Source organism: Lysobacter sp. DMC97, assembly GCF_056313745.1.
Genome location: NZ_JBQUZR010000008.1, coordinates 56,212 through 109,756, shown reverse-complemented (window position 1 = coordinate 109,756; position 53,545 = coordinate 56,212). Strand labels below are relative to the sequence as shown.

The window sequence follows — 53,545 nt, the reverse complement described above, 5'->3', positions numbered from 1 at the left end:
CCCAGGTCACCGTGTTCGAGGACCGCAACGGCCAGTGGCGCCCGCTGTCGGGCACCGACGCCTCGCTGTTGCTGATCAAGAAGATCCGCCGCAACGCCGTCTACGACTGGAGCGCCGGACAGGCGCGCTGGAGCGGCGACGTGAAGCCCGAACGCGCCGGCCCGGTCGCCCTGCAGGCCGGCGACGTCGACGCGCTGCTGCTGAACCTCGCCATCGCCCGCGACGCGCAGGCCGGCAAGCCGCTGCGCTACCGCATGGTCGACGAAGGCCGCGCGAAGGCGATGCAGTTCAGCGTCGCCGGCAAGGAAAATCTGACCATCGGCGGCAAGGCGCAGCCAGCGACGAAGCTGGTCAGCACCAACGGCAACAAGCAGATGTTCGTCTGGGTGGTCGACGGCCTGGAACTGCCCGCGCGCATCCTGCAGCGCAAGGACGGCAAGGACGACATCGACCTGCGGATCCTCGCGCTGCCGAAGTAAGCCCGGCGACGAGCGGCAGACATCAAATCCCCGGCGAGATCTCGCTGGGGATTTGCCAACCGGGCAGTGGCTCCCGTGCCTCCCGCCATGACGGTGGCATGCCCTGGATACCGACCCGACAGGCCACGACGCCCCCAACGATCGCGCACAAGGTGTCGCGATCGCCACCCGCCGACAGGGCCAGCCACAATGCCTGCTCGTAATCTTCCAGCGACTGCGCGCAACACCAGAGCGCATAAGGCACGGTGTCCTGCGCGGCCATCGTCGTGCCGTTCCCCAAGAGGTTTGAGGCATGCGTACGGGAAGAAACACCGTGGAGATCCAGTCCACGCGTGAGTTTCGACCGCACTTCGCCGCCAGGCAGGCGATCGATGATTCCGGAGAGGAAGACATCCGCCGAAATCGAGTCTCCCTGCTCGCGGAAACGGCAGGCCTGCGCGGCCGCAAGCGACACGGCGACGGCACCAGAGACAGCTTCCGGATGCGCATGTGTCACTTCAGCGCTGGCGCGGGCCTCCGACACGGCACGGGCAAGGTCGTCGTGAAAGAAGGCGCCTACGGGCGCCGCACGCATCGCCGCGCCGTTACCAAATGACCCGAGTCCGCCGAACGCGCTACGCGTGACCTCGCGCCAATCCTCGCCTTGGGCGATGCGCGCGAGGACGCGGTGCATCGACGGACCGTAGGCGCGATCGTAGCTGTAGCGAACAGCGAAGCTTTCGGCCAACGCATCCTGCTCGATGCGCCCGTGTCGCGCCAGAATCCGAACGACGGAAAGAGACATCTCCGTGTCGTCCGTGTAATACCAGGGTGCTTCGGGAACAACGGCTTCGGCAGCCCGATCCGTCCACGCAGGATCGAAGAAACACTGGCCGAACGCATCCCCGACCGAAAGCCCCTCCAGCGAAAGCATTGCCCACTGCAACGGGCTGTCTGGCAGTGTCGCGACCGGTGGCGCTACCGTCGACATTCTGTAGACGATCGCAAGGGTCAGCGCGTGCTCAGTCGACGCGCCGGATCTTCGCGCCCAGCCCCGACAGCTTTTCCTCGATGCGCTCGTAGCCGCGATCGAGGTGGTAGATGCGATCGATCGTGGTGTCGCCGTCGGCGACGAGGCCGGCGAGGATCAGCGACGCCGACGCGCGCAGGTCGGTCGCCATCACCGGCGCGCCGCCCAGTTGCTCGCGGCCGCGGACGATCGCGGTGTGGCCGTCGATGCGGATGTCGGCGCCCAGGCGCAGCAGTTCCTGCACGTGCATGAAGCGGTTCTCGAAGATCGTCTCGCTGATCACGCCGACGCCGTCGGCCACGCAGTTCAGCGCCATGAACTGCGCCTGCATGTCGGTGGGAAAGCCCGGGTGTGGTGCGGTGGTGATGTCGACCGCCTTCGGCCGCTTGCCGTGCATGTCGAGGGTGATGGTGTCGCCTTCCTCGACGACCTCGGCACCGGCCTCGACCAGCTTGTCGATCACCGCGTCCAGCGTGTCCGGGCGCGCGGCGCGGCAGACGATGCGGCCGCCGGTCATCGCCGCGGCGACGAGGAAGGTGCCGGTCTCGATGCGGTCGGCGACCACATCGTGGCGCCCGCCTTCCAGCCGCTCGACGCCGTGCACGGTGATGCGGTTGCTGCCGGCGCCCTCGATCTTCGCGCCCATCGCGATCAGGCACTCGGCCAGGTCGACGATCTCCGGCTCCATCGCCGCGTTCTCGAGCACGCTGGTGCCGTCGGCGAGCGCCGCGGCCATCAGCACGTTCTCGGTGGCGCCCACGCTGACCATGTCGAACACCACGCGGCCACCCTTCAGGCGTTCGGCCTTCGCCTTGATGAAGCCGTGGTCGACGCTCACATCGGCGCCCAGCGCCTGCATGCCCTTGATGTGCTGGTCGACCGGCCGCGAACCGATCGCGCAACCGCCCGGCAGCGACACTTCGGCCGCGCCGTGCTTCGCCAGCAGCGGGCCCAGCACCAGCACCGACGCGCGCATGGTCTTCACCAGTTCGTACGGCGCGACGTGGCTGTGCACGCTGCGTGCATCCACGCGCACGACGCCGGCGTCGCGGTCATGGTCGACCTGCGCGCCGAGTTCGCGCAGCAGCTTGATCGTGGTGACCACGTCGTGCAGGTACGGCACGTTGCCGATCTCGACCGGGCCGTCGGCAAGCAACGTCGCGCACAGGATCGGCAGGACGGCGTTCTTGGCGCCGGAGATGCGGACTTCGCCCTGGAGCGGGGCGCCGCCGGTGACGACGATTTTCTGCATGGAAGTGGGGTTCGTGCGGGAATGGGAGGGAACGGCGGGATGCGGTCTGCGGAAGGTGCGCGGCGACGTGCGCCGCGTTCACATCTTTCCGAAGAAGCGCGAGATGTCGAAGTACACGGTGTGCTTCGTGCCGTCCCTGGCAGTGAATTCGATGGCGTCGTAGACGTGGTCGCCGGAGGGCGTCAGCAGGCTCTGGTTGACGATCTGCGCACCGGGGAAGTGCGCGCGCAGCCAGGCGTATTCGGCGGCGACACCGTCGGCTTCATTGGTGGCGTCGATCATCACTGCCGTCGCCATCGACGCGCCATCGCCACCGACCATGACCGCAGATGCGGCGGCCGGCGCCGGGGACATCGTCCGGCAGCCGGCAAGCGCCAGCAGCAGGAACATCGCGATCACGAAGCGCATGCGGACTCCCGGAAACGATGGCAAGGGCGGGACGCGGGCGGCGCGCGGGTTCAGCCGGCTTCCGCGGGGGTCAGCGTCTTCAGCGACAGCGCGTGGATCTCGTTGCCCATCAGGGTGCCCAGCGTGGCGTAGACCATGCGGTGGCGGGCCAGCGGCAGCTTGCCCTGGAAGGCCTCGGACACCACCAGCGCCTCGAAATGCACCCCGTCGTCGCCGAAGACCCGCGCTTGCGCGCCGGGCAGTCCCTGTTCGATGAGCTGGCGGATGGCGTCTGGGGTCATGGCGGGGTGTCGGTCGGGGAGGCGTCGGAGGGGGCCCATCGGGCAAGTCGCGCATTCATCGGCCGTCCGGGCAAACCTGAATGGCGGTGCGTAGAATGGGCCGCCCAGCTTAACGGAAAGCCGCCGGCTCCCCAATGGCGACGCCCCGCCCGACCGCCTCCGCGCCCGTTCCCGTCCCTGCCTCCGACGCCACGCTGGCCGCCAGCGGCCGGCGCGTGTTCGAGGTGGAGCGCGACGGTCTGGCCGCAGTGGCGGCACGGATCGACGACCCGACCTCCGGTGGCGCCTTCGCCGCCGCCTGCCGGACGATCCTCGCCTGCACCGGCCGCGTGGTCTGCATGGGCATGGGCAAGTCGGGCCACGTCGCCCGCAAGATCGCCGCCACCCTCGCCTCCACCGGCACCCCGGCCTTCTACGTCCACCCGGGCGAAGCCGGCCACGGCGACCTCGGCATGATCACCGACCGTGACGTGGTGCTGGCGCTGTCCTACTCGGGCGAATCCGACGAGATCCTGATGCTGCTGCCGGTGCTCAAGCGCCAGGGCAACCGCCTGATCGCGATGACCGGCCGCCCGCAGTCGACGATGGCCCGCGAGGCCGACCTCCACCTCGACGTGAGCGTGCCGGCCGAGGCCTGCCCGCTGGCGCTGGCGCCGACCAGCAGCACCACCGCGTCGCTGGCGATGGGCGACGCCCTCGCCGTCGCGCTGCTGGAAGCGCGCGGCTTCACCTCCGAGGATTTCGCGCGCTCGCATCCCGCGGGTGCGCTCGGCCGCCGCCTTCTGCTGCACATCGCCGACGTGATGCATACCGGCGATGACGTCCCCCGCGTCGGCCCCGACGCCACCCTCGCCGACGCGCTGCTGGAGATGAGCCGCAAGCGCCTCGGCATGACCGCGGTGGTCGACGACGCCGGCGGCCTGCTCGGCCTCTACACCGACGGCGACCTGCGCCGTTCGCTGGCCGATCCCGCCACCGACGTGCACACGACGCCGATCGACCGGGTCATGACCCGCGCGCCGGTGGTCATCGACGCCGACGCACTGGCGGTGGAAGCCGCGCAGCTGATGGAAGCGCACAAGATCAACGCGCTGCTGGTCGTCGACGGCGACCGTCGCGTGGTCGGCGCGCTGAACATCCACGATCTGCTGCGCGCGCGGGTGGTGTGAGGATGACGCTCACGATCCCGGCGCACCTCGCCGACCTCGACGACACCCTCGTGGCCCGCGCCGCGCGGATCCGGCTGGCGTGCTTCGATGTCGACGGCACGCTCACCGACGGCCGCCTCTTCCTCGACGCCGACGGCCGCGAGCTGAAGGCCTTCCACGTGCATGACGGCCAGGGCCTGGTGCTGCTGCGCAAGGCCGGGATCGAGGTCGCCTTCATCACCGCGCGACGCAGCGAAGTCGCGGCGCGCCGGGCCGAGGAACTGGGCGTGCGCGCCCACATCGGCGTGAAGGACAAGCTCGGCTGCGTGCAGGCGCTGTGCGCCGAGCTAGGCATCGACACCGGGATGGTCTGTTTCATGGGCGACGACCTGCCCGACCTGCCGGTCATGCGCGCCTGCGGTCTCGCGGTCTCTCCCGCGGACGCCCACGCCACCACCCGCGCCGCCGCGCACTGGCGCACGAGCGCCCGCGCCGGCCGCGGCGCCGCGCGCGAGCTGTGCGACCTGCTGCTCGCGGCGCAGGGCCATTTCCCGGTCGACATGGCGCCCACCGGCATCACCGGGGACCGCGCATGAACTGGCGGCCGATCCTCGTCCTGCTGCTCATCGCCGGCGCGGCGCTGGCCGGTTGGGCGGTGTGGCGGCACCGTGCGCCGCAGGCCCTGGCCACGGGCCCGGCCGACCGCCCGGACTACGTGCTGGAGGACTTCGAACTGGTCGCGCTGAACGCCGACGGCCGCGAATCCTTCACCCTGCGTGCGCCGACGCTGGCGCGTCGCCCCGGCGACCAGACGATGAACCTGACCACGCCGGTGTTCTTCGTGCCCAACGGCGAAGGCCGCTACTGGGACATCCGCAGCAAGACCGGCTGGGTCAGCGCGGACCAGAAGGAAATCCGCCTGCTCGGCGAGGTCAAGGCCAACGGTCCGAGCGACGAACTGCGACCGGTGACCATGAACACCGAGCGCCTGAACGTCTATCCGCAGCAGAACCGCGCCAGCACCGACGCCGTCGTGACCATCGTCCAGCCCGGTTCTATACTCCGGGGTCGCGGTTTCGCGGTGTCCACGACCACCAAACGCTACGTGTTCCGATCCGAGGTCCAGTCCACCCATGCGCCGAGCCCACGCTGATTCCCTCCTCCGTACCCGTCGCATGCACCGCCGCACGCGCGTCGTCGCGGCGCTCGCGGTGGCCATGCTCGCGCTCGGCGCAGGCAGCGCGACCGCGCGCGATTCGGACCGCAACCAGAACATGAACATCGCCTCCGCGCACAGCGAAGGCAGCCTCGACGACAGCGGTGTCTACACCTTCACCGGCGCCGTGGTCATCACCCAGGGCACGATGGAGATCCACGCCGACCGCGCCGACATCCATCGCGCCGGCGGCGATGTCTCCCGCGCCGAGCTCACCGGCAAGCCGGCGACGCTGAAGCAGCAGATGAACGACGGCACCTGGATGAACGCCAAGGCCGACCGCATCGACTACGACACCCGCAACGACGTCATCGTGCTCACCGGCAACTACACCGTGACCACGCCGCGCGGCAGCACCACGGGCCAGCGCCTGACCTACGACCTCAAGAACAGCCGGCTCGAGAGCGGCGGCAACAGCGGTCGCGTGAACATGACCTTCGTGCCGAAATCGGCGCAGAACGGCGGCACCGCGCCGGCGCCGAAGCCCGCACCGAAACCCGACGCGCCCAAGGGCAAGCCCTGATGCTGGTCGCCGAGGGACTGCGCAAGCGCTACAAGTCGCGCGAGGTCGTGCGCGATTTCGGTCTGAAGCTCGAAGCCGGCGAAGTGGTCGGCCTGCTCGGTCCGAACGGCGCCGGCAAGACCACCTGCTTCTACATGATCGTGGGCCTGGTGAACGCCGATGCCGGCCGCATCGTGCTGGACGGCCACGACATCACCGGCGAACCGATGTACGCCCGCGCCAAGCGCGGCGTCGGCTACCTGCCGCAGGAACCGTCGGTGTTCCGCAAGCTCAGCGTCGCCGACAACCTGCGCCTGGTGCTGGAACTGCGCCCGGACCTTGACGCCGACGGCCGCGAACGCGAGCTGGCATCGCTGCTGGAAGAACTGCAGGTCACCCACGTCGCCGAACAGATCGGCGCCAGCCTCTCCGGCGGCGAGCGCCGCCGCGTCGAGATCGCCCGCGCGCTGGCGGCCAAGCCGCGGATGATGCTGCTCGACGAACCCTTCGCCGGCGTCGACCCGATTTCCGTCGGCGAGATCCAGCGCATCGTCCGCCATCTCAAGAACCGCGGCATCGGCGTGCTGATCACCGACCACAACGTGCGCGAGACGCTGGGCATCTGCGACCGTGCCTACATCCTCAGCGAAGGCACCGTCCTCGCGCAGGGTGCGCCCGACGCACTCCTGGCCAATCCCGACGTGCGCCGCGTCTATCTCGGCGAATCGTTCCGCCTCTGAGTGTTCCGCCTCTGATTCCTGGCCGCATCGTCGGCCGACCGCCCTCGATCGATCTTCACCGACCTCGGCGCACCGACCGATCGAGTGCGCCAATGCGGATGCATGACCTCGCTTCGCCGGGTTGTGTCGTGCATCCCGGTCCACCGGACGCGGACTTTGCAAGAATCGCGCCAAGGGTTGCCCGGAGTGGCACGGGGGGGGCTAACATACGGACATGAAGGCGCGTCTTCAGACATCGCTGGGGCAACAGCTGGTCCTGACGCCGCAATTGCGGCAGGCCCTGCATTTGCTGCAGTTGTCGTCGCTCGAGCTGGAACAGGAGATCGCCGTCGCGGTCGAGAGCAATCCACTGCTCGACTGGGCCGAGAACGCCGAGGGCGAAGCGCCCGAAGGCATGCCGGAGCCGCCCGCCACGGCCGAATCGCAGGCCGCCGAGGAGCCCGCGCGCGAACAGGCCGAAACCGAAGCCGACGATGGCTGGGAGCCGCCCGACAACTGGAGCGCGACCGGCAGCGGCAGCGGCGACGACGACGGCCTCGATCCGATGGACCGGCTCACCCACGCCGAGTCGCTGCACGATCATCTGTCGTGGCAACTGCATCTCACCCGGCTGTCGCCGCAGGACCAGCGCATCGGCGCGGCGATCATCGACGCCGTCGACGACGACGGCTACCTGCGCGAACCGCTGGACGCGATCGCCGAAGCCCTGCTGCCGGACGTGCATGTCGGCACCGCCGAAATCCTGACCGTGCTGCACCAGATCCAGCGCTTCGATCCGCCCGGCGTCGCCGCGCGCGATCTGCGCGAGTGCCTGTCGCTGCAATTGCATGCGCTGGCGGACGACACGCCGGGACGCGTCGCGGCGCTGCGCATCGTCGAGGAGGCGCTGGAACGGCTGCCGAAACTCGGCATCGACGGTCTGGCGAGCGAGCTGCATCTTTCCGCCGACGATGCCGCCACCGCGATGCAACTGGTGCGCTCGCTGGACCCGCGTCCGGGCTCGCAGCTCGGCGGCATGAGCGCCGATACCTACATCACGCCCGACTGCGTGATCTGGCGCCACAACGGCCTGTGGCGCACGGCGCTGGCGGGCACCCAGTCGCGACTGACGATCCACCGCGGCTACGAGGGCATGATCCAGCACGCCAGCGCCAGCGACGCCGCCTACCTGCGCGGTCGCCTGCAGGAAGCACGCTGGCTGCTCAAACACCTGGAAGCGCGCGGCGACACGCTGCTCAAGGTCGTGCGCTGCCTGATCCGCCAGCAGTCGGGCTTCCTGGAATTCGGCGAGCAGGCGCTGCGCCCGCTCACCCTGCGCGAAGTCGCGACCGAGATCGGGTTGCACGAATCCACGGTCTCGCGCGCGATCGCACGCAAGTACGCACTCACGCCGCGCGGCACGCTGCCGCTGCGCAGTTTCTTCGCCTCGGGCATCGGCACCGAAGGCGGCGGCGAAGCCTCCAGCACCGCGATCCAGTCGATGATCCGGCGCCTGATCGAGGCCGAGAACCCGCGCAAGCCGCTGTCCGACGCCAAGCTCGCCGACACCCTGAAGGCCTCCGGCGTTCCGGTGGCGCGGCGCACGGTCGCGAAGTACCGCGAAGCGATGAACATCCCGGCCTCGCACGAACGCGTGCGCATGGCCTGAACGCGCGCGGCACGCCCTTGCGTCCGCGCCGTGCTGGGGTACCCTGTCGAAGCGGAGCATCGGAACGGACGACCCGCCCTTGTGCACCCCCCGTTCCGGCCCGATGTCTCCCATGAGGCGAGCGGCCGAGGCCGCCGCCCGCATCGCACGCCGGCGGGCCGGGGCCGGGATCGCGATGCGCGTCACACGCCCGGCTCAACAGAGGACACCGTCGATGCGTATCGAAACCCACGGCCACCAGATCGAAGTCACTCCCGCACTGCGCGATTACGTCGAAACCCGCTTCTCGCGCCTCAGCCGGCATTTCGAACACCCGATGGACATCATCCGCACCCAGCTGAGCATCGAGAAACCGCGTCACTGCGCCGAGGCGACGATCAAGCTCGCCGGCCGCACCCTGCACGCCGACGCCGAAGGCCAGGACATGTACGCCGCCATCGACCTGCTCGCCGACAAGCTTGACCGCCTGCTGATCAAGCACAAGGAAAAGCTGGTCGACCACCACCGCGGGGAAAGCCTCGCGCGCACCGCGGACTGACGTCCGTCCCGCCCGGCGGCGCCGTGCGCGTCGCCGGGCCCGCCCCTACCGCCTCCCGCCATGACTGCCAGCATCAGCGCGCGCGATCTGTTCGACCAGCAGCAGGAGCGCCTCGCGTTGCGCTGGGTCGCCGGGCAACGCGGCGAACACCGGCTCCTCGAAGCCGTCGATACCGTCGCCCGGCGTCCGTCGCTGGCCGGTTACCTCAACATCATCTATCCGAACAAGGTGCAGATCCTCGGCACCGAGGAACTCGCCTGGCTGGACGCGCTCGACGCGCGCCAGCGCTGGGAGACGATCGAGAAGATCATGCAGTTCCGCCCGCTGGCGATGGTCGTCAGTAAGGACCAGCGCTGTCCCGAGGACCTGCGTCAGGCCGCGGAGGAATCCGACACGCCGCTGTGGCTGTCGCCGCGCCGCGGCCACGAACTGTTCAACCACCTGCAATACCACCTCGCGCGCAAGCTCGCGCCGCGGCTCACCGTGCACGGCGTGTTCATGGAGATCTATTCCATCGGCGTGCTGATCACCGGCGAATCCGGCGCCGGCAAGAGCGAACTCGCGCTGGAACTGGTGACGCGCGGCCATCGCCTCGTCGCCGACGACGCGCCGGAATTCACCCAGATCGCGCCAGACGTGCTCGACGGTGCCTGCCCGGAACTGCTGCAGGACCTGCTGGAAGTGCGCGGCCTCGGCATCCTCAACGTGCGCCAGATGTTCGGCGACACCGCTGTGAAGCGGAACAAGTACCTGCGCCTGATCGTGCATCTCGCGCGCCCGCACCACGAGCCGCAATCGACCGGCATGGAGCGCCTGCTCGGCGATCTCGGTTCGCGCCGGCTGCTCGATCTCGACGTGCCCATGATCACCCTGCCGGTGATGCCCGGCCGCAACCTCGCGGTGCTGACCGAGGCCGCGGCGCGCGCGCACATCCTGCGGATCAAGGGCGTGGATCCGGCCGCGGCGTTCATGGCCCGGCATTCGCATTTCCTGGAGCGCGCCGAGTGAGCCTCGCCACTTCCGATCGCGGGTCCAGCCTGATCGTCGTCAGCGGCATGTCCGGCAGCGGCAAGTCGATCGCGCTGCACACGCTGGAAGACCTGGATTTCGACTGCGTCGACAACCTGCCGGCCGAACTGCTGCCCGACTTCGTGCGCAGCGCCACCGGCAAGAGCGACCTGCCGCAGAAACTCGCGGTCGGCATCGACGTGCGCAATCGCCAGACCGACCTGTCGAAGCTGCCGTCGTGGCTGTCGCAGGCCGGCGCGCTGGGGCTGGACACGAAGCTCGTGTTCTTCGACGCCACCGACGGCGTGCTGCTCAAGCGTTTCGCCGAGACCCGGCGCCGACATCCGCTGAGTCATCGTGGACTCGCGCTGGCCGAGGCGATCGAGGAAGAACGCCGGCTGCTGCGCCCGCTGCGCGCGCTGGCCGACGTCGTCGTCGACACCAGCGAGACCAACGTCCACCAGCTGCGGCGCCGTGTGATCACCGAACTCGGCCTCGGCGACGACCGCACGATCTCGCTGCTGTTCGAGTCGTTCGCGTACCGCCGCGGCGTGCCTGCCGACGCCGACTTCGTGTTCGACGCGCGCATGCTGCCGAACCCGCACTGGGACGCGCGCCTGCGCCCGCTGTCCGGCCGCGATCGCGAAGTGCGCGAGCACCTCGACGCCGACGCCGACGCGCAGGACTACGTGCGCCAGGTCGGCGCGTTCCTCGACCACTGGCTGCCGCGCATGCAGGGCGACACCCGCAGCTACATCACGGTGGCGTTCGGCTGCACCGGCGGGCGGCATCGCTCGGTGTATCTCGCCGAAACCCTCGCCGCGCATGCGCGCACGCACGGCTGGCCGGAAGTGGCGACGTTCCATCGCGAACTGGAGTGACCGCGTCGTTCCCGGACATGCCCGGGAACGACGGCAGCGATACGGCGCGACGACTCAGGCCGAAGCCGGCAATGCGGCGGGCCGGTTCCAGACCTGCGTCAGCTTCTGCACGTAGGTGTAGCCGAAGCTGGCATAACCGGAGAGCGGAACCGGTGACGTGCCGAGGCCGATCGAGAAGCAGAACCCCGCCGGCAGCGAATGATTGCGCGGCGCGATGCTCCAGTAGAAGGCGATCGTGACGTACGGGCCGATCGGGCACTTCGGCCCCAGCCCCCTGCCGGCCGACAGGTTGACGCCGACGGAGGCACCGCCGAAGCCCTTCGTGCCGGTCCAGAACACGTAGAACGACAGCCCGACGGAAACACCGGCGATCATGCCGATGTCGATGCTGCCGGTGCCGAACCAGCCGACTTCCCCGCCGCCGGTGATGTAGACCCCGGCCGCGCCGGACACGCCGAAAGTGACGCCCAATTGCCCGCCCAGGCCGATCGCGAGCAGCAAGTCGTTGGGATCGACCAGCGCATCCTGCGCCTGCAGCGCTTCGGCGCTCATCCGCACCGCCGTGATGTAGCCCTGCGCGTTGACCAGCCACAGCAGCGTGCGCGCGATGGTCGAGGTCGTCGGATCGTTCTGCACGAAACCGGGACGCGGCGCCGGATAGCGGCGTTCGGGCGCATTGCGGATCTCGGCGGCCATCTCCGGCGTGATGCCGTCGGCCTCGATCGTGCCGGGCTGCAGCAGGGGCCACGGCCTGGCGTAGACGATCCCCACCCGGCCGCCGATGGTGTCGTAGATCGGGAACCCGCACTTGAGCGTGGCCTCGACGAACAACTCGCAGCGCGTGGTGTCGACGCCCGCCGCGAGCGTCGCCACGTAGCCGCCGATGTCCGGCCCCACGATGCGGATCGTCGGACTCTGCGGGTTGATCGTCGCCGAGCCGAGATTCACGTTCTCCGTGAGCACCTTGAGCCGCATGCCCACCGTGATGCCGCGGCCATCGAGTACCCAGTACACGAAGAGCCCACCTACTGGGCCCAGATCGATGATCGGGAGTTCGCCGTTGCTCATGATCTCCGCGACCACGCGCGACTGTTGCCGCGGAATCGCCTGCAGCGCCTGCCTGTCGGGCAGTTGGTCGACATCGACGCCGGCCGCGAGCCACTCGGCGGGGATCTCTTCGAGACTGAAACGATCTTCGTTCATCGTGGCATCCTTCCTGGTGTGTTTGACGGTCGAGCCGGACCGTTGGCCGCTTCCCGCGGCGGTCGCAGACGATGTGTCGAATCCCCTTGCCGGTGTGCCTGTCTGTTCCCCCTGTGCAGCGGCGGGACCGCCGGCTCGCGACCGGCCCCGCATCGCGTCGTTCCCGGGCGGGAAGCGGCGCGAAACGCCAACGCCGTGACTCTACACCCGCGCGCCGGACTTCACGGCCTGCGCAGCGACCAGAACGGCACGTGGCTGCGCAGCCGGAAACCCATGTCTTCGTACAGGCCTTTCGCCCGCGCATTGGCAGGACTGACGTGCAGGTACGGCGTGCGGCCGGCGGCGAGCACGTCGTTGCTCAACCATGCGGTGAGCCGACGCGCGTAGCCGCGACCGAGGAAATCCGGATGCGTGCAGATCGCACTGAGTTCCTGGTGGCGATCGGTGGCCAGTCGTTCGCCGGCCATCGCCGCGAGGCGGCCGTCGACGTAGATCCCGAAGTAGCGCCCCAGTGCCAGCGTGCGTTCGCGGAAGTAGTGCGGGTAGACCAGTGCCGTCAACGCGAGCACGTCGTCGCGCTGCGCGTCGCCCAGCGGCACGATCGCCGGGCCGTCGGGCACCGGCATCGGTTCGGTGCGGATCATCTGCACGAGGTCGCCGTGGAAATCGAGGGTCATCCCCGCCGGCACGCGCGGCGCGACGCCGATCAGGTAGACGCTTTCGCCGGGCGCCAGCAGCGCAGCGAGCGCCGCATCCGCATCGACATCGGCATGCGCCACGCCGAGGAACGGCGCGTGGTCGGCGGGATAGCGCGCCACCGCATCCGTGCCGATCGCGAGGTGCGCGTGGCGGCCGCGCAGCGCGGACCAGAACGGGTTGTCGAGCTCGGAGGTATCGGAGATGGGATCGGTGGCCATGCAGCGAGCATAGCCGCCGCGCCGACCGGCGTCAGCGCGCCGCGGCCTTCGCCGGATCGTAGGCGCCGGTGCTGAAACGCCAGCCGACGACTGGCACGGTCTTCGGCTTCTTGCAGTCCTCGAACATCCCGACCACCTTCACCGTGGCGCTGCCGGGCGCGACCTCCAGCACGGTCGCGGTGGTGCCCCCGGGCGCCGGCGCGAGCGCGGTCAGTTCCATGCCCGGCGCGAGCCGGTCGTTCGCGCCGCGGTCCAGTGTCAACCGGTAGACGTGATTGCAGCCGAGCGACGCCATGCGTTCGCGTTTGGACTCGACATGGTCGACCGAACGCACCTGCGCTTCCAGCGGCTGGCGGCGCAGCAGCGCGAGGAACCGCGGCGGCAGCGTGGGCAGGCCGCTGACCGGCTTCTTCTCGTCGCCGTCGGCGAGCAGGAACATGCCGTGCATGTTGCGCCGCGGCTCGAACCCGCGATGCACCGCGTTGACGAAGGCGATCAGCTTCGCGTCGGGAATCAGGTAACGCCGCGCGCCCCAGCGCACGGCGTGGACGGTGTCGGGGAAACCGCCGAAGCCCGGCGTGTTCGGCGTGTCGTAGACGAAGCGCAGCGTGCCGTCGCGCGCCTCCACCCGGCCGCGATTGGCGCCGTAGAGACCGAGGCAGCCGTTCCAGGTCGCCGCCATGCCGGCGCGCGGGGACAGCGACAGCGCGATGTTCGCGCCGAGGCCGTCGCCCTCGTAGTACTCGCCCGCCCACGGATGCGGGCCCAGCTGCGCCAACTCCTTGCGGATCTCCGCGCGGCGACGTTCGGCGGCGTCGCCGTCTGGCTGCGCGGGCGCGGACCTGGCCGCAGCGGCGGAAGGCGGCTTCGGCGGCGCGGCGGGCGCACTGCACGCCACCAACAACAACGCGCAGGCGAGCGCCGGCAGGCGGACATCGCGGAGGATCGAGGCGGCGGACGCGGCAGGACGCATGGCAGGCTCCGTGGACGATGGCGGGATCGTGTCGAACGCGCCGGCGCCGCGAACGGGGTCGACGGAATTCGGATGCCGGGGGCGTGCATGTCAGAATCGCGATTTCCGCCGGACCCGCCGCCGATGACGCCGCTTCCTCCCACTGCCGCCTCCACGCAGGGCGCGGGCGCCCCGGTCGACGCCCCGGTGCTGCGCGCCGACTTCAACCCGCTGCTGCGCGCCTATCTCGTGGTCTACGTGGCCGGCATGCTGCTGATGACGGTCGTTCTCAGCCCGCTGGCGGTGGTGTGGGTGCTGGGGCCGGGCCAGTGGTGGGCGGGGCACTATTTCCGCGAACTGAAGTGCCAGCTCGACGACCGCGTGCTGAATTTCCGCAAGGGCATCCTCTTCCAGGTCGAGAAGACGGTGCCGCTGGAGAACATCCAGGACGTGACCTTCCTCGAAGGCCCGCTGCTGCGCCGCTTCGACCTGACCGTGCTGCGCATCGAGACCGCGGGCCAGAGCCCCGGCCAGGCGCACAACATGCAGTTGGCCGGCATCATCGACGCGCATCGGTTCCGCGACGAGATCCTGCGTCGCCGCGACCGCCTGCGTCGCGAACTGGCCGGCGCGCGCGCCGACCACGATGCGCTGCAGCTCGACGCGCTGCATGCGATCCGCGATCGTCTCGACGAGATCGCGACGCTGCTGCGCCGCGGACAGGATCGCTAACCGCCGTCGCGCACCAAAGCGACCACAACCTCCGCGCGCTCCAGCCGCACCTCGGCCTGCGCGAATCCGGGCACTTCGACGCGCACCATCGGCACGTTCGCGCCGTCGAGCACGAGGCGCCCTTCGCCGTCGCTGGTGACGGTGAGCGGCGGCACACCCCGCAGCGGCGCGAGCACCGCCACCGACGCGCCGCGCAGCGGCCGTCCGTCCGCAGTCAGATGCAGCACGACGCGATGCCCGCCGCCGGTATCGATGCGCGTGCGATAGCGCGCCGTGTCCGGGCGCACCTCGACCGCGGGGCTCGTCGCCATCCGCCACGGCGTGACGAGCGCCGCGACGCGCACGGGGCCGTCGCGATCCAGCGACACCGCGATGCCGCCGGCGAACGGCCGGAACGCATCGGCAGACGCATCGCGCCACCCGCCGCCCTCCCGACGTTGCAGCACGAAGACCGGGAACGGCGATTCCGCGCGCGGTCGCCGCGGCACGTCGATGCCGGGCGTGTCGACCATCAGCCAACGCAGCGGCTGCAGTTCGATCGTCTTCTCGACGGTGGCCGAAGGCGCATCACCCAGACGCACCTCCAGCGGAAGACGCTCGGGCCAGGTCGGCAACGCATCGACGAGGAACGACGGCGACGCCGGCGATGGGAACAACAATTGCAGCGACAGCGGCAACGATGCGTCGATGCCGTCGACGATGACCACGCCGCGCGCATCGGGCCGGAAGCGGCGCTCGCCGCGCGATGCATTCCAGACCAGCGTCGGCGCGGTCACCGGCGTGCCGCTGCCGCGCTCGACCAGCCGCAGTCGCAGCGTGGTCGACAGCGCCGCGCCGAGTTCGGTCGCGCCGGGATCGAGATCGACATCGAGGTAACGCCCGGCCGACAGGGTGATGCGACGACGCTCGCTTTCGACGCCGTCGATCACCGCGACCACGTCGACGTCGCCAGGCGGCAATGGCGCGATCGACGTCACTGAGGTGGCGTCGATCGGCAACGGCGTGTCGTCGTAGGCGTCGAGCAATGCGGGCCGCTCGCGCCGCATCAGCGGCTGCCAGTCGGCCTCCTGCGCAGCGCCTTCGACGCGCCGGAACAGCAGCCCCGCGCGCACGCCGGGCACGCGCGGCGCGCGCACGCGCAGCCCTGCGGCCACGCGCGGGCGCAACTGCGCGGGCACGTCCACACGGGCAAAGCGCGCCTCCCAGAAGCGCAGGCCGTCGGTGGCGCGCGCCTGCAGCACGTAGCGATCCGCCGGCGGCAGCGCGAGCGGACCGGCGACGACGCTGCCATCGGCCTGCGTCGTCGCGGCGACATCGATCCAGCGCACGACCTGCGCGAGATCGGCGAGTTCACCGGGACCGGCGCCCTCGCGACCGCCGCGCAGCCACGCGCGGTACGCGGCGAGATCGTCGGGCGACACATGGGCGATGCCGATCCGCACCGAACGCGGATCGGCCGACACGCCGCCATCGGGCAGCAATGCGATGCGGACGCCGTCGACGGCCTGCCCGTTCGCCGCTGCCTGCGTCGCGGTCGCGTCCGCGAACGATGGCGACACGTCCTGCGATGCGTTTCGCCACCACCACGCGAGCGACAGCACGCCGCCGAGCGCGAGCCCGGCGGCGAGCCATGCCATGCGCGATGGCGCGAACCGTCGACGCGACGCCATGCGGCGTCAGTCGGTATCGGCGGACGAATACAGCGAGAGGTAGATCGGCGCGTGATCGGACACGCCGTTGCGGAACGTGCACATGTCGGCGATGTAGTCGCGACCCGACGCCGAATACTCGGTGACGTAGCTGTTCTGCATCCAGAAATGGTCGTACGCGCTGGCGAAGGCGCAACTGGTGTTGATCGAGGTCAGCTCGTTGACGCGGTAGCTGACCACCGGCGACGACCCGGTCAGGCCGGTCCACCACGGCGAGGTGGCTTCGCGATTGTTGTCGCCGACCATGATCACGTCCTGGTCGCTGCTGCTGCCATTCTGCACGCTGTTGAAGACGCTGGCGATCTGCTGGATCTCGGCCTGGCGCTCGGCGGTGGTGCCGAACACGGTGTGCCAGTTGAGGAAGGTGTAGTCGGCGCCGGTCTGGATGTGGCGCACCTTCACGATCTGCGGCTCGCGCTCGAACTTGTCGCCGGTGTCGGCCCACACCGTGGACGACAGCACCTGCACGCGATCGGTGCGGAACAGCACCGCGTAGCGTTCCTTGTAGCTGGTGCGGCCGATGGCGTCGGTGACGCGGTAGTCCCAGGTGTAGCCGCTGACGCGGTTGAGCGCGGCGACCAGGTTGGCCGGCGTGTCGGCGTACATGATCTCCTGGCCGAACACCAGGTCGGCGCCGTTGGCGGCGGTACCGGTGCTGCCGAAGTTGTTCCAGATCTGGCGGGCGTAGGCGTCCCAGTCCTGCTGGCCGCTCCAGCCGGCATGCAGCATGTTCCAGGAGACCACGCGGAGATACGACTGGGCCGAGGCCTGCGCGGCGAACGCGAACAGGCAGACGGCGAGCAAGGCGGCGATGCGACGTTTCATGGAACCTCCCCGGAAAAGGCTGCCACGGATGGCATGGATGGATGGAAGACGCGCCAGTCTCGCTGCACGAGATGTCCGTCTCGTGTCGTGTCGGGTCCCCTGCCCCGGGCGCGTCCCTGCCGCCGGTCACGGGCGGGCGGCGGCATCATGGCCGGCGGCGGCCCGCGACGCACGCTGCAGCGCGACAGTGGCCGCAGTGCGACGGGGCGGGCGAAGCCGGTCAGCGCCGGCGGCGCATCCGCGCACGGCCGGTGCCGCGCTCCAGAGACTCGGGCCAGTAGCCCCACCAGCGGCTGCCGGTTTCCACGTGTTCGTAGCGGCGCATCACGCCCTGCACACGGGCGATCAGGCCCATCAGCAGGCCGCAGATCAGACCGATGCCGTGGGCGACGTAATTGACGCCGCCACCGTCGGGCAGATGGCCGGCATCGCGCAACGTGAACCACAGGTCGGCGCCCATCCACAGCACCAGCACGACCAGTGCGCGCACGGCGATCGTCTTCAACGGGAACACCAGCAGCATGATGCGGATGTCCATCTCGCGATCGTGGAACAGCATCGCGTAGGCACCGGCGATCGCGGAAATGCAGCCCGACGCGCCGATCGACGGAATGTCGGTACCGACGTTGTTGTGGACGTACAGCAGGTCGCCGAGCAGACCGCCGGCGAAATACAGCGCGAGGAACGGCAGCGGCCCGAGCGCGTCCTCCACCGCATCGCCGAACAGCCACAGGAACAGCAGGTTGCCGAGCAGGTGCAGGATGTCGGCATGCAGGAAGTCGGAGACGAGGAACTGGTACCAGCGCGCGCCGTCGGCGGGCAGGCCGTACTGCATCGTCAGCGCTTCACCGCCGTCCGGCAGCGACGCCATCCACGCGAACACCGCCGCGTTGAGCGCCATCAGCAGATACAGCGCCCAGGGCATGCGGCGAGTGCGGCTGTCCTGCTTCCACGGCAATAGCCACAGCATGCGGTTCCCCTCGTCCGCGCCCCGGAAACGGGGCTCATGCATGCTAGCGAATTCCGCGGCGCGGCAGGCTCACGGCCAAGCCGTGATGCAGGCCGGGTGACGAAGGTTGGGTGACGCATGGCGCGTGCCGGGGGATGCGCGACGCGGCACCATCACGGCATGGCCCGCCTCCGCCCCCGCACGCATGCTGCCATGGCCGCCCTGGTCGCGGTCGTCACGTATGCCGCCTCGCTGGCGGTGCTGCTGCGCGCACCGGACACCGACCTCGTCGAGCCGCTGTTCCTGCTGGCCTCGCTCGGCCTCGTCTTCCCCGCGCTGGCGTGGGCGCTCACGCGCCGGCCGCGTGCGACGACGGCACCGCTGTCGCCACCGCCGTCGCGGCTGGGCGGGCCGCTGCTGTATCTCGCGGTGTTCTCGGTGCTGGTGCTGGGCTGGGGCTTCGGTGCGATCGCCGCGCAGTGGCCCGACGAACCCGCGCAGTCGATCGCGAAGACGCTGGTGAAGCTGGCGACGATGGTCGCGCTGCCGGCACTGCTGTTCCTGCGCGACGAGCGCCGGCGCCCGCGCCCGCGCTTCGGCAGCGCGCGGCTGTGGATGATCTTCGCGACCATGGGCGTGGCGCTGCTCGCGTTCCAGGCGATGTTCGGCCGCGGCCTGATCACCTTGCGCGAACTCGCGCCCGACGCGGCGACGCTGGCGTGGGCGATCCCGCTGTGCTGGCTGTGGCAGGTGCTGGAAGCCGGCCTGTGCGAGGAAGTGCTGTTCCGGCGCGTGGTGCAGCAGCGCCTCGCCGATGCCACCGGGTCGACGACCGCGGCGGTGCTGTGGGCGTCCCTGCTGTTCGGCCTGGCGCACGCGCCCGGCCTGTACCTGCGCGGCGCGCACCTGATGGAAGGCGTCGCCACGGCCACGCCGCTGTGGGCGGCGGCCTATTCGATCGCGATCATCGCGCCGGCCGGCATCGTGTTCGGCGTACTGTGGGCACGCACGCGCTCGCTGTGGCTGGTGGTGCTGCTGCACGGCACGATGGACCTGCTGCCGCAACTCGCGCCGTTCATCCGCGACTGGCACGGCTGAGCGGACATCGGCGACGTCTTGCGTCAGTCGACGTCCCGCTTCAATCGACGCGGTAGACGCGCGCCTTCGGCAGGTCTTCGTCGACTTCCAGGAACCAGCGCCCCGCGACGCCCGGCACCAGCCGCACCTCGGGCGCATGCCGGGGCGCGGGCAGGCGCACGCTGCCCTTGAGCACCTTCCACTGCTGGCCGTTGTCGAGCGTGAACAGGTCGCCGGGCTGCCAGCCGGCGAGATCGCCGACGAGGTGCGCGCGGATCGGGCCGTCATCCAGACCGATGAAGCGACTTGCGCCGCGCGCGGGCTCGGCGGCGGCGGCTTCGCGACGCTGCGCGGCGGCCTCGATTTCGGCCTCGGCGCGGCCCTGCGCGCGTGCATCGATGGTCGCCTGCTGCACGGCCTGCTCGACCGCCTGCCCTTGCGCGTCGCGCAGCAGGCGGTTCAGCAGCGCCAGTTGCTCCGGCGACAGCGTGTCGAGGCCGGTGGCATGCCGCTGCTCCGGCGTAAGCCGGCGTTCGATGTCGACGTAGGGCGTGGACGCCGGCTCCGCCGCGCGCAGCGGCAGCGCCGCGCCCGAGAGGATGCCGAGGAGGAACAGGCAGCAGACGGCGATCGGGCGCATGGGCGGGCTCGGTGGAAGGAACGGACCGGCAGGATGCTGCAATTCGATGACAGCACGATGTCCGTCGTCGCGCGCGCCCCCTGCGTCACCGGGCTCAGCGCGCGCCGCGATGCGCATCCGCGAGGCGGCGGGCCGCCGCGTTGGCATCGCCGCCGCGCGTCACCGGCACGCTGCCCGACAACGCGCCGTCGGCACCGAGGCCGCGCACTTCCAGCGTCTCCGGTCGCGCGCCATCGCGGCGCAGGCGGACGATGATCGCGAACGGCACGCCGTCGGCCATGCGCCATTCGACCTTGCCGTGCGCGTCGTCGAAGATCCGCAGCGGCGCCTTCAGCCGCGCCTCGCCCGCGGCGTTCTCCACCGACAGCCAGATGTCCTCGGCCGAATAGAACACGAACAGGCGATCGCCGCCCGGACCGGTGCAGCGCAGCGCGTTGTCCTGCCCTTCCTCCAGTTCGGCCTCGGCGTAGGCGGGACGGCAGTCGTGCGCGAGATCGGTGTACGCGCTGTCGAACACCAGCCCCGCGTGCGCGGCGCCCGCGAGCAGGCCGGCGAGCGCGCCCGCGACGAAACCGGATGCGGTGCGATGGTGCTTCATGGCGTCTCCTTGGTCGATGCCGCCGCGTTGCGGCGCAGGACCGCCAGCACCGGGAAGTGATCGGACGGATAATGCGCGCCGCGATGCACGGTCTGCACCTCGACCGAACGCACGTCGAAGCCGCGGACGAGGATCCAGTCGATGCGCCGCTGCGGCTGGCCGCTGAAGGCATGGAACGTGCCTTCCGGGCCGCTTCGATGCGACGTGGTCTGCCAGGCATCGCGCAGGTCGGTCGTCAGCAGCGCGTGCGCGGCGCTGTCGTCGCCGGTGTTGAAGTCGCCGGTCACCACCACCGGCACGTCCTGCGGCAGCGCGCGGATGCGATCGAGCAGCGCCTGCGCGCAGCGCACGCGCACGGCCTCGTCCTCGTCGCGGTACGGGAAGTGCGTGTTGAGCAGATAGAACCGCGCGCCGTCGCGAGTCTCGAACAGGCCCCACGTGACCATGCGCGGATAGAGATTGCCCCAGCTGATGCTGCCGACCACGTCCGGCGTGTCGGAGAACCAGAAGTCGCCGGAGTCCACCAGCCGCAGCGCGTCGACGCGGTACAGCACGCCCATGTGTTCGTCGTCCGCACCGCCGCCGCGGCGTCCGCGCCCGAACCAGCGATAGCCGCGCAGGCCGGCCACCAGCGCATCGCCCTGCAGGCCGAACAGCTCCTGGGTGCCGACGAGGTCCGGGTGCGCGCGCCGGATCGTCTCGATCATCAGCGTGCGCCGCGCTTCCCAGCGGTTCTCGCCGTCCACGGCCACCGGCAGGCGCACGTTGAACGACATCACGCGCAGGTCGCGCGCATGGGCCGCGGTGCAGGCGCAGAGCAGCACCAGCGCGAACGCGATCGTGCGCAGCGCGCGACGGATGGGCAATGCGACGGACGACGGCATCGACGGTCTCCGGAACGCGGCGCCCGGGAGCGGGCCGCCCGCGAACCGGCTTTGTAGCACGCCCGGGCGACGCGGGCGTCCGCTTCGGACTATGCTCGCGCGCAGTCGCCATCCCCGGGAGTCCGCATGCCGCCGATCCGCCGCCGCACCTTCCTCGCCTGCGCCGCCGCGCTCGCCGTGCCCGCGCTGCCGCTGGCGCCCGCCGCCGCCGAACCGGGACGCGACGAGCGGCAGATGCTCGACGACTGGGGCTGGCTGTCGCGCTACGACGCCGACGACCGCCGCCTGATCGCCGCGGGACAGCGCATCGACACGGTGTTCCTCGGCGACTCCATCACCGAAGGCTGGCCGCGCCTGCGCCCGGATTTCTTCCCGCCGACGCGCGTGGGCCGCGGCATCAGCGGGCAGACCACGCCGCAGATGGTGCTGCGGCTGCCGTCGGACGTGCTGCGACTGAAACCGAAGCGCCTGCACCTGCTCGCCGGCACCAACGACGTCGCCGGCAATACCGGCCCGGTCGACGACGACACCATCGTCGCCAACCTCGCGATGATGATCGCGGTCGCGCAGGACGCGGGCATCGAGGTGCTGCTCGGCGCGATCCCGCCCGCCGCCGCGTTCGGCTGGCGGCCGGAACTGCGGCCGGCGGCGCGCATCATCGGTCTGAATCGACGCCTCGCGCAGCTCGCGCATGCGCGCCGTTGCCACTGGCTCGATTACCACCATGCGCTCGATGACGGCCAGGGCGGTTTGCGTGCTGACTTCTCCGAAGACGGCGTGCATCCGAACGCCGCGGGCTATGCCGCGATGGAAGCCCTTTGCGGCCCGCACCTCGCGAAAACGGCAAAGCGGACACGCACAGGACAACGCTGAACGTCGATCGCATCGCGCACCGCGGCCCGATGGCGCGCGTGTCCTGATCGACACGACTTCGGCGTTGGATTCGGCAGCCGGCGACGAGGCCGGCATACCGAACACACAGGATTTCCCATGCACAAGCGTCTCTCCGTTCTCATCGCCGCCACCCTCCTCAGCCCCGCCGCCTTCGCCGCCGACTGGACCGGCTGGTACGCCGGCGCCAGCGTCGGCCATGCGGACGGCGACTCCAACGCCAAGGTCGCGCTGGGCGACAGCTGGGCCTCGGAATCGCCCGCTCTCCAGACCCTGGTCGTCGACCAGTGGTCGAACGACCTCAGCCCGAAGGGCAGCACCTACGGCGTGCAGTTCGGCTACAACCACGCGTTCGAGAACGGCTTCGTGCTCGGCGCCGAATTCGACTACAGCCAGCTCAACGCCGACGACCGCAAGTTCATCGACGGCACCACCAATCCGTACGGCGGCGGCGAAGGCAGCCTGTACTACGACACCACCAACCGCATCGAAGCCAACCACCAGTACAGCCTGCGCGCGAAGCTGGGCTACGCCAGCGGCGTGCACTTCGGCTATTTCACCGCGGGCCCGACCCGCGTCGGCGCCGACCTGACCGCCGAAGTGCTGAGCAGCGGCGCGTACCACAAGCGCGCGCACAAGTCGGAAAACCTCGACGGCATCCAGTGGGGCGTCGGCTACGAGTACGGCTTCAACCCGCACTGGACCGGCCGCATCGAGTACCTGCGCACCAACCTCGGCAAGACGCACTATGACACCAGCTACGTTGCCGGCAGCAGCTTCACCAGCCCGGCGTACAGCGAACGCTTCTCGCAGGACCTCGACCTCGACACCCTGCGCATCGGCGTGAACTACCGCTTCTGATCGCGACAACGGCCGGCGGCGCACGCAGCGTCGCCGGCCACGTTTCGCCGCCGCCACGGATTGCGGAATGCAGCGGCACCGGCAACGGCCGCGGTTCCGTGCTACGGTCCACCGGTCCTCCACCCCCGAGACAAGGACATGTCGGCTTCCGGCGTCCCCTTTCCCGATTCCCCGCGCACGATGCGCCGCCTTCCCGCGGCATCGCGCGCGCACGTCCGCGCCGCCTGCGCCGCGCTCATCCTCTCCCTCTCGCTTTCGGCCTGCGCAATGGAACAGACCCCCACTTTCGATTCCGGCGCCTGGAAGGCGCAGCGCGGCGTCGCCGCCAAGGACAACACCCGCGGCGGCATGCTGCCCGCGGTCGAGGCCGCGGTGCAGCCCGGCATGTCCCGTGAGGACGTGCTGCGCCTGCTGGGCGAACCCGACGCCACCGACGCCGCGACCTCGACCGACACCTACGAACTGGGCGTCGCCAAGTTCGGCATCGACGAGGAGTTCTTCGCCGTCCACTACCGCGACGGCAAGGTCGAATCGCGCCAGTGGCAGCGGCGCTGAGCCGCACGCCCGTACCCGCATGACCGGAACAGGAGCCCCATCCCATGGCCAGGCCTGACCTCAACACCGTCCGCACCCAGTACCAGGTCGCGGACGACCAGATGATCGATTACCACCCGCGCGCATTCGGCGCGATCGACATCCCGTTCACCAATTCCGTGCGCATGACGCGCACCGAAGGCCAGTTGCTGGACCAGCTCACCTTCGACCGCGGCCTGCTCGGGCTGCAGCAGATGAGCGACATCAAGGACCGCGCGTTCTCCGAAGGCGAACGCCGCTTCCCGGACAATCCGGTGCCGGCCGGCATCCCCGCCGACCGCGCCCGCGAATGGCAGGGCAACGACGGCCACCGCGACGCGTTCCGCCACGCCTACTGGAATGCGCTGATGACGCAGCAGTTCGGCGAGAACTGGACGCGCGCGTTCGCGACCGCGCACGAAGGCGGCCCGGGCAATCCCGCCAACCGCGAGGCGATGGACCTCTACAACAACGAGGTCGGTCGCTCGATCGGCGCCGCCAACCGCAACGCCACGCCCGACCAGCTCGCGAACCTGGTCGAGCAGGCGCTCAACCAGGGCAAGCTGACGGTCGTCAACAACGCCGGCAACCTGGAATGGAGCGACCGCGTCGTGCGCGGCCAGCACGGCCTCGCGCCGTCGGGCGCGATCGCGCCGGCCATCAACACGCCCGGCGTGGTCTCCACCGACACCCAGGTCAGCCAGGCCGCACCGCCGATCACGCCCGGCCAACCGGAAACGCGCCTCGCCGCGGCCGATCCCGCCGTCGACCGCATGCGCCAGGATCCGATGTACGGCCAGGTCGTGACCGCGATGGCGGCGCGCGGCCTCGAAGGCGACGCGTTGGCTGCGAACGTCTACGCCGCCGCGAAGCGCGATGGTCTCGGTGGCGTCACCGGCATCGAGGTCGGCAAGCCGATCACCGACGCCAACGGCCATCCCGACCGTACGCTGTTCGTGTTCGACGGCACCAACGGCGTGCAAGGCCCCAACCACGCCCGCCTCAGCGAGAACGCCGCGCGCAGCACGCCGGTCGAAGTCGCCGCGAACCAGACCGTCGCCCCGCCGGCGCCGACGCAGGATGCGCCGCAGCAGCGGCCGGCCTCGATGACGGCCTGACCGATCGCCATCACGCGATGCGACGACGCCCGGCTTGCCCAGGCGTCGTCGCATGCGGGCATCGCGCATGGATGCGACGCTTCAGTGGTAGTGGATCGGGCCGAACCACCATTCGACGATGTAGTGCCAGCGGCACACCAGGATCGCCAGCACGCACAGCAGTGGCGGCACGGCCATCGCCAGGCGGTCGCGCCTGCCGAGCATCCCGCGAATCGACCACGCCAGCAGCGCGCAGTGCGTCGACCACATCGCGAGGATCACGATGCCACCCATGGCCCAGACATGGCCAACGGCATGCGGCAGGTACAGCGGAAACGTCGCAGACTCGCGGATCACCAGGCCGGCATAGACAACGGCTCCGGCAAGGTTCGCGCGGAGACCATGCAACGCAAGCCGCCCGGACCGGCCACGCGCACCCGCGAATGTCTCAACGGAACTCGCGCCCACCGACCAGCGCACTCACCGCATGCAGCCACGTCGAGAACGACGCATCGCCTCCCGGCGCGGGCGGCGACGACACGCTGCCGCCCGGCCAGGCGTTGTAGCCGCCGCTCTTCAACGATTTGCCGTCGACCGTGATCTCGAACGACCAGCTCGTGCCGTCGTGCACGCTGCCGTCGACGTAGCTCGGCTCCCACTGCCACGCACCGGCGGTGTCCAGTTCGCGGCAGAACGCCGTCCAGGCCGCCGGCGCGACCGGTACGGTCTCGCGCGTAGTGTCCGGGCCTTCGGACACGAACGTCCTCGGATTGTGCGCGTAGCGCAGATCGCCCTCCGGCGTGAGCTCCACCGCGTACGACGGCCCGAAGAATCCGCCGATGGTGGCCTTGAACTGCGTCGGCCGGTCGCAGGCCGCGGCCGGCAGCGATGCGAGGCACAGCCATGCGAATCCCGCGATCATCCAGCGTTTCATCCCGTCGTCCCCGTCGATGCGAGGATGCAGCGTAACGCGGCGCAGGGAGGGCGTCACCGGGCCGGCGGCCGATGTCATTCGAGCCCGTACGCGGCGACGATCCGACGGCAGGCCGCAGCGTAATCGCCACAGACCACGTCCCACTGCCCCGGCGCGCCCGGCAACGCCTGCAACGTCGCGCCCCAGGTGCGCAGGCGAGACCGCGCGGCATGCCGGCGCACGGCCGCGGCCAGGGCCACGCGTCGCGCGGGATCGAAGAACGGGAACGGCCCGGTCCCCGCATCACATTCCCCCGCTGGCGTGATGCCGGGGACGCCGTGCGAGGCATCCCAGGAACCCGGACCGATGTCCAACGCGGCCGGCCAACGCGACGGATCCGCCAGCAGCGGAACGACATGCGCCAGCCACGACACCATGCCCGCACGCCAGAGCGGATCATCGATGTCCAGCGCGGACGCGAGCCATCCATCCAGCGCCGCTTCGTCGAGATATCGCGCCACGAGCGTGCACGCGGCATGCAGGTTGCCGCTGTCCATCAATATCCAGCCGCGCACGGTGTGGTCGATCGTCGGGAAGGCGTTGCGCGACGTCCATCGCCGTTCGTCCCAGCAGGACGCCGCCATCGGCATGCGGCCAAGTGTGTGCAGCACGCCCTCGATGAAACCGTCGCCCTGCGGCGGCGACGCCGGATCGGGGCAATGCACCATCACCGCGCTGACCAGTTCCCCGTACAGGCTGTCGAAGGAAGGTCCCCGCACGAACGGAAGCGCCGCGTGGACGAGGTATGGAAACCACAACGACCATTCGCACATGTGCCCGAAACAGCCCGGCCCGCTGGCCAGCGCCCGCAAGGCACCCCGCAGGTCATCGCGCGACCACTCGGCCGGATCGGGCGACAGCAGCGAGGTGTACATCCGGCGCGCATCGTCCATGAACCACGCATCGCCCATCGGCACCCGCGGACGCGGAAACCGGCGCTGCAGGCGCGCCAGAGCTTCGGCGTCGGGACCTTCGCCCAGCGTCCAGCGGAAAACGGCTCCGGCATGCGGGCGACGCATGCGCACCTCACGACGACGGCCACGGACCCAGCGCCCGGACGCGATCATCGCGGCGGACCCGTCGTCGCGAACACCGGCACCGGCGCGAATGCATAGTGCACCGATCGACCCGCCGTGCGGCCATCACGCAGCCGGCCGCACGCGCCTGCGGAGCACGAACACGCCGGTTCGCACCAACCCCAGCAGGACGATGAAAGCGCCCCAGGTGAATCGCATGTCGAGGGCGAAGCCGACCCAAAGGTCGGCCAGGAACGAGGCGATCCGGCTGAATTCGATCGCGACCGCGCTGCCGTCGTCGCGCGTGTAGCGACACACGGGCGTCGCTTCGTTCCGCGGTCCCTCCAGCGCGATCTCGACGTAGGTCATCCCCTGCGCCTGGCCATGCGCGATGCAGGCCGGCGCAGCGATGTCGCGTTCGGTGACCACGCGCAGTCCCCACGCGAGCGGCAGCGCGAGCACGATGCACAGCAGGGTATTGATGAGGCCGGCGCGCCCCGTCCACAGGGCGAAATGCGGAGGCGATCCGGCCGCGTCGTCACTCATCGCATCCATCCACGGCAAGGGAACGGAAGCGAGGGTAACAGAGCCGTCATCGCGCGTCGCTGCAGCGGCAGGCAGGCACGGTCAGCGGCGCGGATCGCATCCGGGCGCGTCCTGCGCACCGGATGCGGAGCCTGATGTCGCGATCACTTCACCGCGGCGGCGTTCTTCGCGATGGCCTTGTCGGCCGCCTCGAAGATCTGCTTCTGCAGCGCGCCATCCGCGACGCCCGCGGCGAGGTCGCGGATCGCCAGTGCGATCAGCACTTGGCTCGCAGGACGACGGCCCCACTCCGGGTCTTCCCAGTGGCCGTTGAAGTAGTGGGTGATCTGCAGGATGAAATCGAGTCGCGACTTCGGTTTGCGCAATGCCATGACACGCTCCTGTGTCGAACACCGGGCGGGATTGCCCGGCCATCCAGACCAACGCCGGCGCCCGCGCGAATCGGCCATGCCGCGCGGGCGACGGCGGGAGCGCAGCGCCCTTACTTCGGTGGAAAACCGTTGGTCGACACCGAATAGGCGACGATGTTGCGCTGGGTCGCGAAGGCCCTCAGCGCGGTCTCCGACATGATCCGCAGGCCCGCACCGAAACGGAAATGGACGCCGGCGGGCCCGACGATGCCGCCGTACTCGGTGATCATGTGGCGGGACTTCACGACATCGGAGATGCTCTTCTTGTCGATGTTCAACGTGTAGAAATCCATGTAGTCGATCGGATTCAGCTCCGGCGTCTCGGTCCAGAAGCCGATCATGTAGAGGCCATTGTTCTTGTCGGTGAGCAGCGCGATGGAACTGTATCCACCTTGCGCGACCTTGGTCTCGAACAGCGAAGTGAAGGCGAAATCATCTTCCGCGAGGGTCTTTCCGTTCGATTTGTAGAAGTGGAGCTTGCCGTTGTCGTAGGCGGCCATCAGGTAGTACTCCGTGCCGCTCGACGTGTAGTTGGTGATCCCGGCGGCACCCGATCCGCCGTCCCGCTTCAGCGAGTACGCCAGCTTCTGCGGCGGCACCTTGTTCGTCATCGTGGACAGATCGTAGAAATGGATATACGACTGGTCGTGGTCACTGTTCTCGACCGGCACCATCAGGTAATCGCCGATCGTTTGCATGCCACCCGGATGCGAATAGCTGTCGTCTTCCCGCGGCGTGTTGAACCAGTACAGCAGCTCGCCCTTCTTCTTGCTGATCACCCCGATGATGCCGGTGAACAGGATGCCGAAGAGGTTGTGCGACAGGAACACGTAGTCTTCGGTGTGGACGATGCCCTGGATGTGCGTGAAGACATCGTCGATCCTCGGATCGGGGATGCACGAGAATTTGCGCAGCTTCCCCTGGCGCGAGATGTTGTCGAACGCAGTCCTGACATTCTTCAATTTCGTGTTGTAGACCTTGGCCATCGATGCATTCCCTTCGATCAATTCTGCGCCATTGCAGACGATGGCGCCTCCATGCCGGACCTGCTCCGGCGGCAGGCCGCGTGCGCGCCCGACCGCATGGGCAACGCGCGGTCGGCGACATGCTCGCACGAATGCAGAGAGACTTACGCCACCTTCACCAACGTGGCCACGGGAACGCCGTAGTAGGCGGCCAGCGTGCGTGCGATGCGGTAGCGCACCGGGCGCTCCAGCTCGGCGCGCTTGATCGTCGGCAAGGAGACCCGCACGTTGCGACGCCAGCAGTCGTCGGCCAGATCCTGCTGACTCAGGAAACGATCGAGGCGAAGGCGCAGCAATGCCCTGCGGTCGAGCACGACGCTTCCGCCGCGCGGGTAGAACGGGGAAACCTCATTCGCTTCCGTGACAGCGCCCGAAGGCTGAACAATGCAATCGTTCATGATCACTCCGAAAGAAAAGTAAGAAACCTCGATATGTCGAGGATTTCTTCAAACGCTTCATCGAATGATGATCATGGGCGCGCATGGGAAGACTCCTTGTCGGAATGCGTGAAACGGGGCCGGATTGGCCGGGACAGGGTAGAACAATCAGATGGCCGTGCGGCATGCATCCGGTATCAGTTGTTGCCGTTCGTCACCCGATCGAGCCGCCATGCCTGGCCGACCCATTTCCACCCTCACGAAAACCGCCACATCCCCGTATCGAACCAGTCGACCACGACGAGGGCGAGGTAGATCGCGAGGTAGATGCCGTAGACCTTGGCGACGTGCGGCAGATACAGGCCGGAGGGCTTGGCCTTGAATGTCGTGGTGCTGTACAGGCCCATCAGGCGACGCTCGTGGGATTCGGGCCAGATGCGCCAGCTGCCGAGCGGGACGATCGGGAACACCAGGCAGAACCACTTCGTCGACAGGTAGGAGCCGTCGCGCCGGATCTCCGAGCAGCCGTGGAAGCGGGTGCCGATGCCGTTGAAGGTGGACATGGAGTGCGGTGTCGTGCGGTGGTCAGCGCGAAGTATGGCGCAGGGGAATCCGGCCGGCCAACCCTTTGCGTTCGGCGCGATGCCGCAATGCCGCAATGCCGCAAGGGCGATCGACCGTGCCGCGACTTGCCGCGGACGTGACCGTCGTCAGCCGGCCTTCGCCTTTTTCCAGAAGATCAGGAGCACGGCATGCTCAGCGTCGATCTCGATCAGGTAGCGATGACCGTCGATCTCGTCGTCCGGCAGCGGCGTGCAGTGCAATCGACTCGCCGTCGTCCCTGCCCGGAATGCCTCGAACCACTCGATGTACTCGATCAGGTAGTAGGTGAGCCGATCGCAGCCGTCGGTCTGCAGGAAGGAGGTGCAGACATCATGGAATTCGCGCGCCCAGCAAGTCACGGGCGTCCGATCGACGATCGCGGCGCCGAGCACATGCTCCAGATCGTCGACATGGACCCAGTACGCGGTGAGCGCGTACAGGAAAGCATCATTCGTGAAAGCGCGCCCGACGGCATCCATGTAACCGTCGAGGAACGTTGCATGACGCTCAGGCGAGAATTCGTACGTCTGGCTCATTTTCGCAGGCCACCGGAATGCATCGACGTCGCGAAGAGGCCGTCTTTCATTCCCGCCGCACCCAATACACCTGCTTGTGTCCCCTGCGCTCGAACTCCAGCGCCAGCGCGGTGGCGTCCGCGAACGTCAGCCCGAACTGCACGACGAAGTCGTTGGCGTTGTCGTCCCGGCGCATGACGCACCAGCGCTCTTCGGGCGGCGGAAGCGCCAGCCGTTCGAACTCGGGATGGATCACGCGATCGAGGATCGCGTCGATCACCGCCGGATCGGCATCCGCATCGCGACCGGGTGCGTCGCGCAGCGCGGCGACGATGCCGGTCTTCATGCGTTCACGCGCGTCGGTCCAGACGTCGGAAGGAAGGGTCATGGCGCCCATTTTCGCATCGAAACGGCGACGTGCGAGGGTCGCGGCATGGCCGCCCGGCCGATCAGCACGGCATGGCCGGACCCGAGGCCGCGCCGCGCGGGCGTGCGCGACGCGGCGATGACGCCGGGATCAGAAGCGGTAGGACCAGAAGGTGTATTCCCAGTCGTTCCGGGCCCGGTCCATGGTCCGGAAATCGGTGCGGCTCTGGGCGAGCACGCCGCTGATGATCTGCCGTTCGGAATCGGCGAGATCGGTGCGTTCGAGCTTCTTTTCCAGCTCGGCGAGCTGTTCCACGGTCAGCGTGATGTCGGTGGTCATGCGAAGCGCTCCCTGGTGCTTGTCAGGCGTTGGCCGGCGTCGGTGGCCAGCCATTGCGCGATGTCGTCGATCAGGCCGGACAACCCGCAACAGCCGCCGCTCCAGTCGGCATCGAAGATTCGTTGCATCCGGTTGTCGTGCGGGCAGCCTCCTTTGCAGAGATGGAAATGGCGGCATTCGGCCATGCGCCGGTCGTCGTCGGCCTGGCGATGGCGCGCGTGCGCGAGCCGGTCGGCGGCGAAGGGCGACGCGCCTTTCGCGGCGAAGGTGTAGTCCTCGACGCCGAGGTACTTGTCGCAGGCAGACACCGTGCCGGACGGTTCGATCGTCAGGAACTGGCCCATGCAGTTGCCCGACAGCGTGCACACGCCGGCGCGGCCGCCGCCGAGCACTTCGATCAGTGCGGAGATCTCGCGGATCGCCGGATACGCCTCGGGCTGCCGCTGCCAGATCGCGAAGACCTTGCGCAGGTAATCGACGTAGCGCGGGAAGGCGAACAGCCCGCGCTCGACGGCACGCTCGGTGCCTTCGCCGTTGTCGGGGATGGAATTGAGCAGCGACACGCCGGCGGCGCCGAGTGTCTTCAGCTCGCGCAGCATTGGCTCGATCGGCAGCGACGCCATCCGTTCGTCGACGACCGTGAGGATGCCGTAGGTCACGCCGTGCTCGCGCAGGCGCGCGAGCCCCGCCTCGACCTTCGCGAACGTGCCCCGCCCCTTCTTGTCGAGGCGCACGCTGTCGTGGATCTCGCGCGTGCCGTCGATGCTCACGCCGACCTTGAAGCGATACTTCGCGAAGAAGCGCGCCCAGTCGTCGGTGATCAGCGTGCCGTTGGTCTGCAGCCCGTTGGCGATGCGCTGCCCGGGCCGCCGGAACAGGTTCTGCAGCCAGATCGCCTTCTCGAAATAGTCGGGGGACAGCAGCAGCGTCTCGCCGCCGTGCCAGACGTAGTCCACGTCCTCGATGCCCGGCGTGGACTGGTAGCGCCGGATGGTGTCGGCCAGCACCTCGAACGACATCACCTGCCCCGGCCCGCTCTTCCACGAATGGCAATAGCCGCAGCGCAGGTTGCACAGCCGCGTCGCCTTCAGGATCACGTAGACCTGGCGATGCAGCGACGGCGCGGGATCGAGCGGCGCCTGCTTCACGCGCGCGAGGATGTCGCGCTCGGCGTCGGACAGCGGGTCGTCGGGCGGCAGCGCGAAACCGTGCGCACCGGGATCGTCCAGCAGACGGCGGAGCACCTCGCTTTCGGCCGGCGTGATGCCCGGCACGCGGGCAACGATGTGCGCGGCATCCACGCGGTTCGGACTCGGGCGTTCGGACACGACAGGCGCTTCCATTCCCCCTCCCTGGCGCCGGCGACGGGCGCCTTGCCTGCGATCCCCGGACACGGAGGCCGGGAGGTCGCCGACCAAGACTACGCCCATCCGGGTCGTGCGATGCCCCCAGCGGGAGGCTTGCCGACGATCGGCGAACCCGGCGTCCGGGCCGCCGGCCATGCGCCGGCGATCACTATCGAACGATCACCGTCGCCGCGATCGCGATCACCAGGAGAATGATCAGCGCCTGCTGGAGGCGGTACTGGATGCGGATCCCGACCAGTTCGGGATCCGGCAGCGCACCCGGCGCGAGCATGTAATGACCCAGCGGATCCTGCACAGGTCAGGCCGCTAAAGCATACGCTTGAGCGGGTGTCTTCATGCCCAGCGCCTGGTGCGGGCGCCGGTGGTTGTAGAACTGGATCCAGTCCGCGATGACGCGACTGGCGTGCGGCAGGCTTTCGAACCGGTGCCGGTGCACGCACTGCTCCTTCAACGTCCGGATCAGGCGCTCCACCATGCCGTTTTGCTGCGGGCAGTGCGGCGTGATGAACTCCTGGTGCAGACCATAGCTGCGGACCAGTCGCGTGTAGGCCCGACTGGTGAAGACCAGGCCGTTGTCCGAGCGCAACAGGAACGGGCGCGGCACCGGTGCCAGACTGCCGAGCCGGGCGATCAACGCCTGCTCCAGCGCCGCCGCCGCCGTCGTCGCCTTGCCGCTGCGCGACAACTGCCAGCCCAGCAGCTCACGGGTGTGACAATCGATCACCAGCGCCAAGGTCAGCCAACTGTCCCGACCCGCCCACAACCGGCACAGGTCGGTCGACCAGCGCTCGTTCGCCGACTGCGCCACCGACGGTAGCGCCTGGATCCTCGGCCGATGGCCGATCGGGCGCTTGCGCACCTGCCAGCCCTTCAGCTGGAAGATCCGCTGCACCGTGTTCTTGTTCATCGCCAGCAATCCCGCCACCGTGCGATAGCCGAACGACGGCTCGGCTTCGATCAGCGCCTTGATCGGCTCCGCCAGGTCGGCGCGCACCTTCGGCGGCGCCTTCGTCGGCCGGTAGTACACCGTCCGCCGGAGCTGCCCGAACCAGCGACACAACTTCGCCATCGACACCCGGATGCCATCCGCCAGCAGTCCCTGCTGGATCGAGACCATCAGGTCTCGTCCTTGCCCAACAGGGACGCCAATTTTTTTCGGGCGCGCAGCTCCAGCATCGCTTCGCCGTACGCTTCCTGCAGTTCCTTCAGCTGGCGCTCGTACTGCTCGCGCACATCCTCGGGCTTCGCACGCAGCGCGTTCTCCAGCCCGCGCTTGCCATCGTCGACCCAGCTCTCGATCTCCGACGGCGTCAGGTCGAACTGCCGGCTCGCCTCCGACACGGTCGTCCGTCCCTGGATGATCTCCAGCACCAGCTGCGACTTCCGCCGCGCCGTCCATCGCTTGATCTCTTCTTCCATTACCGCACTCATTGGTATCTCCTTCGTCAAGGTTACACCTGAGCAGGTTTTCACTGGGTCATTACAAAGCTGCCTGCGGCATGTCTGTTATTACTGGGCTAGCGTTCAATATAAGCTGGCAATAACGGCGTAGCACGCCGTTATTGCACAATTTGATCGCATTGGTATTTGTTACCGCACCTTATCTGCGGCAGGTCTGACCTGGTTCGCCGTTCTCCCACTTCGGGCAGTGTCCCTTTCTGCTGTAGCTTGCAGCTGGCTCCTCCCAGCCCCAGGTATGGAAACCTTTACAGTACGTTCCCTCTCGATTTGCTGTCGAGTCGATCAAATGCACGCACTTACTACAAAACATGCAACGCCAGTTATCAGGATTTTGTCCTAGCATTCTTTCTCTCCTTATTTATTCTTCAGTGTCTCATCCACTTTGCGCTGAGTCTTATCCTGTTGCTCTTTTACAGGATCGGGAGGCTGGTTTTCATATGGGCGAGTTGGCTTTTTCTCAATGCGGCCCTCATCGTTTGGGCCTCGACCTCTCGTGTCACTCATGTTTTGCTCCTTCCTGTGAGCGGGTTAAAAAACGAAATTTTAGTGCGCAAAAAATTAGGGCGATGAGTTTTTTACGGGCCTAACTACGATTAGACCCCATAGTGGGGCATAACGCCGATTCTGTAGCGCTCCAACCAACCCGTCAACGCCATTTCCATTGGCAAAATCAATGGCCTTTGCAGGGTGCCGCGCAAGAACACGGTGAAACATTGAGGGTGTTATACGGTCTGGACACCGGATAACACCCGAATATCGATGCTATCCGGCGACCTGGACTGCTTCAAAGCATCGGCAACTTCAACCCCTGCTCCCGCGCGCATTGCTTCGCGATCTCGTAGCCGGCGTCGGCGTGGCGCATGACGCCGGTGCCGGGGTCGTTCCAGAGGACACGGGCGATGCGCTGGTCGGCTTCGGCGCTGCCATCGCAGACGATGACGACGCCGCTGTGCTGGCTGAAGCCCATGCCGACGCCGCCGCCGTGGTGCAGGCTGACCCAGGTCGCGCCGCCGGCCACATTCAGCATGGCATTGAGCAGCGGCCAGTCGCTGACGGCGTCGCTGCCGTCCTGCATGGCTTCGGTCTCGCGGTTGGGCGAGGCGACGCTGCCGCTGTCGAGGTGGTCGCGACCGATCACGATCGGCGCCTTCAGTTCGCCGTTGCGCACCATCTCGTTGAACGCGAGGCCGAGCTTGTGGCGCACGCCCAGGCCCACCCAGCAGATGCGCGCGGGCAGGCCCTGCACGCTGATGCGCTCCTTCGCCATGTCGAGCCAGCGATGCAGGTGCGCGTCGTCGGGGATGAGTGCCTTGACCTTGGCGTCGGTCTTCGCGATGTCCTCGGGATCGCCGCTGAGCGCGACCCAGCGGAACGGGCCGATGCCGCGGCAGAACAGCGGGCGCACGTAGGCCGGCACGAAGCCCGGGAAATCGAAGGCGTCCTTGCAGCCGACCTCGAACGCCATCTGGCGGATGTTGTTGCCGTAGTCGAACGTGGGGATGCCCATGTCCTCGAAATGCAGCATCGCCTCGACGTGGATGCGCATCGAATGCTTCGCGGCCTCGACGACTTCCTGCGGCGCGGTCTGCTGCTTGTCGAACCACTGCTCCAGCGTCCAGCCGGCGGGCAGGTAGCCGTGCAACGGATCGTGCGCGGAGGTCTGGTCGGTGACGGCGTCCGGGCGCACGCCGCGGCGCACGAGTTCGGGCAGGATCTCCGCGGCGTTGCCGAGCAGCGCGATCGACTTCGCTTCGCCGTCGGCGCAGTACTTCTCGATCCGCGCGAGCGCGTCGTCGAGGTCGGCCGCCTGCTCGTCGACGTAGCGCGTGCGCAGGCGCATGTCGATGCGCGACTGCTGGCATTCGATGTTGAGCGAACACGCACCGGCCAGCGACGCCGCCAGCGGCTGCGCGCCGCCCATGCCGCCGAGGCCGGCGGTGAGGATCCACTTGCCGGTGAGGTCGCCGCCGTAATGCTGGCGGCCCATCTCGACGAAGGTTTCGTAGGTGCCCTGCACGATGCCCTGCGAGCCGATGTAGATCCATGAACCGGCCGTCATCTGGCCGTACATCATCAGGCCCTTGCGATCGAGTTCGTGGAAGTGGTCCCACGTGGCCCAGTGCGGCACGAGGTTGGAGTTGGCGAGCAGCACGCGCGGGGCGTCGGGATGCGTGGGGAACACGCCGACCGGCTTGCCGGACTGGATCAGCAGCGTCTCGTTGTCCTCGAGGTTGCGCAGCGCTTCGAGGATGGCGTCGAAGCAGGCCCAGTCGCGCGCGGCGCGGCCGATGCCGCCATAGACGACGAGATCCTCGGGCCGCTCGGCGACGTCGGGATCGAGGTTGTTCTGGATCATCCGGTAGGCCGCTTCGGTCAGCCAGCTCTTGCAGGTCCGCTCGCTGCCGCGCGGGGCGCGGATGACGCGGGAGGGATCGTGGCGGTTGGAACCGAACGGGATCGACGGGGCCATGCGGGTTGCTCCTGGAGGCGATCGGGGGATTTTACGCCCGCGGGCGGCGGCGGCCTGCCGTCGGGCGCCGACGACCTGCCCTGTAGGAGCGCCGGGAGGCGCGACCCGGCGGCAGGCGATTCCTGTGGGAGCGACGGCTTTCAACAGCCGGAGGCTGGTCAAGTCGCGACAGAGCACCAACAACCTTTCCTGTGGGAGCGACGGGAGTCGCGACGAAGCCATGGCAAGCCTGTCCGCAGCCTGTCGCGACTCCCGTCGCTCCCACAGGGAAGGTATGCCGCACACCGTCGCGGCTCACGCCGCTCCCACAGGGCCCACCGGCATCCATGTCCGAAAACGGCGAGTCGGCGGGGCGCGCCGGGGCTAGGATGCGGGCATGACGACGCTCGACGCCCTGCCCGCCCACGATGCCCTGCCGCCGCCCGAGGTCTGCTTCCGCGCGATGGCGGCGAAGGACGCGCGCTTCGACGGCCTGTTCTTCGTCGCGGTGAAGAGCACGGGCATCTACTGCCGGCCGGTGTGCCCGGCGCCGGCGCCGAAGCGCGGCAACGTGAGCTTCTACGCGAACGCCGCCGCGGCCACCGCCGCCGGCTATCGCCCGTGCCTGCGCTGCCGGCCGGAGCTGTCGCCGGACGCCTTCGCGCAGGTGCGCGAGGACGCGGTGCGCCGCGCGCTGGCGCTGATCGCCGAAGGCGCGCTGCAGGACGATGGCGTCGCCGCGCTCGCGGCGCGCGTGGGCCTCGGTGCGCGCCAACTGCAGCGCGTGTTCCTCGCGCACGTGGGCGCGACCCCGCACGCGGTGCACGCGACGCGGCGCCTGCTGCTGGCGAAGCAGTTGCTGACGGAAACCTCATTGCCGGCGACCGAGGTCGCGCTCGCCGCGGGCTACAACAGCCTGCGCCGGTTCAACGCCGCGTTCCTCGACGGCTGCGGCATGCCGCCGACCGCGATCCGCCGGCAGGCGTCCGCGGCGAAGGCGCCCGCGGGCACGCTCGCGCTGCGGCTGGGCTACCGGCCGCCGCTGGACTTCGGGCTGCTGCTGCGCTTCCTCGCCAAGCGCGCCATCCCCGGCATCGAACGCGTCGACGACGACGCCTACCTGCGCGCGATCGGCAACGGGCGTGCGTGGCTGCGGGTCAGTGCGATCGACGGCAAAGCCGAGCTGCGGCTGGAGCTGGTCGATCTCGCGCCCGGCGACACGAAGCGCATCCCCGACTTCGTGCGCCGCGTGCGGCGGATGTTCGATCTCGACGCCGACCTGCGCCCGGTGCATGCGCTGTTCGCGCAGGATCCGCTGCTGGCGCGCGCGATCGTCGCGCATCCGGGCCTGCGCGTGCCCTGCGGCTGGGACGGCTTCGAACTCGCGGTGCGCGCGGTGCTGGGCCAGCAGATCAGCGTTGCCGGCGCGACCACACTGGCGCGGCGGCTGGTCGACGCCTGGGGCGGGCATCGCGAACAAGCACCACCGGGACTCGACCGTACGTTCCCGTCGCCGCAGGTCCTGCGCGACGCGCCGCTGGAGACGATCGGCCTGCCGAAGACGCGCGCGGCGACGATCCGCGCGCTGGCGGCGGCGGTCGTCGACGGCCGGCTGTCGTTCGATGGCGGCCAGCGGCTGGAGGACTTCGTCGCCCGCGCCACCGCGCTGCCGGGCATCGGCGACTGGACCGCGCAGTACATCGCGATGCGCGGACTCGCGCTGCCGGACGCCTTCCCCGCCGGCGATCTGGTACTGCAGCAGCGGCTCGCGCCCGCGGGCACGTCGCGCCTGAGCGAACGCGCGACCGCGGCGCGCGCGGAGGCGTGGCGGCCGTGGCGCGGTTACGCCGTGCTGCACCTGTGGCATCTTCCGACCGACTCAAGCGAGACCGACGCCACGGAGGCCGCTGCGGCATGACGACGCTCTACTTCGAACGCATGGACAGCCCGATCGGCACGCTGACGCTCGCCGCCGACGCCGCAGGGCTGCGCCACATCGAATTCCCGACGAACCGGCATCCGGTCGATCGCGCCGGCTGGGTGCCCGGCGCGCGCGGCGCAATCGCGGACACGCTGGCGGAAACGCGCGCGCAGCTCGACGCCTATTTCGCCGGCACGCGGCGCACGTTCGACCTGCCGCTCGCACCCGCAGGCACGCCGTTCCAGCGCGCGGTGTGGGCGATGCTGGCGGAGATCCCGTGGGGCGCGACGTGGAGCTACGGCCAGCTGGCGAAGGCGATCGGCCAGCCCGCGGCGGTGCGCGCGGTCGGCGCCGCCAATGGCCGCAACCCGCTGCCGATCGTGCTGCCCTGCCACCGCGTGATCGGCAGCGACGGCACGCTCACCGGTTTCGGCGGCGGCCTGCCGATCAAGGAAGCGCTGCTGCGCCTCGAAGGCGCGATGCCCGCGCAGATGCCGACGCCGACGGGCGACCTGTTCGGCTGAGTGGCACGGACCCCGAAACGGAAACGCCCGGCGCGAGGCCGGGCGTTCCTTCGGGAGCGGGACTTGCCGGCGCGTCAGCGCACGCCGGTATCCAGCGCGCGCAGGGCGTCGTAGATGTCGATGCGGCCGGTACGGTCGAGTTCCTCGCGGGTGTAGACGCGCCCCGGGGCGTTGGCGCACTCCAGCGGCTTGCCGGCGCGCTGGGCGCGGAGGTTGCGGTTGGCGACGATGCGCGAGCCGGTGCTCTGCAGGCAGGTGGATGCGGCGGCATCGGGCTTGTCGGCAGGCTTGTCGGTGGCCGTGTCGGCAGCCGGCTCGGCCGGCGTCGCGACGTCGGTGCGGACGGTCTCGGTCTGGCCGGCTTCGTTGGTGACGGTGACGGTCTGCGCGACGGCGGTGCCGCAGGTCAGGACGAACAGCAGTGCGAGCAGCAGGCGGGTCATGGCGGCGGCTCCGGGCACGAAGGGGAATGCCCGCACCTTACGCCGGCCCGGGCCGAGATGCATGAACGCGTCGCCCGGATTCAGGACGATGTCAGCCCGCGGGACAGGCCTCGCGGCGACCGGCGCGGAAGGCGCGGACCTGTTCGGCATCGGCCGGGCCGCGATCGATGCCGTCGTCGAACAGCACGCGCCAGACGCCGTCCTCGCCGCGTCGCCAGACCGAATGGAAGCGGCCGAGGGTGAAGGTCTCGGCGTCGGTGCCGGGGTGCTCGATCACCAGCGACGGGCCTTCCGACCACGCGATGCCGGCGACGCCGCCGACGGTGGTGCGTTCGGGATACCACTCGATGGTCACGGCCTTGCCTTCGACGATCCCGGCCCAGCGCGCCACGACGGCGTCGCGCCCGCGGGCCTGGCGTTCGCGGCCCGCGCCGAACACCGCGCCGGCGTCGACGTGGTCGGCGAAGGCCGCGGCGTCGTGGCGGGCGACCGACGCGGCGAAATCGAGTTCGCGCGCCCAGACCTCGCATTCCGCGGGCAACAGGGCCGCCGGCGCGGCCGCGGCGGCGAAGGGGAACAGCAGTGCCGCGAAGGCGGCGAACGGGGCACGGGACATGCGGGACCTCGGCGGGACGTCATCGGGCGGACACGGCGGCGGGTATCATCCTCGCATGCCCTCCGTCTTCGCCTGGCGCGGTGTGTCCGCGCGCTTGATCCGGTATGTCGTCCCGGCGTTCTGCCTGCTCCTCGCGGCCTGCGCCGGCGCCCCGGCGCCGCGACCCGCGGCACCGCCCGCCGCCGCCCATGCCGTCATCGTGGTGTCGATCGACGCGCTGCCCGCGTCCATTCCTGGCAGCGGCACGATGCCGACGCTGGACGCGATCGCCGCGCAGGGCGTGCGCGCCGAATGGCTGACGCCGAGCGTCCCCACCCTCACCTTCCCGAACCACTACACGCTGGTGACCGGGCTGTATCCCGACCATCACGGCATCGTCCACAACAACATGATCGATCCGGAGTTGGGGACCTTCGTCTCGAAGAACGCCGCCAGCGCCGACGACGGCCGCTGGTGGGGCGGCGAACCGATCTGGGCCACCCTGCAGAAGCAGGGCGGCATCGCGGCGACGATGTTCTGGCCGGGCTCGAACGCCGAGATCGCCGGGCAGCGCCCGCGCTACCGCCGGCCGTTCGACAAGACGGTGACGCCGGCCGCGCGGATCGACCAGGTCCTCGCCTGGCTGGACCTGCCGTCCGGGCAGCGGCCGCAACTGCTGACGGTGTACTTCGACCAGTACGACATCGCCGCGCACGATGCCGGCGCCGCGTCGCCGCCGGCGATGGCCGCGCTGCGGACGCTGGACGCCGCGCTGGCACGACTGCGCGACGGCCTGCGTGCGCGCGGCGTGGACGCGGCCACCGACGTGATCGTCGTGTCCGACCACGGCATGGCCGACGTGCCGCAGGCGAACGTGCGCTATCTCGACGACGTGCTGCCGACGTCGGCGTACCGGCTGCTGTCGTGGGGCGCCTGGGTCGGCATCGCGCCGGCACCCGGACGCGAGGCCGACGTCGCGCAGGCCTTCGCCGGCCGCCACGACCACTACGCCTGCTGGCGCAAGGCCGAGCTGCCCGCAGCCTGGCACATCGGCACGCACCGCCGGATCGCACCGATCGTGTGCCAGGCGGACGTCGGCTGGCGGCTGCAGGCGCGCAGCGAGGCGCCGCAGCGGCAGCCGGTGAAGGGCGAACACGGCTTCGCGCCGGAAGTGCCCGAGATGCGCGCGACCTTCGTCGCCACCGGACCGTCGTTCCGCACCGGCATGGTGCTGCCGGCGTTCGACAACGTCGACATCTACCCGCTGCTCGCGCACCTGCTGCACGTCCGCCCCGCGCCGAACGACGGCACGCTGGCGCCGTTGCAGCCGGCGCTGCGCGACGCGATCACATCCCGCGGAAACGGTGCAGGAACGCCGCGCTGACCGGCAGCGTCTCCTCGCGGCCGCGGAGCCGCAGCGCCGATTTCCCGAGTTCGTCGCGACGCAGGCGGTCGATCGCCGACACGCGCACGACCGTGCCGCGATGCACCTGCCAGAATTCGTCGGGGTCGAGCCCCGCCAGCAGTTCCTTCAGCGGCGTGCGGATGATCGCCTCGCCGTCGGCGGTCACCACGCGGACGTACTTGTCCTGCGCCTGGAAATAAACCACTTCGTCGAGGCCGAGCATGCGCACGCTGTCGCCGACCGCGGCGCTGATCCAGCGGATCAGCCGCGTGCCAGACGGACGGAGCTGCGCTTCCAATGCCGCCATGCGCGCGTCGGCGTCCGCGTCGCGGGTGTCGAGTCGCGCACGCACGCGATCCAGCGTCGTCGCCAACCGCTCGGGCCGCAGTGGTTTGAGCAGGTAGTCGACGGCGCCGGCCTCGAACGCGCGCACGGCGTATTCGTCGTAGGCAGTGGTGAACACGACGAGCGATTTCACCGCGATCGCGGCGCGGGCCACGTCCAGACCGCTGACGCCGGGCATGCGGATGTCGAGGAAACTCAGCGCCGGCCGGTGCGCGGCGATCGCTTCCATCGCGGCGATGCCGTCCTCGCATTCGGCGACGATCTCCAGCTCGGGCCAGGCGATGCCGAGCATCGCGCGCAGCGCATCACGCAGCGGCTTTTCGTCTTCGGCGATGACGGCGGTGACGGGGGCCGGCATCGTGCTCATGCCGCCTGCGCCATCGGCAGCCGCAGTTCCGCACGGACGCCGCCCGTGCCCCGGCTCCGCAGGTCGAACGTCGCCCGCTTGCCGTAGAGCGCATCAAGCTGCGCCCGCACGTTGGCGAGGCCGAGCCCGCCGCCGACGCCCGGCTGCAGGCCGACGCCGTCGTCGTCCACGACGACGTGCAACGCATCGCCGTCGCGCGTCGCCGAGATCGTCACCCGGCCCGGGCCCGGCTTCGGCTCGATGCCGTGCTTGATCGCGTTCTCGACGAGCGTGATCAGCAGCATCGGCGGGAACGCAGCGTCGCGCAGCGAGGCGTCGACCTCCACCGCATGCTGCAGGCGTCCCGCGGTGCGGATGCGCATGACCTCGAGGTAGCTCTCGCAGAGGTCGAGTTGCTGGCCGAGCAGGGACGCGGTCCTCGCCTCGCCGTCGCGGAACTGCGGGATGCTGCCGCGCAGGTAGGCCACGAGCGCATCGAGCGTCGCCTCCGACTGCGCGGGATCCTGGCGGATCAGCATGCGCACCGAGGCCAGCGTGTTGAAGAGGAAGTGCGGCTCCACCTGCGCCTGCAGCAGGCTCAACTTCAGGCTTGCCTCGTGCTTCTGCGCACGCAGCGCGGACTCGATCCGCTCGTGCTGATACGCGCGCCAGCTCCACGATTCGCGGAAGTAGGCCGGGATCGCAAGCAATCCCCCGCACGAACCGGCGACGAGGTAGCCGGTGATCGCCCCGAGGACCGGCGAGTTCTGATTGCGCGCCTGCTTTTCCGCGGCCAGTGCCAGCAGTTGTTGTTTCGCTGCCGGAAATTCGTCGAGGATCGAGATGCGGAAGGCGTTGAACACGTCCTCCATCACCGACGCCACGCCGATGCAGGCGAGGATCACGGCGACGATCGCGATGCCTTCCCATTTCGCGGGCAGCCGGCGGTATCGGATCGCGCTGGCGATGCCGGGACCGAGCGTGACCAGGATCGCGAACGCCCCCGTCGTGAAGGCCGCCGATTGCAGGGCGGCCAGCGTGTTGCTCAGCTCGCGCCACATCCAGAAGGTCGGCACGAAGAACAACGCCAGCGCCACGGGCGAGAAGAACACCGTGCGCCGCCACCACCACGGCCAACTGAACACCGGGTAGTTCTTGTACCGGGTCACGAAGGTCTGCCGGCCCGGCCGCATCGACTCGGGCAGCGGCGCATCCAGCGTGAGCGGGGGGATGTCGTGGACAGTCATGGGCGGATCCCGGAAAACGACGGAACAGGCGCGTGCGGCATGCCCGGATGCAGGCGGCCGGCATCGAAGGACAGCGAAAAACCGCCGGCATCATGCTGAATCGCGACGCGGATGCCCAGCGTCTGCAGTTCCGCATGCCACGCGGGCAGCGGGCCGGCGACGCAGGCCGGGCCGATCGCCGCGTCCAGTCGCCATCCGCCCGAGGCATTCCCGGCATCGAAGGAAGACGCCGGCATGCAGACCGGGGACGCAGCGTCGCCGGCCACCGACACCACGCCCGCGCCGGGGAACGCGGCGGACAGCAGCATCGCGATGACGCTCGACGCCTGGACTATGCTCATGGCCGCACCGGGACGGACGGGGCGTGCGCGGCGGGTTCGACGCCGACGGCGGTCGCCGGGGCCACGGCTTGCGGCATGAACAGGGCGACTACCAGGTAGGCGACGATCGTTTCGCAGTGCCACAGCGCGAGCAGCACGAAGACGGTGCGCCAGAGCCAGGACGGGATCGGCGTGTGTTCGCCGAGCCCGCCGAAGACGCCGCAGAACTGGCGATCGGTCGACGAGGCCCGCAGGCCCTTGAGGTCGATGCGCATCAGGGTGCTCCGAGGGAAGCGCCCGCTCCTCGCGGAGCGGGCCGGTTGGGTCAGCGCGGACCGGTGGCGCAGGCGGTGCAGATGCGCTCGACGCGATAGCCTTCGGCGCGCAGCTTCGCGAGCAGGCCGTCCTCGCCCGCGAGATGCAGCGCGCCGACCACGGCGAGCGTGTTGTCGCCGGCGTGGTGTGCGTCGAGCCGCGCCTTGAGTTGCGGCAGCCAGGCGTTGTTGCGGTCGACCACGAGCAGGCGGTAGGTCACGGGCGTCTCGCTGCGCATGCGGGCCAGCGCGTCGCGGCCCAGCCCGTCGAGATCGCCGGCCATCCACTGGTCGTGCATCTTCATCGTCTGCGTCACCACCTGCTTGGGGTCATCGACGAACCGGGTGATGCCCAGCACCTGCTCGTCGATCGGCGTGCGCTCGAAGACCGAGAATTCGTCGTCCAGCGTTTCCAGCGCGAGGCGCGGCTTGCCTTCCTTGTCGGCCTGCAGCGACAACAGGCGATCCGGACCGTTCTCGCCGTTGAAGCCCATCGCCATCATCGTGCCGAGGTTGAGGTTGAGCGCAAGCGCCCAGGCATCCAGCCCGTCCACCGCTGACATCGGGGTGCCGCCGACCTTCAGCAGCGCCTCCAGCTTCTCGCGCGTCGGCGTGGGCAGCAGCGCGCTGAGCGGCTTGTCGCCCTGCAGCTTCTGGTAGGCCTGCACCTTCGCCAGGTTCTCCGGCGACATCATCGACACCATGTCGAGTTCGAACATCGTCGTCTTCGCGTCGTTCATCGCGACGGCGATGTCCGGCGACAGCGGCAGGTCACCGGCGCGCAGCAGGTGGAACGAGCCCAGCAGGTACAGCGTGTTGTCCCGGTCGGAGATCTTCCAGAGGATCGGCACGTGGCTGCGGGCGACGGCCGGGGCCGCCGCCTGGGTGGCCGGAGCCGGGGCGTCCGCGGCGACGGCGGAGAACGAACCCGCAACGGTCAGGGCGACGGCCACGGCGAGGGTCTTCAGGGAGAAGCGCGAGGACTGGGACATGGGAACTCCGGGAGGTCTGGAAGGGTGCGAACCGCCGCGCGTCGCGGCGACCTGCACACCCTGCCCGCCTCCCGCCTCGCCCGCCGGCCCTTGCGACGAACCCCCGGTTCCCGGCGACGAAGGCCGCCCGTGGCGGCGCGAATCAGTCCGCCAGCAGCCTCGCCAGCGCCGTCGCATAGCGCGCGGCGACGGCCTCGCGATCGACATGCCGGCCGCCATCGACGATCCGGCGCCCGGCCACCGTCACCGTGTCCACCGCCGGCCGGTTGCCGGCGAAGAGCCAGCGGTCGGCGATGTCCGTTGCGCGCGCGGCGAGCAACTGCGGCGCGGCGGGATCGAGGGTGACGACATCGTCGGCGAGGACGTCCGCCGCGAAGCCGGTCGCCTGCGCGGCGCTGGCCTGCACGCCCGCGAGCAGCGTCTCGCCCACGCTCGGCGACGCCGCGGTGGCGGCGATGTTGCGGTGGCGCGTGACCAGCCGCTGGCCGTATTCCAACCAGCGCAGTTCCTCCACCGGCGACACCGAGATGTGCGAGTCCGAGCCGATGCCCCAGCGGCCGCCGGCGTCGAGGAAATCGCGCAGCGGGAACAGGCCGTCGCCGAGGTTGGCCTCGGTGGTCGGGCAGATCGCGACCGTCGCGCCGCGATCGGCGATGCCGACGATCTCGTCCATCTCCAGGTGCGTGGCATGGACCAGCGTCCAGCGCGCGTCGATGTCGGCATGGTCGAGCAGCCAGCGCACCGGGCGGTCGCCGCGGATCGCCAGGCAGTCCTGCACTTCGCCGATCTGCTCGGCGATGTGGACGTGCACCCGCGCGTCCTGCGGCAGCGCCGCGAGCGTCGCCCGCATCGCGTCCGCCGGCACCGCGCGCAGGCTGTGCAGCGCGCAGCCGACGCGGAAGGTGTCGTCCTGTCCGGCGCGCAACGTGTCGAACAGCCGCTGCCAGGCGTCGACCGTGTGGCCGAACCGGCGCTGGCGTTCGTTGAGCGGACGTCCGTCGAAGCCACCGGTCATGTACAGCACCGGCAGCAGCGTGAGGCGGATGCCGGTCTCGCGCGCCGCAGCGACCAGCGCCCGCGACATCGCCGCGGGATCGTCGTACGGCCGGCCGTCCGGTGCGTGGTGCAGGTAATGGAACTCGCAGACGGTGGTGTAGCCGGCTTCCAGCATCTCGACGTACAGCTGCGACGCGACCGCATGCAGCGTGTCCGGATCGAACCGCGCGGCCATGCGGTACATGGTCTCGCGCCAGGTCCAGAACGAATCGGAGGGATGGGTCATGCATTCCGCAAGGCCCGCCATCGCGCGCTGGAACGCGTGCGAATGCAGGTTGGCGATGCCGGGAAGCCGCCAGCGGCCGTCGACGGGAGCGATCTGTGCTGTCATGCGCGGATTGTCGCACCGCGATCACGCATGCCCCAAGCGCATGCGCGGGCCGGCGCCCCCACCCCCGCCCCTCCCCCGCCCGCGGGGGAGGGAGAAGGACGAGGCGATTCCGCGCTGCCGGTTTCCTGCGACACGGGCGGCAGACACAGCAGGCGCATCTGCCTTGCCCCCTCCCCCGCGAGCGGGGGAGGGTCGGGGTGGGGGTGGCGGCAGCGACGTGCCGGAGTGGAGGCAGCGACGTGTCGATCCGCCAACCTCCGACGCGCCCGGTACACTGCGCACTCCCCCGCGACAGGCGCGTCGATGTCGGCACTGGCAGGAATCCGGGTTCTCGATCTCTCCCGCGTGCTCGCCGGGCCGTGGTGCGGCATGACCCTCGCCGACCTCGGCGCCGACGTGATCAAGGTCGAGCCGCCGGACGGCGATGACACCCGCGGCTACGGCCCGCCGTTCCTGCACCACGCCGGCGGCGACACCTCCGCCTACTTCGCCTGCTGCAACCGCGGCAAGCGCTCGATCGCGATCGACCTGCGCCATGCCGACGCGCGCCCGCTGCTGGAGGCGCTGATCCGCGACGCCGACGTGCTGATCGAGAATTTCCGCGCCGACGCCGCGGCGTCGCTGCGGCTGGACCCCGCCTCGACCCGCGCGCTGAACCCGCGGCTCATCCACTGCGCGATCTCCGGCTACGGCCGCAGCGGCCCCGGCGCGCATCGCCCCGGCTACGACTTCGCGATCCAGGCCGAAGCCGGGCTGATGGCGATCACCGGTCCCGCCGACGGCCCGCCGAGCAAGGTCGGCGTGGCCTCGGTCGATCTCACCACCGGGCTCAACGCGACCATCGCGATCCTCGCCGCGCTGCTGCAACGCGCGCGCACCGGCGAAGGCCAGACGATCGAGCTGAGCCTGTTCGACGTGCAGGTGCAGGCGCTGGCCAACGTCGCCAGCAGCACGCTGTTCACCGGCAAGGACGCGAAGCGCTACGGCAACGCGCACGCCAGCATCGTGCCCTACCAGACCTTCGACGCCGCCGACGGCGCGTTCGCGCTGGCCTGCGGCAGCGACGCACTGTGGCAGCGGCTGTGCGCCACGGTCGGCCGCGACGACTGGCGCGAGGATCCACGCTGCGCGACGAACGCCGCGCGCGTCGCCCATCGCGACTGGCTGGTCCCGGAGCTCGCGCAGCGCTTCGCCGGCGACACCGTCAAGACATGGCTGGCGCGCTTCGATGCCGCCGGCATTCCCGCCGCACCGGTCAACGGCGTGCGCGACGCCGTGTTCGGCGACCTCGCCACCGCCCGCGGCCTGCGCATCGAAGCCGACGGCATCCCGATGATCGCCAGCCCGCTGCGCATGTCGGCCACGCCGATGACCGACCCTGTGCGTCCGCCGTACCTGAGCGAACACGCGGAGGCGATCTGCGCGGAAGCGGGGTTCGATGCCGGCGCACTGAAAGCCGCGGGGGCGATCCGCTGAACACGCTGCTTGCAGTCGCCCGCGCGCTCTTCTCCAGTTGCATCGCGATGTTGGTCCTGTGCGCGGGTTGCGACGGCGATCTTCGTGGTTCGAGCGCACCTTCGACTGACGGCGTCACCTATCTGATCGTCGCCGACGACAATGGCGGCCGCTGCGGTCCGATCCTCGTCGACGGCCGTCGCTGGCCTCACCGGATCGGTGAGCGTGGCCGGATCACCGCAGGGCAACATCGCGTCGCGTGCGGCGTCGCGTCCGATCAAGACATGGTCGTGGACATCGCCGAAGGCAGGGTCTACACCTTCGACTACTGGGGGCCGTAAGCACGCCTCATCCTTCAACGCATGGCACACTTTTCCGCATGACAATCTCCCGGCATTTCGACACCCTTCTGCTTGGCGCGCATCTCGCCACGCTCGACGGCGACGGTTACGGTGCGATCGAGGACGGCGCGATCGGCTGGCGCGACGGCGTGCTGGCGTTCGTCGGCCCGCGCGCGGCGCTGCCGGCGGCGCCGGAGACGCTGGCCGACGAGGTGATCGAGGTCGACGGCGGCTGGGTCACGCCCGGGCTGGTCGACTGCCACACGCATCTGGTGTTCGCCGGCGACCGCGCGCACGAGTTCGAGCTGCGCCTGCAGGGCGCGAGCTACGAGGACATCGCCCGCGCCGGCGGCGGCATCGTCTCGACCGTGCGCGCCGTGCGCGCCGCGGACGAGGACGCGCTGCTCGCGCAGTCGCTGCCGCGCGCGCGGGCGCTGCTCGCGGACGGCGCGACGACGCTGGAGATCAAGTCCGGCTACGGCCTCGACTTCGAGAGCGAACGCCGCATGCTGCGCGTCGCGCGCCGCATCGGCGACACGCTGGGCGTGACCGTGCGCACGACGTTCCTCGGCGCGCATGCGCTGCCGCCGGAGTTCGCAGGCCAACCCGACGCCTACATCGACACCGTGATCGACTGGCTGCCGCGGCTGCATGCCGACGGTCTGGTCGATGCCGTCGATGCGTTCTGCGAAGGCATCGGGTTCACACCCGCGCAGACGCGGCGCGTGTTCGAGGCGGCGCGTGCGCTGGGCCTGCCGGTGAAGCTGCACGCCGACCAGCTCAGCGACCTCGGCGGCGCGGCGCTGGTCGCCGAATTCGGCGGCCTGTCCGCCGATCACGTCGAATACACGCGCGACGACGCCGTGCGCGCGATGGCCGCCGCCGGCACCGTCGCGGTGCTGCTGCCCGGCGCGTTCCATTGCCTGCGCGAAACCAAGCGCCCGCCGATCGACGCCTTCCGCGCGCACGGCGTGCCGATGGCGGTCGCGACCGACGCCAACCCCGGCACCTCGCCGCTGCTGTCGCTGCGCCTCGCGATGTCGCTGGCGTGCACGCATTTCCGGCTGACGCCCGAAGAGGCGTTGCGCGGCGCGACCGTGCACGCGGCGCGCGCGCTCGGCCTGCACGACCGCGGCCTGCTGCGCGTCGGGATGCGCGCGGACCTCGTGCTGTGGGACGTGCGTCGCCCTGCCGAACTGTGCTACTGGCTCGGCGGCGACCTCGCGCGCCTCGTCGTCGCGGGCGGACAGCGCCTGTCCGCGTCCTTCTGACCTCATCCCACCTCCGGAGCGCGCCATGCGACGCCACTTGCTGTTTCCCGCTCTCGTCGCCGCGCTGACCGCCGGCATCGCCCACGCGGGCGACGCGACGCCCGCCGCGCAGAAACTGGCGCAGGACGCGGTGATCGTCGACACCCACATCGACGCGCCGACCGAACTGGCGAAGCGCTGGCTCGACCTGTCGCAGGCGCAGGCCCGCGAGTTCGATTACCCGAAGGCGCGCGCCGGCGGCCTCGACGTGGCGTTCATGTCGATCTACACCTCGCCCGGCCAGGACGCCGACGGCAGCGCCTGGAACGTCGCGCACCGCATGATCGACGGCGTGCAGGCGCTGGCCGCAGAACATCCGGAGAAGTTCGCCGTGCTGCGCTCGCCGCGCGACGTCGACCGCCTGCGTCGCGGCGGCCGCGTGCTGTTGCCGATGGGCATGGAGAACGGCGCGCCGATCGGCGACGACGTCGCGAAGCTGCGCGTGTTCTTCGATCGCGGCGTGCGCTACGTCACCCTCGCCCACAGCGACAACAACCGCATCGCCGATTCGTCCTACGCGACGGAAAAGCACTGGCACGGGCTCAGCCCGTTCGGCCGCGAGGTCGTGGCCGAGATGAACCGGCTCGGCATGATGGTCGACGTCTCGCATCTGTCGGACGACGCCGTCGCGCAGTCGGTCGCGCTCAGCCGTGCGCCGGTCGTCGCCACGCATTCGGCGTTCCGTCATTTCACGCCCGGCTTCGAGCGCAACCTCAGCGACGAGCTCGCGAAGGCCATCGCCGACAAGGGCGGCGTGATCCAGGTGCCGTTCGGCAACGCCTTCGTCGATCCGGCCTCGGCCGCGCGCACGCAGGCCTACTTCGTCGCCTACAACGCCTACCAGCGCGAGAAGGCCGCCGGCCGCACCGCGCAGACCGTCGCCGAATTCGACGCCGCGTGGGAGCAGTCGCATCCGCCGCTGCCGGTGAAGCTCGACGCGGTGCTCGACCAGATCGACTACGGCGTGCAGCTGGTCGGCATCGACCACGTCGGCATCGGCTCCGACTTCGACGGCGTCGACGGCGCCCTGCCCGACGGCCTCAAGACCGTCGCCGACTACCCGAACCTCATCGCCGGCCTCCAGGCCCGCGGCTACCGCGACGACGCGCTGCGCAAACTGCTCGGCGAGAACCTGCTGCGGGTGTGGCGCGCGGTCGAGGATGCCGCCGCAGCGACGAAGCCGGCGCGCTGAGCATGTTCGGTTTCTTCCGCAGGAAGCCCGGTCCGCCGGCGCCGCCGCCGGAACCGCCAGCACCGTCGATCCCGCCGCTGCATCCGCTCAATCCGGCCGAAGCGTCCGTGCTGGTCCTGCGTGCCGACGACGACGGCGCGGCAGAACAGCGCTTCGACATGGTCGATCTGTTGCTGCAGGCATTGCAGGAGGCCGAAGTGCCTGCGCACCGCCACGGGGACGCGCTCCTGCTCGACGACGACCTGATCGTGCAGCCACGCTTCGTGGAAATGGAAGGCGCGGACGGCCGGATCCGGAGTGCGACGACCATCCAGGCCAATCACCCGCTGCTGTACCCTGATGGTCTGTTCGAGTACCAGCATGGCTTCGGCATCTCGCCGGAAGACGCACTGATGAACGGATTTCGCGGCTGGGTGGCGATGGACCATTCCACGCTGGCCGGCGCACTGGAGGACAGGCCCGACAGTTGCCTGATCATGCGGATGACGCTCGCGGACGGCCGCGAGCGCCGCGTGGTGATGGGACCGTTCTCGCATTACATGGCCGAACCGCCGGAGGCCGGCACGGCGGCCGCCGAAGAGGCGGAGAAGTTCTGTCCGTGCTGTCTCTTCTCGAGCGTGCACAAGGCGCTCGACTCCCTGGTCGAGGCCCCGGGCACCATCGGGCTGCGTCTGTTCGCAAGCCGGAGCGGTGACGACGCCAGCGCGGACTGCCGGGCCAACGGCCTCGATCATCCCGACGGCGCCGATGCGCTGCGGCATTACGCCGCGGAGTGGCTGCCCAAGGGCAATTTCGAATTCCGCAAACAGTACGTGGTCATCCACGACTTCCCCATTCCCTGACCGGCGCCCGCGCCAAGGACCCTCCATGACCGTCAACGAAACCCTCGAACGCTTCTTCGGCAAACCCGTCGTCGAATTCCGCATGGGCGACACCGTCGCCGACCGCGACGCCGTGCGCACCCACGCCTTCCGCCTGGCGCAGGATTACGACTCGGCCGAGAGCCAGCGCGAGCTGCTGGACGCCTTCCTCGCGCAGGTCGACACGACCGCACTCGACGCGCTGATCATCGGCGCGTGGAGCGAAGCGCACGACACCTCGCCGCAGGACTATCTCGATGCACTGATCGAACGCCGCGCCGAGCTGCCGTCGCTGCGCGCGCTGTTCGTCGGCGACATGAGCTTCGAGGACTGCGAGATCTCATGGATCATCCAGGGCGACTACAACCCGCTGCTCGCGGCGTTTCCGGAGTTGCAGGTGCTGCGCATCCGCGGCAGCACCGACCTGACACTCGCACCGTTCACGCATGCGGCGCTGCAGGAACTGGCGATCGAATGCGGCGGCCTGCCCGAAGGCATCGCCAATGCGATCGCGGGTTCGACACTGCCGGCACTGAAGCGGCTTGAACTGTGGCTGGGCGACGACAACTACGGCTTCGACGGCGACGTGGAAACCTACGCGCGCCTGCTCGACGCGATCGATGCCTCGCGGCTCGAATACCTCGGTCTGTGCGATGCGCAGATCAGCGATGCGCTGGCGCAGCATCTCGCCGGCTGCGACTGGCTGGGCCGCCTCGACACGCTGGACCTGTCGATGGGCACGATCGGAGACCTCGGTGCGCAGGCGCTGTGCGAAAGCCCGTTCCTCACCGGGCTGAAAACACTCGATCTCAGCCATCACTACATCGGCGACGCCTGGCAGGCGAAGCTGAAGGCGCTGCCCTGCCGCGTGGTGCTGGACGACCCGCAGGACGAGGACGACGGGGAGCGCTACGTCGCCGTCGCCGAGTGAAACGCCGCGACGCGCCACTGGCGGTGTTCGGCGCGCCCGGGCATCGCCGCGTCCTGCGCCTCCAGCGCGCGCTGCGCGAGCGCGGCCTGCGCCGGGCGGCGGTGATCGACTACGCGGAACGCCTGTGCGCGCCTGCACCGCCGCTCGCGCTGCCGTCGGTCGGCGATGGCACACCGACGATGGTCAAGCTCGACGCACCGGCCGCGGGCACCGGCCTGTACGAACGACTGGTGCAGCGCGGCCATCGCCTGCTCGATCGTGACGGCGCGCCGCCCATCGACATCGACGGCCATGCGCTCGCGCATCGCGACCTGTGGTTCGCGGGCTTCGCCGACCTGCTGCGCACGATCGCGCGCGAGGCGGAGGCCGCAGGTCTGGTCCGCTGGCTGAATCCGGTCGAGGACATCCTGCGCATGTGCGACAAGTGGGCGTGCCGCGAAGCGCTGGCCGCGGCCTGCGTCGACGTGCCGCCCGCGCTCGGGCGCGTGACCTCGTACGTGCACCTGCACGAACTGCTCGACGCGCATGGCTGCGACCGCGTGTTCGTGAAGGCGCGCTACGGCTCGGCCGCGGCGGGCGTGATCGCCTACCGCCGGCATCGAGACGGTCGCGAACTCGCGTGGACCACGGCCGAAGTCGTGGGCGACGGCAGACAGGCGCGACTGTTCAACCGGCTCTCGCCGCAGCGTTACACGACGCGTGCACGGATCGCCGCGCTGATCGATGCACTCGCCGCGCAGGACTGCTACGCCGAGGCGTGGATCCCGAAGCCGCGCGCCACGGGCTTCACCGGCTGCTGCTTCGACATGCGCGTGATCGCCTTCGCCGGCGAACCGCGACAGCGGATGGCGCGCATCGCGGACGCGCCAATGACCAACCTGCATCTCGGCAACCGGCGCGCCGATCCGGCGTCGCTGCTCGACCACGCGGCATGGGCGCAGGTCGACGCCACCGTGCGCGCCGCGGCGGCGGTGTTTCCCGGCAGCACGATGATCGGCTTCGACGTGATCCCCGGGCGCGACCGCTGCGTCGTGCTCGAAGCCAATGCCTTCGGCGACGACGTGCAGCACGCGCGCTGCGACGGCGCGGAGCCTGCCGACGACCAGGCCGACTGGGTGCTCGCCGGCCTCGTGCAGGCCTCCGCATGCGAG

At 69.6% G+C, this 53,545-nt stretch carries 63 protein-coding genes (2 of these 63 running past the window's edge); 26 read left to right on the top strand and 37 right to left on the bottom strand.

Features of this window, described 5'->3' with window-relative positions:
* Nucleotides 1-479 carry the 3' portion of a DUF3108 domain-containing protein gene (locus ACT53Q_RS17380; protein ID WP_476187914.1) on the top strand. It extends 223 nt beyond the left edge of the window, so only the last 479 of its 702 coding nucleotides appear in the window; its start codon lies beyond the left edge, outside the window; it ends in the stop codon at nt 477-479.
* Nucleotides 480-501: 22 nt separating this feature from the next.
* Here ACT53Q_RS17380 and ACT53Q_RS17375 read toward each other — a convergent pair whose 3' ends face one another.
* The 4 genes from ACT53Q_RS17375 to ACT53Q_RS17360 form a co-directional block, all read right to left on the bottom strand.
* Nucleotides 502-1,392, bottom strand: coding sequence for an ADP-ribosylglycohydrolase family protein (locus ACT53Q_RS17375; RefSeq protein WP_476187913.1), 891 nt, complete (start codon nt 1,390-1,392; stop codon nt 502-504).
* A gap of 88 nt (nt 1,393-1,480) precedes the next feature.
* Nucleotides 1,481-2,740 (bottom strand): UDP-N-acetylglucosamine 1-carboxyvinyltransferase, encoded by a 1,260-nt coding sequence (murA, locus tag ACT53Q_RS17370; protein ID WP_476187912.1) that lies wholly within the window; start codon nt 2,738-2,740, stop codon nt 1,481-1,483.
* A 78-nt stretch (nt 2,741-2,818) separates the two neighbouring features.
* The gene (locus ACT53Q_RS17365) at nt 2,819-3,148 is read right to left on the bottom strand and encodes a hypothetical protein (protein ID WP_476187911.1); all 330 of its coding nucleotides are present in this window, start codon (nt 3,146-3,148) and stop codon (nt 2,819-2,821) included.
* Between the two features lie 50 nt (nt 3,149-3,198).
* The gene (locus tag ACT53Q_RS17360) at nt 3,199-3,429 is read right to left on the bottom strand and encodes a BolA family protein (protein WP_476187910.1); all 231 of its coding nucleotides are present in this window, start codon (nt 3,427-3,429) and stop codon (nt 3,199-3,201) included.
* Between the two features lie 134 nt (nt 3,430-3,563).
* Between ACT53Q_RS17360 and ACT53Q_RS17355 the strand changes: the two genes are divergently transcribed.
* From ACT53Q_RS17355 to rapZ, 9 genes are all read left to right on the top strand, one after another.
* Complete coding sequence (locus tag ACT53Q_RS17355) at nt 3,564-4,598, top strand: KpsF/GutQ family sugar-phosphate isomerase (protein ID WP_476187909.1); 1,035 nt, start codon at nt 3,564-3,566, stop codon at nt 4,596-4,598.
* A gap of 2 nt (nt 4,599-4,600) precedes the next feature.
* Nucleotides 4,601-5,173, top strand: coding sequence for a KdsC family phosphatase (locus ACT53Q_RS17350; protein ID WP_476187908.1), 573 nt, complete (start codon nt 4,601-4,603; stop codon nt 5,171-5,173).
* Nucleotides 5,170-5,730, top strand: coding sequence for an LPS export ABC transporter periplasmic protein LptC (gene lptC, locus ACT53Q_RS17345; protein WP_476187907.1), 561 nt, complete (start codon nt 5,170-5,172; stop codon nt 5,728-5,730). Before ACT53Q_RS17350 ends, lptC begins: the two co-directional genes overlap by 4 nt.
* Nucleotides 5,731-5,752: 22 nt before the next feature.
* Complete coding sequence (gene lptA / locus ACT53Q_RS17340; RefSeq protein WP_476187906.1) at nt 5,753-6,316, top strand: lipopolysaccharide transport periplasmic protein LptA; 564 nt, start codon at nt 5,753-5,755, stop codon at nt 6,314-6,316.
* Nucleotides 6,316-7,035, top strand: a complete 720-nt coding sequence (gene lptB / locus ACT53Q_RS17335) for an LPS export ABC transporter ATP-binding protein (protein ID WP_476187905.1) — start codon at nt 6,316-6,318, stop codon at nt 7,033-7,035. Before lptA ends, lptB begins: the two co-directional genes overlap by 1 nt.
* A 214-nt stretch (nt 7,036-7,249) precedes the next feature.
* Entirely contained in the window at nt 7,250-8,683 is a 1,434-nt protein-coding gene (locus tag ACT53Q_RS17330) for an RNA polymerase factor sigma-54 (protein ID WP_476187904.1), read from the top strand.
* Nucleotides 8,684-8,897: 214 nt separating this feature from the next.
* Nucleotides 8,898-9,221, top strand: a complete 324-nt coding sequence (hpf, locus tag ACT53Q_RS17325) for a ribosome hibernation-promoting factor, HPF/YfiA family (RefSeq protein ID WP_476187903.1) — start codon at nt 8,898-8,900, stop codon at nt 9,219-9,221.
* A gap of 60 nt (nt 9,222-9,281) precedes the next feature.
* Nucleotides 9,282-10,229 (top strand): HPr(Ser) kinase/phosphatase, encoded by a 948-nt coding sequence (gene hprK, locus ACT53Q_RS17320; protein ID WP_476187902.1) that lies wholly within the window; start codon nt 9,282-9,284, stop codon nt 10,227-10,229.
* Nucleotides 10,226-11,110 (top strand): RNase adapter RapZ, encoded by an 885-nt coding sequence (gene rapZ, locus ACT53Q_RS17315; RefSeq protein WP_476187901.1) that lies wholly within the window; start codon nt 10,226-10,228, stop codon nt 11,108-11,110. Before hprK ends, rapZ begins: the two co-directional genes overlap by 4 nt.
* 54 nt (nt 11,111-11,164) lie before the next feature.
* Here the strand turns inward: rapZ and ACT53Q_RS17310 are convergent, their stop codons facing one another.
* The 3 genes from ACT53Q_RS17310 to ACT53Q_RS17300 all read right to left on the bottom strand — a co-directional run bounded on the left by ACT53Q_RS17310 (nt 11,165) and on the right by ACT53Q_RS17300 (nt 14,203).
* Complete coding sequence (locus tag ACT53Q_RS17310; RefSeq protein ID WP_476187900.1) at nt 11,165-12,313, bottom strand: hypothetical protein; 1,149 nt, start codon at nt 12,311-12,313, stop codon at nt 11,165-11,167.
* Between the two features lie 221 nt (nt 12,314-12,534).
* Nucleotides 12,535-13,230, bottom strand: a complete 696-nt coding sequence (locus ACT53Q_RS17305; RefSeq protein ID WP_476187899.1) for a GNAT family N-acetyltransferase — start codon at nt 13,228-13,230, stop codon at nt 12,535-12,537.
* Between the two features lie 31 nt (nt 13,231-13,261).
* Nucleotides 13,262-14,203 (bottom strand): hypothetical protein, encoded by a 942-nt coding sequence (locus ACT53Q_RS17300; protein WP_476187898.1) that lies wholly within the window; start codon nt 14,201-14,203, stop codon nt 13,262-13,264.
* Nucleotides 14,204-14,326: 123 nt separating this feature from the next.
* On the opposite strand from ACT53Q_RS17300, the gene ACT53Q_RS17295 reads away from it, so the two are divergent.
* On the top strand, nt 14,327-14,914 hold the full coding sequence (locus ACT53Q_RS17295) for a PH domain-containing protein (RefSeq protein WP_476187897.1): 588 nt from the start codon (nt 14,327-14,329) through the stop codon (nt 14,912-14,914).
* Here ACT53Q_RS17295 and ACT53Q_RS17290 read toward each other — a convergent pair.
* From ACT53Q_RS17290 to ACT53Q_RS17280, 3 genes are all read right to left on the bottom strand, one after another.
* A complete protein-coding gene (locus tag ACT53Q_RS17290) occupies nt 14,911-16,551 on the bottom strand; it encodes a hypothetical protein (RefSeq protein WP_476187896.1) in 1,641 nt (546 codons plus the stop codon). The two genes, ACT53Q_RS17295 and ACT53Q_RS17290, sit on opposite strands and share 4 nt — an antisense overlap.
* Before the next feature lie 39 nt (nt 16,552-16,590).
* On the bottom strand, nt 16,591-17,448 hold the full coding sequence (locus ACT53Q_RS17285) for an exonuclease/endonuclease/phosphatase family protein (protein ID WP_476187895.1): 858 nt from the start codon (nt 17,446-17,448) through the stop codon (nt 16,591-16,593).
* 220 nt (nt 17,449-17,668) lie between these two features.
* Nucleotides 17,669-18,418 carry a rhomboid family intramembrane serine protease gene (locus ACT53Q_RS17280; RefSeq protein WP_476187894.1) on the bottom strand — a complete coding sequence of 250 codons (750 nt, stop codon included), beginning with the start codon at nt 18,416-18,418 and terminating at the stop codon, nt 17,669-17,671.
* A gap of 192 nt (nt 18,419-18,610) precedes the next feature.
* Here ACT53Q_RS17280 and ACT53Q_RS17275 point away from each other — a divergent pair, with 192 nt between their 5' ends.
* On the top strand, nt 18,611-19,495 hold the full coding sequence (locus ACT53Q_RS17275; protein WP_476187893.1) for a lysostaphin resistance A-like protein: 885 nt from the start codon (nt 18,611-18,613) through the stop codon (nt 19,493-19,495).
* Between the two features lie 40 nt (nt 19,496-19,535).
* Here ACT53Q_RS17275 and ACT53Q_RS17270 read toward each other — a convergent pair whose 3' ends face one another.
* The 3 genes from ACT53Q_RS17270 to ACT53Q_RS17260 form a co-directional block, all read right to left on the bottom strand.
* Nucleotides 19,536-20,114 (bottom strand): hypothetical protein, encoded by a 579-nt coding sequence (locus ACT53Q_RS17270; RefSeq protein ID WP_476187892.1) that lies wholly within the window; start codon nt 20,112-20,114, stop codon nt 19,536-19,538.
* Nucleotides 20,115-20,208: 94 nt separating this feature from the next.
* On the bottom strand, nt 20,209-20,712 hold the full coding sequence (locus ACT53Q_RS17265; RefSeq protein ID WP_476187891.1) for a hypothetical protein: 504 nt from the start codon (nt 20,710-20,712) through the stop codon (nt 20,209-20,211).
* The gene (locus ACT53Q_RS17260) at nt 20,709-21,596 is read right to left on the bottom strand and encodes an endonuclease/exonuclease/phosphatase family protein (protein ID WP_476187890.1); all 888 of its coding nucleotides are present in this window, start codon (nt 21,594-21,596) and stop codon (nt 20,709-20,711) included. The genes ACT53Q_RS17265 and ACT53Q_RS17260 overlap by 4 nt, the downstream gene beginning before the upstream one ends.
* A 126-nt stretch (nt 21,597-21,722) precedes the next feature.
* Between ACT53Q_RS17260 and ACT53Q_RS17255 the strand changes: the two genes are divergently transcribed.
* From ACT53Q_RS17255 to ACT53Q_RS17240, 4 genes are all read left to right on the top strand, one after another.
* Complete coding sequence (locus ACT53Q_RS17255; protein WP_476187889.1) at nt 21,723-22,469, top strand: GDSL-type esterase/lipase family protein; 747 nt, start codon at nt 21,723-21,725, stop codon at nt 22,467-22,469.
* 117 nt (nt 22,470-22,586) lie between these two features.
* The gene (locus tag ACT53Q_RS17250) at nt 22,587-23,348 is read left to right on the top strand and encodes an outer membrane protein (RefSeq protein ID WP_476187888.1); all 762 of its coding nucleotides are present in this window, start codon (nt 22,587-22,589) and stop codon (nt 23,346-23,348) included.
* Between the two features lie 267 nt (nt 23,349-23,615).
* Nucleotides 23,616-23,903: an outer membrane protein assembly factor BamE domain-containing protein gene (gene bamE / locus ACT53Q_RS17245; protein WP_476187887.1), complete on the top strand. Its 288-nt coding sequence runs from the start codon at nt 23,616-23,618 to the stop codon at nt 23,901-23,903.
* Nucleotides 23,904-23,947: 44 nt separating this feature from the next.
* A complete protein-coding gene (locus ACT53Q_RS17240; protein ID WP_476187886.1) occupies nt 23,948-25,039 on the top strand; it encodes a DUF6973 domain-containing protein in 1,092 nt (363 codons plus the stop codon).
* Between the two features lie 81 nt (nt 25,040-25,120).
* On the opposite strand, the gene ACT53Q_RS17235 is transcribed toward ACT53Q_RS17240, so the two are convergent.
* From ACT53Q_RS17235 to hutU, 16 genes are all read right to left on the bottom strand, one after another.
* On the bottom strand, nt 25,121-25,375 hold the full coding sequence (locus ACT53Q_RS17235) for a hypothetical protein (protein WP_476187885.1): 255 nt from the start codon (nt 25,373-25,375) through the stop codon (nt 25,121-25,123).
* 91 nt (nt 25,376-25,466) lie between these two features.
* Nucleotides 25,467-25,952: a hypothetical protein gene (locus ACT53Q_RS17230; protein ID WP_476187884.1), complete on the bottom strand. Its 486-nt coding sequence runs from the start codon at nt 25,950-25,952 to the stop codon at nt 25,467-25,469.
* 74 nt (nt 25,953-26,026) lie between these two features.
* On the bottom strand, nt 26,027-26,884 hold the full coding sequence (locus ACT53Q_RS17225; protein ID WP_476187883.1) for a hypothetical protein: 858 nt from the start codon (nt 26,882-26,884) through the stop codon (nt 26,027-26,029).
* A gap of 249 nt (nt 26,885-27,133) precedes the next feature.
* Entirely contained in the window at nt 27,134-27,571 is a 438-nt protein-coding gene (locus ACT53Q_RS17220; RefSeq protein ID WP_476187882.1) for a hypothetical protein, read from the bottom strand.
* 125 nt (nt 27,572-27,696) lie between these two features.
* Nucleotides 27,697-27,924, bottom strand: coding sequence for a hypothetical protein (locus ACT53Q_RS17215; RefSeq protein ID WP_476187881.1), 228 nt, complete (start codon nt 27,922-27,924; stop codon nt 27,697-27,699).
* A 110-nt stretch (nt 27,925-28,034) separates the two neighbouring features.
* Entirely contained in the window at nt 28,035-28,949 is a 915-nt protein-coding gene (locus tag ACT53Q_RS17210; RefSeq protein WP_476187880.1) for a hypothetical protein, read from the bottom strand.
* A 143-nt stretch (nt 28,950-29,092) separates the two neighbouring features.
* Nucleotides 29,093-29,386, bottom strand: a complete 294-nt coding sequence (locus ACT53Q_RS17205) for a hypothetical protein (RefSeq protein ID WP_476187879.1) — start codon at nt 29,384-29,386, stop codon at nt 29,093-29,095.
* A 236-nt stretch (nt 29,387-29,622) separates the two neighbouring features.
* Nucleotides 29,623-29,928 carry a hypothetical protein gene (locus ACT53Q_RS17200; protein ID WP_476187878.1) on the bottom strand — a complete coding sequence of 102 codons (306 nt, stop codon included), beginning with the start codon at nt 29,926-29,928 and terminating at the stop codon, nt 29,623-29,625.
* A gap of 147 nt (nt 29,929-30,075) precedes the next feature.
* Nucleotides 30,076-30,504 carry a hypothetical protein gene (locus tag ACT53Q_RS17195; protein ID WP_476187877.1) on the bottom strand — a complete coding sequence of 143 codons (429 nt, stop codon included), beginning with the start codon at nt 30,502-30,504 and terminating at the stop codon, nt 30,076-30,078.
* Between the two features lie 46 nt (nt 30,505-30,550).
* Nucleotides 30,551-30,871: a hypothetical protein gene (locus ACT53Q_RS17190; protein ID WP_476187876.1), complete on the bottom strand. Its 321-nt coding sequence runs from the start codon at nt 30,869-30,871 to the stop codon at nt 30,551-30,553.
* A gap of 129 nt (nt 30,872-31,000) precedes the next feature.
* Nucleotides 31,001-31,189, bottom strand: a complete 189-nt coding sequence (locus ACT53Q_RS17185) for a hypothetical protein (protein WP_476187875.1) — start codon at nt 31,187-31,189, stop codon at nt 31,001-31,003.
* Entirely contained in the window at nt 31,186-32,532 is a 1,347-nt protein-coding gene (locus ACT53Q_RS17180; RefSeq protein WP_476187874.1) for a radical SAM protein, read from the bottom strand. The genes ACT53Q_RS17185 and ACT53Q_RS17180 overlap by 4 nt, the downstream gene beginning before the upstream one ends.
* Before the next feature lie 172 nt (nt 32,533-32,704).
* Nucleotides 32,705-32,827 carry a hypothetical protein gene (locus tag ACT53Q_RS17175; RefSeq protein WP_476187873.1) on the bottom strand — a complete coding sequence of 41 codons (123 nt, stop codon included), beginning with the start codon at nt 32,825-32,827 and terminating at the stop codon, nt 32,705-32,707.
* Between the two features lie 27 nt (nt 32,828-32,854).
* Nucleotides 32,855-33,673 (bottom strand): IS3 family transposase, encoded by an 819-nt coding sequence (locus ACT53Q_RS17170; protein ID WP_476187872.1) that lies wholly within the window; start codon nt 33,671-33,673, stop codon nt 32,855-32,857.
* Entirely contained in the window at nt 33,673-33,987 is a 315-nt protein-coding gene (locus ACT53Q_RS17165; RefSeq protein WP_476187871.1) for a DUF1153 domain-containing protein, read from the bottom strand. The genes ACT53Q_RS17170 and ACT53Q_RS17165 overlap by 1 nt, the downstream gene beginning before the upstream one ends.
* An 814-nt stretch (nt 33,988-34,801) precedes the next feature.
* Nucleotides 34,802-36,487 (bottom strand): urocanate hydratase, encoded by a 1,686-nt coding sequence (gene hutU / locus ACT53Q_RS17160; RefSeq protein WP_476187870.1) that lies wholly within the window; start codon nt 36,485-36,487, stop codon nt 34,802-34,804.
* 376 nt (nt 36,488-36,863) lie between these two features.
* Between hutU and ACT53Q_RS17155 the strand changes: the two genes are divergently transcribed.
* Together ACT53Q_RS17155 and ACT53Q_RS17150 are read left to right on the top strand one after the other, a co-directional pair.
* A complete protein-coding gene (locus ACT53Q_RS17155; protein WP_476187869.1) occupies nt 36,864-38,384 on the top strand; it encodes an AlkA N-terminal domain-containing protein in 1,521 nt (506 codons plus the stop codon).
* Nucleotides 38,381-38,911 carry a methylated-DNA--[protein]-cysteine S-methyltransferase gene (locus ACT53Q_RS17150; RefSeq protein ID WP_476187868.1) on the top strand — a complete coding sequence of 177 codons (531 nt, stop codon included), beginning with the start codon at nt 38,381-38,383 and terminating at the stop codon, nt 38,909-38,911. The genes ACT53Q_RS17155 and ACT53Q_RS17150 overlap by 4 nt, the downstream gene beginning before the upstream one ends.
* A gap of 74 nt (nt 38,912-38,985) precedes the next feature.
* On the opposite strand, the gene ACT53Q_RS17145 is transcribed toward ACT53Q_RS17150, so the two are convergent.
* Together ACT53Q_RS17145 and ACT53Q_RS17140 are read right to left on the bottom strand one after the other, a co-directional pair.
* Entirely contained in the window at nt 38,986-39,354 is a 369-nt protein-coding gene (locus ACT53Q_RS17145) for a hypothetical protein (protein WP_476187867.1), read from the bottom strand.
* A 91-nt stretch (nt 39,355-39,445) separates the two neighbouring features.
* Nucleotides 39,446-39,970: a YybH family protein gene (locus ACT53Q_RS17140; RefSeq protein ID WP_476187866.1), complete on the bottom strand. Its 525-nt coding sequence runs from the start codon at nt 39,968-39,970 to the stop codon at nt 39,446-39,448.
* 55 nt (nt 39,971-40,025) lie between these two features.
* Between ACT53Q_RS17140 and ACT53Q_RS17135 the strand changes: the two genes are divergently transcribed.
* On the top strand, nt 40,026-41,333 hold the full coding sequence (locus ACT53Q_RS17135; RefSeq protein WP_476187865.1) for an alkaline phosphatase family protein: 1,308 nt from the start codon (nt 40,026-40,028) through the stop codon (nt 41,331-41,333).
* Here ACT53Q_RS17135 and ACT53Q_RS17130 read toward each other — a convergent pair.
* The 6 genes from ACT53Q_RS17130 to ACT53Q_RS17105 form a co-directional block, all read right to left on the bottom strand.
* Nucleotides 41,296-42,057: a LytR/AlgR family response regulator transcription factor gene (locus ACT53Q_RS17130; protein ID WP_476188044.1), complete on the bottom strand. Its 762-nt coding sequence runs from the start codon at nt 42,055-42,057 to the stop codon at nt 41,296-41,298. The genes ACT53Q_RS17135 and ACT53Q_RS17130 overlap by 38 nt on opposite strands.
* Nucleotides 42,058-42,062: 5 nt before the next feature.
* Complete coding sequence (locus ACT53Q_RS17125; protein WP_476187864.1) at nt 42,063-43,292, bottom strand: sensor histidine kinase; 1,230 nt, start codon at nt 43,290-43,292, stop codon at nt 42,063-42,065.
* Nucleotides 43,289-43,633, bottom strand: a complete 345-nt coding sequence (locus ACT53Q_RS17120) for a hypothetical protein (protein ID WP_476187863.1) — start codon at nt 43,631-43,633, stop codon at nt 43,289-43,291. The genes ACT53Q_RS17125 and ACT53Q_RS17120 overlap by 4 nt, the downstream gene beginning before the upstream one ends.
* Entirely contained in the window at nt 43,630-43,887 is a 258-nt protein-coding gene (locus ACT53Q_RS17115) for a PspC domain-containing protein (protein WP_476187862.1), read from the bottom strand. The genes ACT53Q_RS17120 and ACT53Q_RS17115 overlap by 4 nt, the downstream gene beginning before the upstream one ends.
* Nucleotides 43,888-43,937: 50 nt before the next feature.
* Complete coding sequence (locus tag ACT53Q_RS17110) at nt 43,938-44,918, bottom strand: TraB/GumN family protein (protein ID WP_476187861.1); 981 nt, start codon at nt 44,916-44,918, stop codon at nt 43,938-43,940.
* Between the two features lie 142 nt (nt 44,919-45,060).
* On the bottom strand, nt 45,061-46,305 hold the full coding sequence (locus tag ACT53Q_RS17105) for a formimidoylglutamate deiminase (protein WP_476187860.1): 1,245 nt from the start codon (nt 46,303-46,305) through the stop codon (nt 45,061-45,063).
* 303 nt (nt 46,306-46,608) lie between these two features.
* Here ACT53Q_RS17105 and ACT53Q_RS17100 point away from each other — a divergent pair, with 303 nt between their 5' ends.
* From ACT53Q_RS17100 to ACT53Q_RS17070, 7 genes are all read left to right on the top strand, one after another.
* The gene (locus tag ACT53Q_RS17100; RefSeq protein WP_476187859.1) at nt 46,609-47,781 is read left to right on the top strand and encodes a CaiB/BaiF CoA transferase family protein; all 1,173 of its coding nucleotides are present in this window, start codon (nt 46,609-46,611) and stop codon (nt 47,779-47,781) included.
* A 47-nt stretch (nt 47,782-47,828) separates the two neighbouring features.
* Nucleotides 47,829-48,101 (top strand): hypothetical protein, encoded by a 273-nt coding sequence (locus tag ACT53Q_RS17095; RefSeq protein WP_476187858.1) that lies wholly within the window; start codon nt 47,829-47,831, stop codon nt 48,099-48,101.
* 38 nt (nt 48,102-48,139) lie between these two features.
* Nucleotides 48,140-49,372, top strand: a complete 1,233-nt coding sequence (gene hutI, locus ACT53Q_RS17090; RefSeq protein ID WP_476187857.1) for an imidazolonepropionase — start codon at nt 48,140-48,142, stop codon at nt 49,370-49,372.
* Between the two features lie 25 nt (nt 49,373-49,397).
* Nucleotides 49,398-50,603, top strand: coding sequence for a dipeptidase (locus tag ACT53Q_RS17085; RefSeq protein WP_476187856.1), 1,206 nt, complete (start codon nt 49,398-49,400; stop codon nt 50,601-50,603).
* A 107-nt stretch (nt 50,604-50,710) separates the two neighbouring features.
* Nucleotides 50,711-51,445, top strand: coding sequence for a DUF6348 family protein (locus tag ACT53Q_RS17080; RefSeq protein ID WP_476187855.1), 735 nt, complete (start codon nt 50,711-50,713; stop codon nt 51,443-51,445).
* Between the two features lie 25 nt (nt 51,446-51,470).
* Nucleotides 51,471-52,394, top strand: coding sequence for an STM4015 family protein (locus ACT53Q_RS17075; protein WP_476187854.1), 924 nt, complete (start codon nt 51,471-51,473; stop codon nt 52,392-52,394).
* Nucleotides 52,391-53,545, top strand: the 5' portion of a protein-coding gene (locus ACT53Q_RS17070; protein WP_476187853.1) for an STM4014 family protein. Its footprint extends 18 nt past the window's final position; 1,155 of the gene's 1,173 nt are visible here — the first part of the coding sequence; it begins with the start codon at nt 52,391-52,393; the stop codon falls past the right edge of the window. Before ACT53Q_RS17075 ends, ACT53Q_RS17070 begins: the two co-directional genes overlap by 4 nt.

Excerpts from the sequence above, each read along its gene's own strand:
- ACT53Q_RS17375 (WP_476187913.1), bottom strand. The coding sequence starts at position 1,392 with ATGCTTTCGCTGGAGGGGCTTTCGGTCGGGGATGCGTTCGGCCAGTGT.
- murA (WP_476187912.1), bottom strand. The coding sequence starts at position 2,740 with ATGCAGAAAATCGTCGTCACCGGCGGCGCCCCGCTCCAGGGCGAAGTC.
- ACT53Q_RS17365 (WP_476187911.1), bottom strand. The coding sequence starts at position 3,148 with ATGCGCTTCGTGATCGCGATGTTCCTGCTGCTGGCGCTTGCCGGCTGC.
- ACT53Q_RS17360 (WP_476187910.1), bottom strand. The coding sequence starts at position 3,429 with ATGACCCCAGACGCCATCCGCCAGCTCATCGAACAGGGACTGCCCGGC.
- ACT53Q_RS17355 (WP_476187909.1), top strand. The coding sequence starts at position 3,564 with ATGGCGACGCCCCGCCCGACCGCCTCCGCGCCCGTTCCCGTCCCTGCC.
- ACT53Q_RS17350 (WP_476187908.1), top strand. The coding sequence starts at position 4,601 with ATGACGCTCACGATCCCGGCGCACCTCGCCGACCTCGACGACACCCTC.
- lptC (WP_476187907.1), top strand. The coding sequence starts at position 5,170 with ATGAACTGGCGGCCGATCCTCGTCCTGCTGCTCATCGCCGGCGCGGCG.
- lptA (WP_476187906.1), top strand. The coding sequence starts at position 5,753 with ATGCACCGCCGCACGCGCGTCGTCGCGGCGCTCGCGGTGGCCATGCTC.
- lptB (WP_476187905.1), top strand. The coding sequence starts at position 6,316 with ATGCTGGTCGCCGAGGGACTGCGCAAGCGCTACAAGTCGCGCGAGGTC.
- ACT53Q_RS17330 (WP_476187904.1), top strand. The coding sequence starts at position 7,250 with ATGAAGGCGCGTCTTCAGACATCGCTGGGGCAACAGCTGGTCCTGACG.
- hpf (WP_476187903.1), top strand. The coding sequence starts at position 8,898 with ATGCGTATCGAAACCCACGGCCACCAGATCGAAGTCACTCCCGCACTG.
- hprK (WP_476187902.1), top strand. The coding sequence starts at position 9,282 with ATGACTGCCAGCATCAGCGCGCGCGATCTGTTCGACCAGCAGCAGGAG.
- ACT53Q_RS17310 (WP_476187900.1), bottom strand. The coding sequence starts at position 12,313 with ATGAACGAAGATCGTTTCAGTCTCGAAGAGATCCCCGCCGAGTGGCTC.
- ACT53Q_RS17305 (WP_476187899.1), bottom strand. The coding sequence starts at position 13,230 with ATGGCCACCGATCCCATCTCCGATACCTCCGAGCTCGACAACCCGTTC.
- ACT53Q_RS17300 (WP_476187898.1), bottom strand. The coding sequence starts at position 14,203 with ATGCGTCCTGCCGCGTCCGCCGCCTCGATCCTCCGCGATGTCCGCCTG.
- ACT53Q_RS17295 (WP_476187897.1), top strand. The coding sequence starts at position 14,327 with ATGACGCCGCTTCCTCCCACTGCCGCCTCCACGCAGGGCGCGGGCGCC.
- ACT53Q_RS17290 (WP_476187896.1), bottom strand. The coding sequence starts at position 16,551 with ATGGCATGGCTCGCCGCCGGGCTCGCGCTCGGCGGCGTGCTGTCGCTC.
- ACT53Q_RS17285 (WP_476187895.1), bottom strand. The coding sequence starts at position 17,448 with ATGAAACGTCGCATCGCCGCCTTGCTCGCCGTCTGCCTGTTCGCGTTC.
- ACT53Q_RS17280 (WP_476187894.1), bottom strand. The coding sequence starts at position 18,418 with ATGCTGTGGCTATTGCCGTGGAAGCAGGACAGCCGCACTCGCCGCATG.
- ACT53Q_RS17275 (WP_476187893.1), top strand. The coding sequence starts at position 18,611 with ATGGCCGCCCTGGTCGCGGTCGTCACGTATGCCGCCTCGCTGGCGGTG.
- ACT53Q_RS17270 (WP_476187892.1), bottom strand. The coding sequence starts at position 20,114 with ATGCGCCCGATCGCCGTCTGCTGCCTGTTCCTCCTCGGCATCCTCTCG.
- ACT53Q_RS17265 (WP_476187891.1), bottom strand. The coding sequence starts at position 20,712 with ATGAAGCACCATCGCACCGCATCCGGTTTCGTCGCGGGCGCGCTCGCC.
- ACT53Q_RS17260 (WP_476187890.1), bottom strand. The coding sequence starts at position 21,596 with ATGCCGTCGTCCGTCGCATTGCCCATCCGTCGCGCGCTGCGCACGATC.
- ACT53Q_RS17255 (WP_476187889.1), top strand. The coding sequence starts at position 21,723 with ATGCCGCCGATCCGCCGCCGCACCTTCCTCGCCTGCGCCGCCGCGCTC.
- ACT53Q_RS17250 (WP_476187888.1), top strand. The coding sequence starts at position 22,587 with ATGCACAAGCGTCTCTCCGTTCTCATCGCCGCCACCCTCCTCAGCCCC.
- bamE (WP_476187887.1), top strand. The coding sequence starts at position 23,616 with ATGGAACAGACCCCCACTTTCGATTCCGGCGCCTGGAAGGCGCAGCGC.
- ACT53Q_RS17240 (WP_476187886.1), top strand. The coding sequence starts at position 23,948 with ATGGCCAGGCCTGACCTCAACACCGTCCGCACCCAGTACCAGGTCGCG.
- ACT53Q_RS17230 (WP_476187884.1), bottom strand. The coding sequence starts at position 25,952 with ATGAAACGCTGGATGATCGCGGGATTCGCATGGCTGTGCCTCGCATCG.
- ACT53Q_RS17225 (WP_476187883.1), bottom strand. The coding sequence starts at position 26,884 with ATGGACGATGCGCGCCGGATGTACACCTCGCTGCTGTCGCCCGATCCG.
- ACT53Q_RS17215 (WP_476187881.1), bottom strand. The coding sequence starts at position 27,924 with ATGGCATTGCGCAAACCGAAGTCGCGACTCGATTTCATCCTGCAGATC.
- ACT53Q_RS17210 (WP_476187880.1), bottom strand. The coding sequence starts at position 28,949 with ATGGCCAAGGTCTACAACACGAAATTGAAGAATGTCAGGACTGCGTTC.
- ACT53Q_RS17205 (WP_476187879.1), bottom strand. The coding sequence starts at position 29,386 with ATGAACGATTGCATTGTTCAGCCTTCGGGCGCTGTCACGGAAGCGAAT.
- ACT53Q_RS17200 (WP_476187878.1), bottom strand. The coding sequence starts at position 29,928 with ATGTCCACCTTCAACGGCATCGGCACCCGCTTCCACGGCTGCTCGGAG.
- ACT53Q_RS17195 (WP_476187877.1), bottom strand. The coding sequence starts at position 30,504 with ATGAGCCAGACGTACGAATTCTCGCCTGAGCGTCATGCAACGTTCCTC.
- ACT53Q_RS17190 (WP_476187876.1), bottom strand. The coding sequence starts at position 30,871 with ATGACCCTTCCTTCCGACGTCTGGACCGACGCGCGTGAACGCATGAAG.
- ACT53Q_RS17185 (WP_476187875.1), bottom strand. The coding sequence starts at position 31,189 with ATGACCACCGACATCACGCTGACCGTGGAACAGCTCGCCGAGCTGGAA.
- ACT53Q_RS17180 (WP_476187874.1), bottom strand. The coding sequence starts at position 32,532 with ATGGAAGCGCCTGTCGTGTCCGAACGCCCGAGTCCGAACCGCGTGGAT.
- ACT53Q_RS17175 (WP_476187873.1), bottom strand. The coding sequence starts at position 32,827 with ATGCTCGCGCCGGGTGCGCTGCCGGATCCCGAACTGGTCGGGATCCGC.
- ACT53Q_RS17170 (WP_476187872.1), bottom strand. The coding sequence starts at position 33,673 with ATGGTCTCGATCCAGCAGGGACTGCTGGCGGATGGCATCCGGGTGTCG.
- ACT53Q_RS17165 (WP_476187871.1), bottom strand. The coding sequence starts at position 33,987 with ATGAGTGCGGTAATGGAAGAAGAGATCAAGCGATGGACGGCGCGGCGG.
- hutU (WP_476187870.1), bottom strand. The coding sequence starts at position 36,487 with ATGGCCCCGTCGATCCCGTTCGGTTCCAACCGCCACGATCCCTCCCGC.
- ACT53Q_RS17155 (WP_476187869.1), top strand. The coding sequence starts at position 36,864 with ATGACGACGCTCGACGCCCTGCCCGCCCACGATGCCCTGCCGCCGCCC.
- ACT53Q_RS17150 (WP_476187868.1), top strand. The coding sequence starts at position 38,381 with ATGACGACGCTCTACTTCGAACGCATGGACAGCCCGATCGGCACGCTG.
- ACT53Q_RS17145 (WP_476187867.1), bottom strand. The coding sequence starts at position 39,354 with ATGACCCGCCTGCTGCTCGCACTGCTGTTCGTCCTGACCTGCGGCACC.
- ACT53Q_RS17140 (WP_476187866.1), bottom strand. The coding sequence starts at position 39,970 with ATGTCCCGTGCCCCGTTCGCCGCCTTCGCGGCACTGCTGTTCCCCTTC.
- ACT53Q_RS17135 (WP_476187865.1), top strand. The coding sequence starts at position 40,026 with ATGCCCTCCGTCTTCGCCTGGCGCGGTGTGTCCGCGCGCTTGATCCGG.
- ACT53Q_RS17130 (WP_476188044.1), bottom strand. The coding sequence starts at position 42,057 with ATGCCGGCCCCCGTCACCGCCGTCATCGCCGAAGACGAAAAGCCGCTG.
- ACT53Q_RS17125 (WP_476187864.1), bottom strand. The coding sequence starts at position 43,292 with ATGACTGTCCACGACATCCCCCCGCTCACGCTGGATGCGCCGCTGCCC.
- ACT53Q_RS17120 (WP_476187863.1), bottom strand. The coding sequence starts at position 43,633 with ATGAGCATAGTCCAGGCGTCGAGCGTCATCGCGATGCTGCTGTCCGCC.
- ACT53Q_RS17115 (WP_476187862.1), bottom strand. The coding sequence starts at position 43,887 with ATGCGCATCGACCTCAAGGGCCTGCGGGCCTCGTCGACCGATCGCCAG.
- ACT53Q_RS17110 (WP_476187861.1), bottom strand. The coding sequence starts at position 44,918 with ATGTCCCAGTCCTCGCGCTTCTCCCTGAAGACCCTCGCCGTGGCCGTC.
- ACT53Q_RS17105 (WP_476187860.1), bottom strand. The coding sequence starts at position 46,305 with ATGACAGCACAGATCGCTCCCGTCGACGGCCGCTGGCGGCTTCCCGGC.
- ACT53Q_RS17100 (WP_476187859.1), top strand. The coding sequence starts at position 46,609 with ATGTCGGCACTGGCAGGAATCCGGGTTCTCGATCTCTCCCGCGTGCTC.
- ACT53Q_RS17095 (WP_476187858.1), top strand. The coding sequence starts at position 47,829 with ATGTTGGTCCTGTGCGCGGGTTGCGACGGCGATCTTCGTGGTTCGAGC.
- hutI (WP_476187857.1), top strand. The coding sequence starts at position 48,140 with ATGACAATCTCCCGGCATTTCGACACCCTTCTGCTTGGCGCGCATCTC.
- ACT53Q_RS17085 (WP_476187856.1), top strand. The coding sequence starts at position 49,398 with ATGCGACGCCACTTGCTGTTTCCCGCTCTCGTCGCCGCGCTGACCGCC.
- ACT53Q_RS17075 (WP_476187854.1), top strand. The coding sequence starts at position 51,471 with ATGACCGTCAACGAAACCCTCGAACGCTTCTTCGGCAAACCCGTCGTC.